General features: G+C 72.8%; 45 protein-coding genes, 4 tRNA genes and 1 riboswitch (1 of these 50 only partly in view). Of the genes, 22 read left to right on the top strand and 27 right to left on the bottom strand.

Annotated features, from left to right (window positions below; genetic code table 11):
* Nucleotides 1–79: the start of a heme ABC exporter ATP-binding protein CcmA gene (gene ccmA, locus HCK04_RS28115; protein ID WP_142650404.1), read on the bottom strand. It extends 548 nt beyond the left edge of the window; 79 of the gene's 627 nt are visible here — the first part of the coding sequence; it begins with the start codon at nt 77–79; its stop codon lies off the left edge, out of view.
* A gap of 34 nt (nt 80–113) precedes the next feature.
* Nucleotides 114–1226, bottom strand: a complete 1113-nt coding sequence (dusB, locus tag HCK04_RS28110) for a tRNA dihydrouridine synthase DusB (RefSeq protein ID WP_260617431.1) — start codon at nt 1224–1226, stop codon at nt 114–116.
* A gap of 102 nt (nt 1227–1328) precedes the next feature.
* On the opposite strand from dusB, the gene HCK04_RS28105 reads away from it, so the two are divergent.
* From HCK04_RS28105 to HCK04_RS28090, 4 genes are all read left to right on the top strand, one after another.
* The gene (locus HCK04_RS28105) at nt 1329–1991 is read left to right on the top strand and encodes an ACT domain-containing protein (protein ID WP_142650403.1); all 663 of its coding nucleotides are present in this window, start codon (nt 1329–1331) and stop codon (nt 1989–1991) included.
* Nucleotides 1992–2118: 127 nt separating this feature from the next.
* Nucleotides 2119–2190 (top strand) — tRNA-Gly (locus tag HCK04_RS28100).
* A gap of 30 nt (nt 2191–2220) precedes the next feature.
* Nucleotides 2221–2291: transfer RNA gene (locus tag HCK04_RS28095), tRNA-Cys, on the top strand.
* A gap of 325 nt (nt 2292–2616) precedes the next feature.
* A complete protein-coding gene (locus HCK04_RS28090) occupies nt 2617–3324 on the top strand; it encodes a hypothetical protein (protein ID WP_205830804.1) in 708 nt (235 codons plus the stop codon).
* Nucleotides 3325–3463: 139 nt separating this feature from the next.
* Here HCK04_RS28090 and HCK04_RS28085 read toward each other — a convergent pair whose 3' ends face one another.
* The 3 genes from HCK04_RS28085 to HCK04_RS28075 form a co-directional block, all read right to left on the bottom strand.
* Entirely contained in the window at nt 3464–4231 is a 768-nt protein-coding gene (locus HCK04_RS28085; RefSeq protein ID WP_142650402.1) for a phosphatase PAP2 family protein, read from the bottom strand.
* 457 nt (nt 4232–4688) lie between these two features.
* A complete protein-coding gene (locus HCK04_RS28080) occupies nt 4689–5411 on the bottom strand; it encodes a hypothetical protein (protein WP_142650401.1) in 723 nt (240 codons plus the stop codon).
* A 205-nt stretch (nt 5412–5616) separates the two neighbouring features.
* Entirely contained in the window at nt 5617–6165 is a 549-nt protein-coding gene (locus HCK04_RS28075) for a helix-turn-helix domain-containing protein (protein WP_142650400.1), read from the bottom strand.
* A gap of 86 nt (nt 6166–6251) precedes the next feature.
* Here HCK04_RS28075 and HCK04_RS28070 point away from each other — a divergent pair, with 86 nt between their 5' ends.
* On the top strand, nt 6252–7184 hold the full coding sequence (locus tag HCK04_RS28070) for a TIGR03564 family F420-dependent LLM class oxidoreductase (protein ID WP_142650399.1): 933 nt from the start codon (nt 6252–6254) through the stop codon (nt 7182–7184).
* On the opposite strand, the gene HCK04_RS28065 is transcribed toward HCK04_RS28070, so the two are convergent.
* The gene (locus HCK04_RS28065) at nt 7178–7594 is read right to left on the bottom strand and encodes a VOC family protein (RefSeq protein ID WP_142650398.1); all 417 of its coding nucleotides are present in this window, start codon (nt 7592–7594) and stop codon (nt 7178–7180) included. The two genes, HCK04_RS28070 and HCK04_RS28065, sit on opposite strands and share 7 nt — an antisense overlap.
* Nucleotides 7595–7644: 50 nt before the next feature.
* On the opposite strand from HCK04_RS28065, the gene HCK04_RS28060 reads away from it, so the two are divergent.
* The gene (locus HCK04_RS28060; RefSeq protein ID WP_205830802.1) at nt 7645–8103 is read left to right on the top strand and encodes a MarR family winged helix-turn-helix transcriptional regulator; all 459 of its coding nucleotides are present in this window, start codon (nt 7645–7647) and stop codon (nt 8101–8103) included.
* A 134-nt stretch (nt 8104–8237) separates the two neighbouring features.
* Here the strand turns inward: HCK04_RS28060 and pgeF are convergent, their stop codons facing one another.
* A complete protein-coding gene (gene pgeF, locus HCK04_RS28055; RefSeq protein ID WP_142650435.1) occupies nt 8238–8927 on the bottom strand; it encodes a peptidoglycan editing factor PgeF in 690 nt (229 codons plus the stop codon).
* A gap of 58 nt (nt 8928–8985) precedes the next feature.
* Between pgeF and HCK04_RS28050 the strand changes: the two genes are divergently transcribed.
* On the top strand, nt 8986–10026 hold the full coding sequence (locus tag HCK04_RS28050; protein WP_142650397.1) for an alcohol dehydrogenase catalytic domain-containing protein: 1041 nt from the start codon (nt 8986–8988) through the stop codon (nt 10024–10026).
* Here HCK04_RS28050 and glgA read toward each other — a convergent pair.
* Nucleotides 10004–11194: a glycogen synthase gene (glgA, locus tag HCK04_RS28045; RefSeq protein ID WP_142650396.1), complete on the bottom strand. Its 1191-nt coding sequence runs from the start codon at nt 11192–11194 to the stop codon at nt 10004–10006. The genes HCK04_RS28050 and glgA overlap by 23 nt on opposite strands.
* Here glgA and glgC point away from each other — a divergent pair.
* The gene (gene glgC / locus HCK04_RS28040) at nt 11132–12505 is read left to right on the top strand and encodes a glucose-1-phosphate adenylyltransferase (RefSeq protein ID WP_260617430.1); all 1374 of its coding nucleotides are present in this window, start codon (nt 11132–11134) and stop codon (nt 12503–12505) included. The two genes, glgA and glgC, sit on opposite strands and share 63 nt — an antisense overlap.
* 25 nt (nt 12506–12530) lie before the next feature.
* Nucleotides 12531–13391 (top strand): phosphotransferase, encoded by an 861-nt coding sequence (locus HCK04_RS28035; protein ID WP_142650395.1) that lies wholly within the window; start codon nt 12531–12533, stop codon nt 13389–13391.
* Between the two features lie 7 nt (nt 13392–13398).
* Here HCK04_RS28035 and HCK04_RS28030 read toward each other — a convergent pair whose 3' ends face one another.
* Entirely contained in the window at nt 13399–18723 is a 5325-nt protein-coding gene (locus HCK04_RS28030; RefSeq protein ID WP_142650394.1) for a non-ribosomal peptide synthetase/MFS transporter, read from the bottom strand.
* Between the two features lie 269 nt (nt 18724–18992).
* On the opposite strand from HCK04_RS28030, the gene HCK04_RS28025 reads away from it, so the two are divergent.
* Complete coding sequence (locus tag HCK04_RS28025; RefSeq protein WP_142650393.1) at nt 18993–19313, top strand: hypothetical protein; 321 nt, start codon at nt 18993–18995, stop codon at nt 19311–19313.
* 83 nt (nt 19314–19396) lie between these two features.
* Here the strand turns inward: HCK04_RS28025 and HCK04_RS28020 are convergent, their stop codons facing one another.
* Together HCK04_RS28020 and HCK04_RS28015 are read right to left on the bottom strand one after the other, a co-directional pair.
* On the bottom strand, nt 19397–19900 hold the full coding sequence (locus HCK04_RS28020) for a hypothetical protein (protein WP_142650392.1): 504 nt from the start codon (nt 19898–19900) through the stop codon (nt 19397–19399).
* Between the two features lie 131 nt (nt 19901–20031).
* On the bottom strand, nt 20032–20796 hold the full coding sequence (locus tag HCK04_RS28015; protein WP_142650391.1) for an enoyl-CoA hydratase/isomerase family protein: 765 nt from the start codon (nt 20794–20796) through the stop codon (nt 20032–20034).
* A gap of 114 nt (nt 20797–20910) precedes the next feature.
* Between HCK04_RS28015 and HCK04_RS28010 the strand changes: the two genes are divergently transcribed.
* Both HCK04_RS28010 and HCK04_RS43790 read left to right on the top strand, forming a co-directional pair.
* The gene (locus HCK04_RS28010; protein WP_142650390.1) at nt 20911–22152 is read left to right on the top strand and encodes a DUF5685 family protein; all 1242 of its coding nucleotides are present in this window, start codon (nt 20911–20913) and stop codon (nt 22150–22152) included.
* 334 nt (nt 22153–22486) lie between these two features.
* Nucleotides 22487–24064: an oxidoreductase gene (locus HCK04_RS43790; RefSeq protein WP_142650389.1), complete on the top strand. Its 1578-nt coding sequence runs from the start codon at nt 22487–22489 to the stop codon at nt 24062–24064.
* Nucleotides 24065–24209: 145 nt separating this feature from the next.
* On the opposite strand, the gene HCK04_RS28000 is transcribed toward HCK04_RS43790, so the two are convergent.
* The 3 genes from HCK04_RS28000 to HCK04_RS27990 form a co-directional block, all read right to left on the bottom strand.
* A complete protein-coding gene (locus tag HCK04_RS28000; protein ID WP_240971885.1) occupies nt 24210–25214 on the bottom strand; it encodes a ribonucleotide-diphosphate reductase subunit beta in 1005 nt (334 codons plus the stop codon).
* On the bottom strand, nt 25211–27535 hold the full coding sequence (locus HCK04_RS27995) for a ribonucleoside-diphosphate reductase subunit alpha (protein WP_142650388.1): 2325 nt from the start codon (nt 27533–27535) through the stop codon (nt 25211–25213). The genes HCK04_RS28000 and HCK04_RS27995 overlap by 4 nt, the downstream gene beginning before the upstream one ends.
* 134 nt (nt 27536–27669) lie before the next feature.
* A riboswitch (cobalamin riboswitch) is annotated at nt 27670–27901 on the bottom strand.
* Nucleotides 27902–27946: 45 nt separating this feature from the next.
* Nucleotides 27947–28885 (bottom strand): tripartite tricarboxylate transporter substrate-binding protein, encoded by a 939-nt coding sequence (locus tag HCK04_RS27990; RefSeq protein ID WP_142650387.1) that lies wholly within the window; start codon nt 28883–28885, stop codon nt 27947–27949.
* Nucleotides 28886–29225: 340 nt separating this feature from the next.
* On the opposite strand from HCK04_RS27990, the gene HCK04_RS27985 reads away from it, so the two are divergent.
* Nucleotides 29226–30038 (top strand): AraC family transcriptional regulator, encoded by an 813-nt coding sequence (locus HCK04_RS27985; protein ID WP_142650386.1) that lies wholly within the window; start codon nt 29226–29228, stop codon nt 30036–30038.
* A gap of 11 nt (nt 30039–30049) precedes the next feature.
* The gene (locus HCK04_RS27980; RefSeq protein ID WP_142650385.1) at nt 30050–30715 is read left to right on the top strand and encodes an isochorismatase family cysteine hydrolase; all 666 of its coding nucleotides are present in this window, start codon (nt 30050–30052) and stop codon (nt 30713–30715) included.
* A gap of 52 nt (nt 30716–30767) precedes the next feature.
* Here HCK04_RS27980 and glmS read toward each other — a convergent pair whose 3' ends face one another.
* From glmS to HCK04_RS27960, 4 genes are all read right to left on the bottom strand, one after another.
* Nucleotides 30768–32585, bottom strand: a complete 1818-nt coding sequence (glmS, locus tag HCK04_RS27975; protein ID WP_142650384.1) for a glutamine--fructose-6-phosphate transaminase (isomerizing) — start codon at nt 32583–32585, stop codon at nt 30768–30770.
* Nucleotides 32586–32593: 8 nt separating this feature from the next.
* The gene (locus HCK04_RS27970; RefSeq protein WP_030505148.1) at nt 32594–32869 is read right to left on the bottom strand and encodes a hypothetical protein; all 276 of its coding nucleotides are present in this window, start codon (nt 32867–32869) and stop codon (nt 32594–32596) included.
* A gap of 147 nt (nt 32870–33016) precedes the next feature.
* Nucleotides 33017–33655 (bottom strand): class I SAM-dependent methyltransferase, encoded by a 639-nt coding sequence (locus HCK04_RS27965; protein WP_142650383.1) that lies wholly within the window; start codon nt 33653–33655, stop codon nt 33017–33019.
* Nucleotides 33656–33774: 119 nt separating this feature from the next.
* Nucleotides 33775–34338 carry a DJ-1/PfpI family protein gene (locus HCK04_RS27960; protein WP_142650382.1) on the bottom strand — a complete coding sequence of 188 codons (564 nt, stop codon included), beginning with the start codon at nt 34336–34338 and terminating at the stop codon, nt 33775–33777.
* Nucleotides 34339–34524: 186 nt separating this feature from the next.
* On the opposite strand from HCK04_RS27960, the gene HCK04_RS27955 reads away from it, so the two are divergent.
* Both HCK04_RS27955 and HCK04_RS27950 read left to right on the top strand, forming a co-directional pair.
* Nucleotides 34525–34596: transfer RNA gene (locus HCK04_RS27955), tRNA-Gly, on the top strand.
* A gap of 25 nt (nt 34597–34621) precedes the next feature.
* Nucleotides 34622–34696 (top strand) — tRNA-Val (locus tag HCK04_RS27950).
* On the opposite strand, the gene HCK04_RS27945 is transcribed toward HCK04_RS27950, so the two are convergent.
* Nucleotides 34667–34927 carry a hypothetical protein gene (locus tag HCK04_RS27945; RefSeq protein ID WP_142650381.1) on the bottom strand — a complete coding sequence of 87 codons (261 nt, stop codon included), beginning with the start codon at nt 34925–34927 and terminating at the stop codon, nt 34667–34669. The genes HCK04_RS27950 and HCK04_RS27945 overlap by 30 nt on opposite strands.
* Before the next feature lie 84 nt (nt 34928–35011).
* Here HCK04_RS27945 and HCK04_RS27940 point away from each other — a divergent pair, with 84 nt between their 5' ends.
* Entirely contained in the window at nt 35012–36229 is a 1218-nt protein-coding gene (locus HCK04_RS27940; protein ID WP_142650380.1) for an MFS transporter, read from the top strand.
* Nucleotides 36230–36248: 19 nt separating this feature from the next.
* On the opposite strand, the gene HCK04_RS27935 is transcribed toward HCK04_RS27940, so the two are convergent.
* From HCK04_RS27935 to HCK04_RS27925, 3 genes are all read right to left on the bottom strand, one after another.
* Nucleotides 36249–36887 carry a TetR/AcrR family transcriptional regulator gene (locus HCK04_RS27935; protein ID WP_142650379.1) on the bottom strand — a complete coding sequence of 213 codons (639 nt, stop codon included), beginning with the start codon at nt 36885–36887 and terminating at the stop codon, nt 36249–36251.
* Nucleotides 36888–37216: 329 nt separating this feature from the next.
* The gene (locus HCK04_RS27930) at nt 37217–37987 is read right to left on the bottom strand and encodes a hypothetical protein (protein WP_142650378.1); all 771 of its coding nucleotides are present in this window, start codon (nt 37985–37987) and stop codon (nt 37217–37219) included.
* Between the two features lie 115 nt (nt 37988–38102).
* Nucleotides 38103–40589 carry a molybdopterin-dependent oxidoreductase gene (locus tag HCK04_RS27925; RefSeq protein WP_221889984.1) on the bottom strand — a complete coding sequence of 829 codons (2487 nt, stop codon included), beginning with the start codon at nt 40587–40589 and terminating at the stop codon, nt 38103–38105.
* 230 nt (nt 40590–40819) lie between these two features.
* Between HCK04_RS27925 and HCK04_RS27920 the strand changes: the two genes are divergently transcribed.
* From HCK04_RS27920 to HCK04_RS27910, 3 genes are all read left to right on the top strand, one after another.
* Nucleotides 40820–43771, top strand: a complete 2952-nt coding sequence (locus HCK04_RS27920; RefSeq protein WP_142650376.1) for a LuxR family transcriptional regulator — start codon at nt 40820–40822, stop codon at nt 43769–43771.
* Nucleotides 43772–43852: 81 nt separating this feature from the next.
* Nucleotides 43853–44974, top strand: coding sequence for an alpha/beta fold hydrolase (locus tag HCK04_RS27915; RefSeq protein WP_142650375.1), 1122 nt, complete (start codon nt 43853–43855; stop codon nt 44972–44974).
* Between the two features lie 36 nt (nt 44975–45010).
* Nucleotides 45011–47428 carry a GMC family oxidoreductase gene (locus tag HCK04_RS27910; protein WP_142650374.1) on the top strand — a complete coding sequence of 806 codons (2418 nt, stop codon included), beginning with the start codon at nt 45011–45013 and terminating at the stop codon, nt 47426–47428.
* On the opposite strand, the gene ligD is transcribed toward HCK04_RS27910, so the two are convergent.
* Complete coding sequence (ligD, locus tag HCK04_RS27905) at nt 47413–48621, bottom strand: non-homologous end-joining DNA ligase (RefSeq protein WP_142650373.1); 1209 nt, start codon at nt 48619–48621, stop codon at nt 47413–47415. The two genes, HCK04_RS27910 and ligD, sit on opposite strands and share 16 nt — an antisense overlap.
* 132 nt (nt 48622–48753) lie before the next feature.
* Here ligD and HCK04_RS27900 point away from each other — a divergent pair, with 132 nt between their 5' ends.
* A complete protein-coding gene (locus tag HCK04_RS27900) occupies nt 48754–50202 on the top strand; it encodes a cytochrome P450 (protein WP_142650372.1) in 1449 nt (482 codons plus the stop codon).
* 299 nt (nt 50203–50501) lie between these two features.
* Here the strand turns inward: HCK04_RS27900 and HCK04_RS27895 are convergent, their stop codons facing one another.
* Nucleotides 50502–51428: a sugar phosphate isomerase/epimerase gene (locus HCK04_RS27895; RefSeq protein ID WP_260617429.1), complete on the bottom strand. Its 927-nt coding sequence runs from the start codon at nt 51426–51428 to the stop codon at nt 50502–50504.
* A gap of 308 nt (nt 51429–51736) precedes the next feature.
* Nucleotides 51737–52738, bottom strand: a complete 1002-nt coding sequence (locus HCK04_RS27890) for a phosphotransferase (RefSeq protein WP_142650371.1) — start codon at nt 52736–52738, stop codon at nt 51737–51739.
* Between the two features lie 665 nt (nt 52739–53403).
* Between HCK04_RS27890 and fusA the strand changes: the two genes are divergently transcribed.
* Nucleotides 53404–55473 carry an elongation factor G gene (gene fusA, locus HCK04_RS27885; protein WP_142650370.1) on the top strand — a complete coding sequence of 690 codons (2070 nt, stop codon included), beginning with the start codon at nt 53404–53406 and terminating at the stop codon, nt 55471–55473.
* A 259-nt stretch (nt 55474–55732) separates the two neighbouring features.
* Here the strand turns inward: fusA and HCK04_RS27880 are convergent, their stop codons facing one another.
* Nucleotides 55733–55951 carry a hypothetical protein gene (locus HCK04_RS27880; protein WP_168066320.1) on the bottom strand — a complete coding sequence of 73 codons (219 nt, stop codon included), beginning with the start codon at nt 55949–55951 and terminating at the stop codon, nt 55733–55735.
* Nucleotides 55952–56471: 520 nt separating this feature from the next.
* On the bottom strand, nt 56472–57017 hold the full coding sequence (locus HCK04_RS27875; RefSeq protein ID WP_168066322.1) for an HNH endonuclease signature motif containing protein: 546 nt from the start codon (nt 57015–57017) through the stop codon (nt 56472–56474).
* Nucleotides 57018–57318: the final 301 nt, after the last annotated feature.

Here is a 57318-nt window from a genome sequence, read left to right as displayed (position 1 = left end):
TGAGATCGACGTCGCGCAGCACGGGCACACCGCCCAGGTCCAGCCCGACTCCACGGGCCGTGATGATCGCGTTCGCCATGCCCAGAGCCTATGCGCAGGTGCCACAGGCGTGGTCAGCCGCCGGAGGTGGGGTCTTCGGCTCCGGCGCCGGGGATCGTCATGTCGTCGGGGTCGTCGAGCCAGCCGTGCGGCAGCGACACCTTCGACCGCTCACCGCTCTTGCCGCGCGGGCCGTCGGCCTCCTCCGGCCACGGCTGGTCCGCGTCGAGCTCGGCCACCCGCTCGGCCATCTCCGGCAGCCGGGTGACGGAGGTGAGGGCGCGACGGGTCTCGGCTCCGACGACGAAGCCCTTGAGATACCAGCCGACGTGCTTGCGGAAGTCGGCGAGGCCGTGCGGCTCACTGCCGATGACCTCGCACAACAGCTCGGCGTGGCGCAGCATCATCGCGCCGACCTGTCCCAGGGTCGGCCGGACGCGCTCGGCCGAGCCCCGGAAGGCGAGGTCGAGGTCGCGGAACAGCCACGGCCGCCCCAGGCAGCCCCGGCCGATCACCACTCCGTCGCAGCCGGTCTCCGCGACCATGCGCAGCGCGTCGTCCGCGCTCCAGATGTCGCCGTTGCCGAGCACCGGGATCTCGGGCACCGCGTCCTTCAGCCGCTTGATCGCGTCCCAGTGCGCCGTGCCGCCGTAGTGCTGCCGGGCCGTACGGGCGTGCAGGGCGACGGCGGCGAGGCCCTCCTCGACGGCGATCCGGCCCGCCTCGACGTAGGTCAGGTGGTCCTCGTCGATGCCCATGCGCATCTTCATCGTGACCGGCAGCGGCCCGGCGCCGGTCACCGCCTCGCGCAGGATGGCGCGCAGCAGGTTGCGCTTGTACGGCAGGGCCGACCCGCCGCCCCTGCGGGTGACCTTGGGCACCGGGCAGCCGAAGTTCAGGTCGATGTGGTCGGCCAGGTCCTCCTCGGCGATCATCCGGGCGGCCTTGCCGATGACGGCCGGATCGACCCCGTAGAGCTGGATGCTGCGTGGGGACTCGTCCGCGCCGAACCGGATCATCTGGAACGTCAGCGGCACCCGCTCGACCAGCGCGCGCGAGGTGATCATCTCGGACACGAACAGGCCGCCGCCCTGCTCCCGGCATAACGTCCGGAAACCGATGTTCGTGATGCCCGCCATGGGAGCGAGCACCACCGGGGGCCAGACCTCGAACGCGCCGACTTTCACCTGTTCATTCTCCCCGCTGCGGACTGTGAGCCGTACAAGATCGTGGACGTGAGGGATTTGCCCCGGATAATCTGACCTGGACCATCGGTGGGGGAGGTCGTCATGCTGCTGCGGCTGAGAATCGCCTTGCCGGACCGTCCGGGCTCGCTGAGTCAGGTGACCGGGATCCTCGGGTCCGCGGGCGCCGACATCACACAGGTGACGGTGCTCGACCGGGGTGACGGGCGCGCCCTCGACGACTTCACCGTCTACTGGCCCGATGCCGCTCCCCGCGAGGACCTCGTACGGGCACTGGAGGGCGTGGACGGGGTCAGCATCGACGGCATCTGGAGCACCAGGGAGGCTCCCGGCACCTATCCGGAGCTGGAGATCCTGAAGTTCCTCACCACGGCGGGCGACCGCGCGCTCGGCACGCTGATCGACTCCATGCCGGTGCTGTTCAGCGCCGACTGGGCGGCGGCGGCGACCGAGAAGGACCCGCGCGTGACCGTGTACGCGAGCTGGCGGGCGCCCGAGGACATCCCGTTCCCGGAGGAGACCCCGCCCCGGCCGACGGCCGCCACGCTGCCGTCCGGCCTGCACGTGATCGTCGCGCCGCTGCCGCCGCTGGCGCTGTCGCTGATGCTGGCCAGGGCCGAGGGGCCGTACTTCCACCGCAACGAGGTGCACCGGCTCACCCGGATCCTGGAGATCTTCCTGACCCTGCCCGCGATCGAGCGGGGCGCCGACCGCGCGTTCCGCAAGCCGAGCGCCCGGCCGTTCTGAGCCGCGCCGCGGCGCCGTTCCGAGCCGCGTGCCACGGCGCGGTTCCGAGCCGGACACCGGAGCGCCGTTCCGAGTACACACCGCAGCCGAAAACCCGGTACAGTAGCCACGTCGCCGCAAGGCGGACGCGGAAGTGGCTCAGTGGTAGAGCATCACCTTGCCAAGGTGAGGGTCGCGGGTTCGAATCCCGTCTTCCGCTCCGAGAGGTCACGATTGCGGGCCTCGCTCTGGTGGAGTGGCCGAGAGGCGAGGCAGCGGCCTGCAAAGCCGCGTACACGGGTTCAAATCCCGTCTCCACCTCTTTTTTTCTGTCCGGACGCCGCGATACGGCGCGCCGGACGCCTCGACGCGGGGCGTGCTCGGAGCTTCACGACGCGAATCGCCGCAGCTCGGCGGCCGGGGCCCGGCGGCCCCGGCCGGTCCCTGTCCCGGATCCATGACCGGGCGAGCACGGGCGGACGCTCTCCTCATCCCCGCCGTGTCACGGACGCGTCCCGGCACGCGATGGACAAGTCGCGGTAAGGCTTCTTCTCAACGTCCGAAGGCGGGCGCACACTGAAAGGGACACAACAGGCGATTCAGCGTGGAGTAGCTCGTGCACGGTCAGATGCCTCCAGCGATGCCCATGCTCTCTCGTGGAAAGCATCGCAATCCCAGCAAGGGCGCCTGCTTCATGGAGTTCGCGTCCTACCTCGCAGGCGAGCGGTGGAGCGACCATCCGTCGTGCACACATCCGCTGCTCGCCGGGCTCGCCCGCCTCGTCAACGACCACACCTCGGACGCCGCCCGGCCTCGCCTGGCCGAGCTGATCCCGTCGGTGATCGGCCTGACGGGCGACGATCCGCGCCTCGACGCGCGGATCGCCCTGTGCGCGGCCAGGGCCGCGCTGCCGGTCGTCGCACACGAGCGCCAGCTCGCGATGGCGGTCTCGATCCTTGCGGGCGAGCACGTGCTCGGCGAGCTGGAGGGCCGCCCCGCCGGCCACCTGGACGAGCGCAGCAGGCACGCGCTGGCCCAGGTGCCGGACGCCGCCCGGTGGGCCTACACCTTCGGGCGCGGCGTGCGGATCTCGCCCAAGGGCTTCCGCAGGTATGCCGCGCCCAACACGGTGCAGCTCGCGGTGCGGGGCATCGCGCAGGCGTGCGTGCCCGACCCCGATCCGCTGCTGCGCGACCTGCTGGCCGGCGCGATCGACGACTGCTGGGCGCTGCTGCGTCCCGCCGCGGGAGCCGGATCCGGCGGCGCATCCGATGCGGGGACCGTCTCCGAACCCGCGGCGGTCGATCCCGCGCGCTGGGCGGACGCCTGCCGTCTCACCGGCGTCTCGGCCTGACCACTCGCGGCCACCGGCTCCCCGTCGAGCCGGTGGCCGCCCATGCGCGCTGTGCGCCCTGTGGCCGTGCGAAGCACGCGCCGGGTCATCTCAGCGCGGCCCCGCGTACGGCCCGCTTCTCCGGCGCGCCGCGGCACGACTACTGGACAAATCGTCCTCTTCGGGGGGCGATCTCCCGCTTCGCCTCGGGCCCGGCGCCCTCGCGTAACGGCCGGGCCGGGCGGCGGCCCGCGTCGCGGCGGCGCCAGGTCTCGAAGGCGGCGGCCGTGGCGGCCACCACCGCCACACCGAACAGCAGCCCGCCCACCACGTCGCTGACCCAGTGCACGCCGAGCGCGATCCGGCTGAAGCCGACCACCGAGGGGATCAGCACGGCGAGCGTCCAGGCGAGCACCCGGCCGCGCTCCCGTACGAGGGGCAGGACGAGCAGCAGCAGGATCCCGGCCCCGACCGTGGCGTTGACCATGTGCCCAGAGGGGAACGCCGCGCCGGGGGCGACGGCGACAGGGTCCGGCAGGCTGGGCCGGGCCCGCGCGACGACGACCTTCAGGGCGAGGCCGAGCAGGCCGCCGGCCGTGATCGTGGTGGCCGCCCACAGGGCGAGGTGACAGGCGCCGCGCCAGACCAGCCAGGCGACCGCGACGCCGACCGCGATCCGCCAGGTCAGCGGGGAGAAGACGTCGCTGATCACCTGCATCAGCCGGGCGAAGCCCGGGTTGCCGATCGCACAGGCGTGCAGGTGCCACGCCGCGCCACGGTCGATCTCGGTGAGCGGGCCGAAGGCGGTCTTGACGAAGACCAGCAGCACCGTGAACGGCACCGCGATCAGCGCCGGCACCGCCGTCGCCACCGTCGGCCGCAGGCCCGGCGCGTGCTCGGGATCGAGCCGCCCGCGCCACCGGTTCATCGGCCGCTCCCGGCCGGCCGCCGCTCCCGCGGCGAGGCCGGGGCGTGGCCGGAGCCGGCCTGCTCGCCGCCGTGCCGGCCGCCAAACCGCCGCTTGGCGCGGTTCTCCATGTCAGCCCTCACATGATCAGGAAGTGAGGACCGCCGGAGGCCGGGTCGCGGGCGGGCCTCCGGCGGCCCCCGCAGGCCCACGACTACCCCGATCATGATGCTTGGAACGCCAGGCCTCTCAAAAAGATCCACCGACTTTCCCGGGGTCTCCCGTCACATGCCGGAGGACCGGCCCGACCGGGCCGGTCCTCCGTGCTGCCGTTCGTGCTGCCGTCCGTGCTGCCGTTCGTGCTGCCGTTCGTGCTGCCGTCCGTGCTGCCGTTCGTGCTGCCGTCCGTGCCGGGGTCTGTGCTGGGGTCTGTGCTGGGGTCTGTGCTGGGGTCTGTGCCGTCGTCGCGGGCCGTCCGTCAGAGGACGGCGCAGCCGACGCGTACGGGAACCCGGGGCGACCAGCGGCCGGACACGACGTCCTGGGCCTGCGCGTAGGCGTTGGCCGCCTTGCCGCCACCGGAGCAGTCGAACACACCGGTCTTCTTGCCGAAGCTGCCGCCGGCGTAGCCGCTGTGCGCGCTCGCGTTCACCGTGCCGCTCCAGTACAGCCTGCCGCTGTTGTAGCGGATGTAGAGCCTGACCTGGCCGAAGTTGTAGTGGTCGCCGTTGAGCTTGAGGCGCGGGATGTCGTCGACCGAGGTGCGGGTGGAGGTGCCGTCGCCGTTGTCGACGGGCGGCACGGTGTAACGGCTGATCCACAGCCGGGCCGAGACCCTGCGGTCGGCGGCCTTGGCGTTGTCGGCTTTGGCCTGCGCCCGGACGGCGGGGGTGACGCACACGTCGTCGCCGTTGAACGCCTCACGCCAGACGTACCCGTTGACGCAGGTGTGCGGGCCGAACGGGCCGGGGGTCCAGCGGGAGGCCTTGACGGCGTTGTCGGCCTTGGCCTGCGTGCGGGTCGCGGGGGTGACGCAGACGACGTCGCCGGTGCGGGCCTCACGCCAGACGTAGCCCTCCAGGCAGGTGTTGGGGCCGAAGTCGCCGCCGGCGGAGGCCGGGCCGGCCATGAGCGTGACGGGGGCGGTGACGGCCAGACCGGAGATCGTGGCGGCGGCCAGACCGAGCAGGGTGCGCTTCATGACAGTCTCCTGTGCTGCTGCGGGGGTGAGGGTGCTGGTCGGCGGTCCCGGTCCGGCCGTCGCCGCCGGGTCCGTGCACCTCAGTGATAGGCGCGCCCGCCTGCACATCCCTTGCCGCAGGCTTTCCGCAACCGCCGCAAGCCGCCCGCAAGCGCCCGCGCCGCCGGCGGCGTCCGCGGCGTCTGTGGCGTCTGTGGCGTTGTGGTCAGGTCCGGACCTCGCACGAGGCCACCCGCGTACGGAGTCCGTCGAGGATGACGATGGTGAGCGCGTCGTCGGGCCGGGCACCGGGGCGGCACACGGCGACGCTGAGCAGCCCGACGACCTGGCGCGGTGTGATGTCGTCGCGGACGGCACCTTCCCGCTGGGCTCCCCCGGCCAGGTCTTCGAGCACGGCGTCGAGGTCGCGGACGAGCGGACCCAGCTCCGGATGGGCCTCGGCGCCGTCCGACAGCGACTTGGTCAGGGCCAGTGGGAGGTCGGCGCCACGCCGGACGCACGCCAGCAGCGCGTCCCACCGGCTCACCGGGCGGGCGGCATGGTCCCGGGCCACGTCGAGCAGGGTCCGCAACGCGCCGGCCGCGATCTCCTCCAGCAGCGCCCGCCGGTCCGGGAAGTGACGGTAGAGCGTGCCCACCCCGAGGCCGGCCGCCTGCGCGATCTCCTCCATCGAGACCTCCGGGCCCCGGGCGGCGAACAGGCCGGCGGCCGCGTCCACGATGAGCGCGCGGTTGCGCCGGGCGTCGGCTCGCACAGGTCTCTCCAAACCGGAATCCGAGGTTCAGCTTATTGTAGGGTGCGCACCTGGAAGCGGAATTTCCGATTCACGTTGGAGGCGCGATGCGACTCGGAGTGCTCGCCGGAGGGAACGGCCTGGGCCTGGACGAGCTGATCGGGCAGGTGCGCGAGGCGGCCGGGGCCGGCCTCGACAGCGCCTACTTCAGTCAGGTCCTGTCGTGGGACGCCGTCACGCTCGCGGCGCTCGCCGCCCGCGAGGTGCCCGGGATCGCCGTCGGCACGGCGGTGACCCAGACCTACCCGAGACATCCCCTGGCGCTCGCCGGGCAGGCGCTCACCGCCCAGGCCGCCAGCGGCAACCGCTTCACGCTCGGCATCGGGCCGAGTCACGGGCCGCTCATCGAGACCCACTTCGGCCTGTCGTACGACCGGCCGGCACGGCACGTCCGCGAATACCTGTCCGCTCTGGTGCCGCTGCTGCGGGGCGAGCAGGTCGACTACCACGGGGAGACGCTGACCGCGGCGGGGCGGGTCATGGTGCCCGGCGCCGAGCCGCCGCCGGTCCTGCTGGCCGCCCTCGGGCCGGTCATGCTGCGGATGGCCGGCGAACTCGCCGACGGCGCGGTGACCGTCTGGACCGGCCCGGAGACGATCGCCCGCCATGTGACACCGGCGGTCACCCGCGCCGCCGCGGCCGCCGGACGGCCGCGGCCACGCGTCGTCGCCGGTGTGATCATGAGTGTGACCGCCGACCCCGAGGGCGTACGACGCCGGGTCGCGGAGTCCCTCGGACCCGCCGGCAACCTGCCCAGCTACCGGGCGATGCTGGACCGCCAGGGCAAATCGGGGGTGGAGGAGACGATCGTGGCCGGGGACGAGCCGGCGGTCGAGCAGGCCGTGCGGGCCTATGCGGAGGCGGGCGTGACCGAACTCGTGGTGAGCCTCTTCGGAGACCCTCACGAGCGCGCACGAACCCTCGGCCTCCTGGGCGCGCTGCGCGGGCCGCGTGGCGATGCTCAGGGCGATGCTCAGTAGGACTGGAGCTCCAGCAGGTTGCCGTCGGGGTCGCGCAGGTGGGCGGTGCGGCAGGTCGGCCCCCATTCGGGCCGGGGGCTCGGCGGCGCCACGATCCGGCCGCCGGCGGCGGCCCCCACGGCGGCGGCCTTGTCGACGTCGTCCACGGTGAGGACCAGCATCGTGCCGTCGTGTCCACCGTCGTGTCCACCGTCGTGTCCACCGTCGAGGTCCACGCCGATGACCGTGGCGAGCATCTCGCGGTCGAGCAGGGCCAGCACCCCTTCGCCGTCCCGGTCCCAGTTGGCGTACGGACCTGTCTCCGCGCCCTTGGCGAGGCGCGCGCCCGCCACCTCGGTGAGCAGGCCGTCGTAGAAGCGGAAGCACTCGGCGAATCGGGAGGCGAGCACGCGAGGATAGAGAGCGTCCATGGGAATCCCTTGGTAGGCACCAACGATTGGATATGTCCTATCCTGCTCCCGTGAGCGACGTGCCGCAACTTCCCCCGTCCCTGCTCGGGATCACCGCGTTCCTGCTCTCGAAGGTGGGCATCGCCGGACGGCGCCGCATGGGCGACCGGCTCCGCGCGCACGGCATCGGCCTGTGGGACATGGCCGTGCTGGCCGCGCTGCGCGACTTCGGCCCGGCGTCCCAGCGCGAGCTCGGCGCCCGGCTGGGCATCGACCCCAGCGACCTCGTGGCGGTGATGGACACGCTCGTGCCGCTCGGCCTCGTGGAGCGCGAGCGCGACCCCGACGACCGGCGGCGCTACCGGGTGGCCGTCAGCCCCGAGGGCCGGGCCACGCTGGAGGCGGCCCTGCGCGAGGCCGCAGAGGTGCGCGACGACCTGCTGGCCGCCCTGGACGAGGACGAGCGGGCGACCCTCCACGCGCTGCTCAGGAAGGCGTACGCCGGGCTGGAGCCGCGGGCCCGGGCCTGAGCTCCCTCCGGAGGCCGCGCGGCGGTCGCGGACGGTCTCCGACGGCGGCGCGGTCTTCGCGGCGAAGCGGCGGCGGACCGGCTTCGAGCGGCGAAGCGGCTGTGGGGCCGCGGCGGGGCGGGCTCAGGGGCGGCTCAGGGGGCGGTGAGCCAGACGTAGCCGGCGAAGCGCCCGGTGCGCCGCTCCCGGCGGTAGGAGTAGAGGCCGGCGGTCTCGATCGTGCAGCGGTCGTCGTGCCGGACGTCGGCGACGCCGGCCCGGGCGAGCTGGGCCGCGATCCCGGCCCGGATGTCGAGCGCGGGCGTGCCCTGCCGGGTCCGCGACCGGGTCTCGGGCACGCGGGCGGCGACGCGCTCGCACAGGTCCTCCGGCACCTCGTAGCACAGGCCGCAGGCCGACGGCCCGATCACGGCCGTCATCCGCTCCGGCCGGGCGCCCCGCGCGGCCATCGCCTCGACCAGGGCGGGCACCACGCCCGCCTCGGTGCCCGGCCGCCCGGAGTGCGCGCCGCCGACCAGGCCGGCCACCGGGTCGGCCACGAGCACGGGCGCGCAGTCGGCGACCAGGACCGCCAGGCCGAGCCCGGGACGGTCGGTGAACACCGCGTCCAGCGCGGGCGGCTCCTCCCCGAACGGCTCCTCCACGTAGGCGACGTCGGTCCCGTGGACCTGGCGCATGAAGACCACGCGGTCGAGCCCGAACTCCGCGGCCGTCTTCGCCCGGTTCTCGGCGACCGCCGCCGGGTCGTCCCCCACCGCCCCGCCGAGGTTGCGCGTGCCGTACGGCCCGGTGCTCACGCCGCCGTGCCGGTCGGTGAAGGCCATCCGCACCCGATCGATCACAATCACCCGATTAGCGTACGACCCGGGAAAGGAGCGTGACATGCGCGCGGTTGTGTACGAGGAGTTCGGCGGGCGGGCCGAGGTGCGCGAGGTGGCGGACCCGGTGGCGCCGCCGGACGGCGTCGTGATCAGGGTCGAGGCGACCGGGGCGTGCCGCAGCGACTGGCACGGGTGGATGGGCCACGACGCGGACATCACCGTGCTGCCGCACGTGCCGGGGCACGAGCTGGCGGGTGTGGTCGAGTCCGCCGGGCCGGGGGTGCGCGACTGGCGGCCGGGCGACCGGGTGATGGTGCCGTTCATCTGCGCCTGCGGGAGCTGCCGCGAGTGCACGACCGGCAACCAGCAGGTGTGCGAGCGCCAGACGCAGCCCGGCTTCACCCACTGGGGGTCGTTCGCCGAGCTGGTGGCGATCGGCCACGCCGACGTGAACCTCGTGCGGCTGCCGGACGGCATGGCGTTCACGACGGCGGCGAGCCTGGGCTGCCGCTTCGCCACCGCGTTCCGCGCGGTCGTCGAGCAGGGGCGGGTGCGGGCGGGCCAGTGGCTCGCCGTGCACGGCTGCGGGGGGGTCGGGCTGTCCGCCGTGATGATCGGGGTGGCCGTGGGGGCGCGGGTCGTCGCGGTGGACGTCTCCCCCGGCGCGCTCGACCTGGCCAAGCGGTTCGGCGCGGCCGAGTGCGTCCTGGCGGGCGACGGTCCCGAGGGGACCGCCGCGCGGGTCAGGACGGCCACCGGGGGCGGCGCCGACGTCTCCCTCGACGCGCTGGGCGCCGCCGCCACCTGCGCCGCGTCGATCGGCGGCCTGCGCAGGCGGGGCCGCCACGTGCAGGTGGGCCTGCTCCCCGGGGAGACGTCCCTGCCGATGGGCCGGGTCATCGCGCACGAGCTGGAGCTGGTGGGCAGCCACGGCATGGCCGCCCACGCCTATCCTCCGATGCTGGAGCTGATCGCGGCCGGCGTGCTCCGCCCCGGCCTGCTGGTCACCCGCACCATCGGCCTGGACGACGCGCCGGACGCGCTGACCCGGCCGGGCGCGCATCCGGGCGTCACCATGATCATCCCGAGCTCGTCCGGCTGAGCGACGCGTAGAGCTCGTGAGTGCGTTCGGCGATCCGCCGCCAGGAGAAGTGCTCGATCGCGCGCACGCGCCCGGCCTCGCCCATCGCGGCGGCCAGGCGCGGGTCGCCGAGCACCGCGTTCACCCGCTCGGCCAGCGCCGCGGCGAACACCTCCGGGTCGTGCGGCTCGCCGTCCGCGCCCTGGTCGATCGGGACGAGCAGGCCCGTCTCGCCGTCGGCGACGACCTCGGGGATGCCTCCGGTCGCGGTCGCCACGACGGCGGTCTCGCACGCCATCGCCTCCAGATTCACGATGCCCATCGGCTCGTACACCGACGGGCACACGAACACGGTGGCGTGCGTGAGGATCTGGATCACCTCGGGCCTGGGCAGCATCTCGGAGATCCACACCACGCCCTTGCGGGAGGCCGACAGCTCGCGTACGAGCGCCGTGACCTCCTCGGCGATCTCCGGCGTGTCGGGCGCGCCCGCGCACAGCACGAGCTGCGCCGCCGGGTCGAACGACCGGGCCGCGTGGAGCAGGTGCACCAGGCCCTTCTGCCGGGTGATCCGCCCCACGAAGACGACGTACGGCACGGCCGGGTCGATGCCGTGCTTCACCAGGGCCTCGGCGCCCCGGGACGGCGCGTACTCCTCGGTGTCGATGCCGTTGTGGATCACCCGCACCCGATCGGGCGATATTTCGGGATATGCGGTGAGCACGTCGCGGCGCATGCCCTCGGACACCGCGATGATCGCGTCGGCGGCGTGGAGCGCGGTCCGCTCCGCCCACGACGAGAGCGTGTATCCGCCGCCGAGCTGCTCGGCCTTCCACGGCCGCAGCGGCTCCAGGCTGTGCGTGGTCATCACGTGCGGCACGCCGTACAGCATCTTGGCGACATGGCCGGCGAAGTTGGCATACCAGGTGTGGCTGTGCACGACGTCGGCGCCCTCGCAGCCGGCCGCCATCTCGACGTCGACCCCGAGCACCTGGAGTGCGGCGTTCGCGCCCGACAGCCCCCCGGGCACCGGATAGGCCCGCACGCCGGGCTCCTCGCGCGGAGCGCCGAAGCAGCGGACGCGCACGTCGGCCAGCCGGCGGAGCTCCCGCGCGAGGTATTCGACATGGACTCCGGCGCCGCCGTACACCTCGGGCGGATACTCGCGGCTCAGCAGATCGACACGCATACGAGTGAGCTTAGAGTCCCGATCCGCGCTGTTTGCCGGTGTAACTGGTGTTTGTTAGCCATTTCGCGGGTTAAGGTCCTGCCTATGAAGGTCCTGGCGATCGTGCTCGCTGGTGGTGAAGGCAAGCGGCTCATGCCGCTGACCGCGGACCGGGCCAAGCCCGCCGTGCCCTTCGGGGGCATCTACCGGCTCATCGACTTCGTGCTGTCGAACCTGGCCAACGCGCACTACTGGCAGATCGTGGTGCTGACGCAGTACAAGAACCACAGCCTGGACCGGCACATCTCCCGGACGTGGCGGCTGTCGTCGATGCTCGGCAACTACGTGACTCCCGTGCCCGCGCAGCAGCGGCTCGGGCCGCGCTGGTTCGCCGGATCGGCGGACGCGCTGTTCCAGAACCTCAACCTGATCTACGACGAGATGCCCGATCACGTGATCGTCTTCGGCGCGGACCACATCTATCGGATGGATCCCCGCCAGATGGTCGACCAGCACGTCGACTCGGGCGCGGACGTGACCGTCGCCGCGATCCGCCAGCCCCTCGAACTGGCCGACCAGTTCGGGGTCATCGAGGCCGACCCCTCCGGCCGCCGGATCGTCGCGTTCCGCGAGAAGCCGAAGGACGCGGTGGGCCTGCCCGACGCGCCCGACCAGATCTTCGCCTCGATGGGCAACTACGTCTTCAAGACCCAGGCCCTCATCGAGGCCCTGCGCGAGGACGCCCTCGACCCCGGCAGCAGGCACGACCTCGGCGGCAACATCATCCCGATGTTCGTCAAGAGCGGCGGCGCCGAGGTGTACGACTTCGCGAACAACGTGGTGCCCGGCTCGACCGAGCGCGACCGCGGCTACTGGCGCGACGTGGGCACGCTCGACGCCTACTACGAGGCCAACATGGACCTCATCTCGGTGCAGCCGGTCTTCAACCTCTACAACGACCGGTGGCCGATCTACACGGGCAACGATCCGCTGCCGCCGGCGAAGTTCGTGCACAACGAGGGCGACCGGGTGGGGCACGCGCTGGAGTCGCTCGTGTCGCCCGGGGTGATCGTGTCGGGCGGCACCGCGGTGCGCTCGATCCTGTCCCCCGGCGTGGTGCTGCACTCCCACTCGCACGTCGAAGACTCGGTGCTGATGGGCTCGGTCAAGATCGGCAGGGGCGCGATCGTGCGCAAGGCCATCATCGACAAGAACGTGGTCATCCCCGACGGCGCCCGGATCGGCTTCGACCTGGAGTACGACCGCCAGCGTTTCGCGGTGACCCGCAGCGGTGTGGTCGTGATCGGGAAGAACGAGATCGTCGACCGCTGAGCCCCGGGCGGGGCAGAATGCGGGGATGGATCTCGATATCGGCGTGGTCTGTGACGCGTTCGGCCTCGGCCTGGCGGTGACCCGCGGGCTGCGGGTGGCCGGCTACTACCACAACGAGGTGTGGCGGCTCGACACGATCACCGGCGCGTACGCCGTGAAGCGGCTGCCCCCGTCGGCCGCGCCCGCCGTGGAGATCGAGGTCGCGGCCTGGCGGGCGGGCATCCCGGTGCCCGAGCCGGTCCCGTCGCCCGCGACGGGGGCGTACGTCGTCCCGATCGGGGACGGCTCGGTGCGGGTGCACCGCTGGCTCGACGGGAAGGCGCCCGCCCTCGGCGATCTCAGCCCCGAGCTGTCGGCCGCGATGGGCGAGCTGGTGGCCGCCGTCCACGCGGCCGGTCGTGCCGTCGCTCCCCAGGAACCACCCCGGGCGGACCCCTCCGGCCCCGGCGGCCACCCGGCCGGGGATCCGGCGTGGGGGCCGGCCGGCCTCGAAGCCGCGACGGCGCGGCCGTCCGGCGCGGGCACCCTGACCATGTCGCACGGCGACCTGCACCCGAAGAACGCCCTGCTCCGGTTCGACGGCAGCCTGGCGATCATCGACTGGGACACCGCCGGTCCGTACGTCGCCGAGCAGGAGGCCGCGGGCATGGCCCTCGACTGGGCGGCCCGCCTCGACGGGAGCGTCGATTTCGACCGGTTCGACGCCGCCGTGAGCGGCTATCGCAAAGCCGGCGGCGACATCCCTGCGGAGCCCTGGGTCTTCGGCGGCTGGGTGCGCGGCTATCTGGCCTTCCTCGGCGGAGCCGGGCGAGACGAGCCCACCGGCACGCTCGCCCGGCTCCGCTGGGTCGAGGCCAACCTCGGCGCGCTGACCCGGCGCCTCTAGTTCGCGGCTAGTTCGAGGCGGCGCGGCTCCGGATGGCCTCGACACCGACGAGGTCGTCGGGCGGCGCGTCCGGCATCTCGGTGTCGAGGCGGGCCAGCCGCCTCACCCGCAGGGCGCCCGCCGCCACGAGGATCATGCCCAGCGCGCACACCAGATAGAGGAAGGCGATCCCACGGCCGGGGCCCACCCCGATCACGGCGCCCACGGTCGAGGCGAGCGCCCCTCCCGGGGCCAGCAGCGGGTCGAACAGCGCGGTGCCGAGCGGCGCGACCAGGCCGATGCCGATGGGCAGCGTCGACCAGGCGACCAGCGTGTTGAGCGCGAAGACCCGCCCGTGGAACCGCGCGGGCACCTTGATCTGCACGATCGTGACGTAGATGCCGTTCATCAGCGTGAGGAAGTAGGACAGCGCGAACGCCCCCGCGCCGACCACGACGAGCGATGGGGCGAGGCCGGTGACGACGGCGCCCGCCGCGATGGCCACGGCGAAGGCCAGCACACCGCGGAACCGCCCGCGGCGCGGGCCGCCCCACAGCGACATGGTCAGCCCGCCGAGCAGCACGCCGAGCCCCGACACCAGCGAGATCACGCTGACGTCCCTCAGCGTGGCGAAGGACAGCACCAGCGGCGAGACCAGCAGGAGCAGCGGCGACAGGAACACGTTGAGCACGGCGAAGAACACCAGCGTCGAGCGCAGGCCCCGGTCGTGCCACGTGTACGTGAAGCCCTTGGCGATCTCCGTGCTCAGCGGCTCGCGCGGCCGCCAGGGCAGCGTGTCGGGGAAGCGGACCAGCAGCACCGTGACGATGGCGAACGCGTAGCTCGCCACGTCGATCGCCACGATGCCGCCGAGCCCGATCCAGGCCAGCAGCCCGGCCGCGACGAGGGGGACGACGAGCTGCGCGACGCCGTTGGTCATCTGGGTGACGCCGATGGCGTGGCCGAGGTAGTGCTTGGGGACGAGCTGCGGCACCGCCGACTGGTAGGCCAGCCGCTGGAAGCTCGCCGCCACCGATAGAGCGACGATCAGCAGGTAGATCTGCCAGATCCGGATGTCGCCGAAGAGGAGCAGCGCGGCCAGCACGGCCTGGATTCCGGCCGAGGCGCAGTCGGCCCACAGCATCACGCGCCGCCGGTCGGCCCGGTCGACGATCGCCCCGGCCAGCGGGGAGATCAGCAGCCCGGCCAGGTTGAGCACGGCCAGCGTGGAGAACTGCCCGATCGAACCGGAGTCCATGAGGACGGTCAGCGGCAGGGCCCACCCGGTGAGCGCCGAGCCGATCATCGAGAGCTGCTGCCCGGCGGAGATCGTGAGGAAGCGGCCCATGCCGGGCCGTACCTTGGGTGCGTCCGGGCCGGGCGCGTCGGAGCCGCGTGAGACCGCGTGCACCCACCACGAGGGGTTGGCCGAGCGGTCGGAGACCTCCATGTGGGTGTGGGTGCGCAGGGCGGCGGCCAGTTCCTCCGCGCGGTAGCGCAGGAAGTAGTGGCCGCCCTCGTCCAGGACGACCAGCGCGGTGACGTCGGTGAGGAAGCCCCACTCGCGGTAGCGCTCGGTGTAGAAGTCGGTGGCGGGGTCGCGCTCGCCGACCACCGAGATGATCGGCGCGCGTAACCGTGGCCGGTCCGGCGCGTCGAACAGCCCGGTGAAGTATTTCTCCGCGGCCTTCGAGTCGTGGCGCATCGTGCGGATGATGCGGTCGGCCACGCCCGGATCGAGCTCCTCCAGGTCCACGCCGCGGGCCTTGAGGCGGTTGATGTCGGTCTGGCTGCTGCGGAGGCGGTCGAACTCCCCGATTCTCGACAGCGCCCGCATGAGCCCGCGCGGCCGGGCGAACGGGAAGATCGCCCCGGCGTAGACGGCGTCCACCTCACGGCCCGCCGCCTCGACCCGGGTGGCCAGCTCGACCGCGAGCGCGGCGCCGACCCCGCAGTGGCCGTAGATCACCAGAGGACCCTCGATGGCGAGGATCTCCTCGGTGGCGCGGGCGGCCAGCTCGCCGAACTCCATCGGCTCCTCGTCCAGGCCCACGTCGTGGCCCGGGATCGCGAGCGCGTACAGCGCCTGGTCCGCCGGCAGGGCGTCGGCCAGCGGCTGGTAGACCACGGCGCTGCCCGACCCGTACGGCACGCACACGTAGGTGACGCTCGCCGTACGCGCCGGGGTGAGCCGCTGGAGCAGCGGGCGCGGGCGGTCCTCGCCGGATCCGGCGTAGGCCGCCAGCTCGCGCACGGTCCGGTAGGTGAAGATGTCCACCAGCCCGACCTGCGCCGACCCGGCGGGCAGGGCCCTGCGGAGCTTCGCGACGACCTGGACGGCGAGCAGCGAGTGGCCGCCGAGATCGAAGAAGTCGTCGTCGGCCCCGACCCGCTCGGCCGCCAGCACGTCGGCCCAGACTGCCGCGACGGCCCGCTCGGTCTCGGTCTCCGGCTCGGCGTACGGCACGTCGGCCTGCGCCTGCGGGACGGGCAGGGCGGCCCGGTCGAGCTTGCCGTTCGGCGTGAGCGGAAGGGCGTCGAGCACGACGAACATCGACGGCAGCATGTATTCCGGCAGCGTGCCCCTGATCGCCGCGCGCACCTGGGCCGGCTCGGGCACGTCGTCGCCCACGAGGTAGGCGACCAGCCGGGGGTCGCCGGGCACGTCCTCGCGCACGATCACCGCGGCGTCCCGCACCCCGGCCTTCTCGCGGAGCACGGCCTCGATCTCGCCGAGCTCGATGCGCAGGCCGCGCAGCTTGACCTGGCCGTCGAGGCGGCCCAGGAACTCGATCGTGCCGTCCGGCAGCCGGCGGGCCGCGTCGCCGGTGCGGTAGCGGCCTCCGGCGAAGCGCTCGGCGGTCAGCTCCGGGCGGGCGTGGTAGCCGAGCGCGACGCCCACGCCGCCGATGTACAGCTCGCCGGGCACCCCCACGGGCACGGGCTCGCCGTGGCGGTCGAGCACGTGCAGCGTGATGTTCTGGATGGGCGAGCCGATCGGCACCCGCGCCCGGCCCGCCAGCGCGGGCAGTGTGCACTGCCAGGCGGAGACGTCGATGGCCGCCTCCGTGGGGCCGTACAGGTTGTGCAGCTCGGCCGGGAGCGTGCGCAGGCAGCGCTCGGCCAGGTCGACGGGCAGCTCCTCCCCGCTGCACACGATGACGCGCGGCGAGGTGCAGGTCTCCACGCCCTCCTCGGCGAGGAACGCGCCGAGCATGGACGGCACGAAGTGCAGGACGGTCACCCGCTCGGCATTGATCAGATCACGCAGGTAGGCCGGGTCGCGGTGGCCTCCGGGCTCGGCCAGCACGAGCCGCGCGCCGGTGAGCAGCGGCCAGAAGAACTCCCACACCGAGACGTCGAACCCGGCCGGGGTCTTCTGCAGCACCACGTCGGCGTCGGTGAGCCGGAACCGTTTCTGCATCCAGTCGAGCCGGTTGACGATGCCGCGGTGGCTGTTGGGCACGCCCTTCGGCCGGCCGGTGGACCCGGAGGTGTAGATCATGTACGCGGCCGTGCCGGGCTCGCCCCTCGCCTCGGGCGGGGTCGCCGGCAGCCCGTCCCATACGGCGTCCAGGTCGAGCGGCAGGATGACGGCGCCGCCGGTGGCCAGCCGTTCGGCCAGGTCCTGCTGGGTCAGCACGACGGGCGCGCCCGAGTCCGCCAGCATGAACGCCAGCCGGTCGGCGGGATAGCCGGGGTCGAGCGGCACGTACGCCGCGCCGGTCTTGAGCACGCCGAGCAGGGCGGCGACCAGGTCGAGCGAGCGTTCGGCGCAGACCGCGACCAGGCCGCCCGGCCGCACGCCGAGCCCCGTGAGGCGGTGCGCGATCCGGTTGGCGCGCTCGTCGAGCTGCCGGTAGGTCCACGACCGCCCGGCGAAGGTCACCGCGACGGCCTCGGGGGTGCGGGCGACCTGCTCCTCGATCAGGCCGTGCAGGGTGGCCGTGTCCGGGTAGTCCGCGCCGGTCGCGTTCCAGCCGGCGATCAGCGCGTCGTCGCCCGTCAGCGGCAGCCGGCCGATCGGGACGTGCGGGTCGCGCACGATCGCGCGCAGCAGGTCTTCGAGGTGCCCGGCCATCCGGGCGATCGTGTCCTCGCGGAACAGCTCGGGCCGGTAGGTGAACGCGCAGTTCAGGCCCCCGTCTCCGGTGGGCGCGGCGTACAGCTCCACGTCGTGCCTGGCCGACACGGGGGCCAGCGGGAGGACCTCGATGCCGTCGCCCGGGGAGAACTCGTTCATCGAGCAGATCGTGTCGATCAGGGGCGGCCTGCTGGTGTCCCGGGGCACGCCGAGGGCCTCGACGAGCTGGGCGAAGGGCAGCTCCTCGTGATCGAGCGCGGCGAGGACCGTGCTCCTGGTGCGGGCCAGCAGCTCGGCGAACGTCGGCTCGCCGTCCAGCCGGGCCCGTATCGCCAGCATGTTGACGAACATGCCCACAACGTTCTCGAACTCCGGTCTGCTCCGCCCGGCCACCGGCACGCCGACCGCGAAGTCGTCCTGGCCGGTCAGCCGGGAGAGCAGGACCTGGTAGGCGGCCAGCAGGGTCATGAACGTGCTCGCGCCGTGGTCGCGGCTCAGCGCGGCGACGCCGTCCATCAGATCAGGCGGGAGGAGGCGCACGTGGGTCGCGCCGTCGAGTGTCTGCAGCGCCGGGCGGGGCCGGTCCGTGAGGAGTTCGAGGCGCGGCAGCCCGGCCAGCTCCCCGCGCCAGTAGTCCAGCTCGCGGTCCACGGACCGCGCACGCTGCCACACGGCGACGTCGCCGAAGCGTACGGCGGGCGCGGGCGGCTCCTCGCCGTGCCAGAGCGCGAGCAGGTCGCGCATGAGCAGGTGCAGCGACTGGCCGTCGGCCACGATGTGGTGCACGAGCAGGGCGACGATGTGCTCGTCCTCGGCCTTGCTGACGACGACGCACTTGAGCAGCGGGCCCTCGGCGAGGTCGAGCGGGATGGCGGTCTCGGCGCCGATGAGCGCGATCGCCTCCTCGTCGGTGGCCGCCGTGGTGCGGTTCAGCGGCACCTCCGCCGTGTCCACGACGTGGACGGCGGGCGCGCCCTCCTCGGTCGCCGTGAACCGCTGGCGCAGGCCCTCGTGCCGGGCCGGCAGCGCGGCCAGTGCGTGGGCCAGCCGGTCCTCGTCCAGCGGCTCAGGCAGCCGTACGGCGAGCACCAGGGTGTAGGTGGTGGTGCCCGGTGTGAACTGCTCCATGAACCACAGCGGTTCCTGGGCCGGGGACATCGGGGGTTCGACGCCCTCCGGGCGCCGGGGAATGGAGTCGCGTGCGGAGCGGGCCCGCAGTCTGCGTCGGAGCAGTTCTCGCTTGGCGTCTGACAGGTCAGCCACAGACATGTGACACGGCCCTTCGATGGCGTACAGGCGGACAGTCACGCACGCAGTGAAACGATCTTTGTTTCGGCGTTAATCACATAGGCGACATTTGGTCATCTGGACGTTATGCGTCACTTTACGTTGGCGGCACCGCGCCTGGGCGTAGCCGACGATGGTCCGTCCGGTTTCCGGGACGACCAGCGCTCGCCGCACGCCGTGTCGCTGAAACTTTCACCCCGGAGACCTGTGGATCGGGCCGGCCGGATCCTCGGATGCGGCACCATGACGCCATGACGCACTGGTTCCGCGCCTATTCGGACGAAGAGGACATCTGGTTCTACTTCGAGGTGGATGCCGGCGGCTGGGTGACCCGCCAGATCGAGCTCAGCGGACCGAGCGGCGTCCCCGTCGCCGCGGCGTCGCTGGAGGAATGGCAACAGGCCTATGAGGAGGGGCGGATCGGCCGGTACGAGGCGACCTACGGCCTGACCGCCGAGAGTCCTGTGCAGGAGTGGGAGGGATACGAGCCCCACGCGCTGACCTCGGCCGAGTTCGAGGACACGTGGAGCCGGGCCCGTCGGCACCTTCTTCAGGCAACCGCTGAGCCCTGAGTCGCGAGCCCTGAGTCGCGAGCCCTGAGTCGCGAGCCCTGAGTCGCGAGCTCTGAGTCGTGAAGCCTGTGGCGTGAGTCCGGTCAGCGGCCGTTGATCCGCCACATGGGCTCGACCACGGTCCACTGGGCCTCCCATACCCGGCGGGCCCTGCGCTGGTTGAGGAGGCGGGTGCAGGTCACCAGCAGCGCGAGGATCGCGGTCGCGGCCAGCGGGATGCCCGTGCCGACGGTCAGCGCGGCGACCACCGTGGTCTCCCGGTCCTGTGGCCGGGGCGTGATCACGCCCTTGTCGTCGGTCCAGATGCGCACGGTCTCTCCCGCGTTCCTGTTGGGCGAGACCTCGATGACACCGGCTCTCACCGTGCCGTTGGGGGCCACCCAGGTGGCCTGGGCATGCCCGACCGCCGCTCCGGCCACCGACAGCCGGGGCGTCGTCACGTTGCCCGTCAGTGTGGCGACGACCTGATGCCGCGTGCGCGCCTGCTCGGCCTCCGTCTTCAGGCCCTTGCCGTACTCGCGCATGCCCAGCATCACGCCGAACACGATCGCGGCCACGATCCCCAGCACCGCGACAAGCCGAACCACCGCTTCGACCCGGTCGCACCGGCGCCGAAGCGGATTCCTGTCAAGTCCCAGCCAGCGAGCGAACCTGGCGAATAGATTCTGCGACATCTCACACCTCACAGGGTCATTACCACTGCGAGTCCCGTTTATGCCTATTTTGCATCCCAAGAGAATCCAGGGGAACGCCCCTCCCGATATGCCCGGACACCTTCGGCCATTTCGCCACTCTCCCGGGCCTCCCGCTGCCAGGCGCGCACCTCGGCCTCCCCGGCCCGGCCGTCGATGATCTGCTTGACCGCCGCCAGCGTCAGCCGGGACCGGCCGGCCATCGTGGCCGCCAGGCCGTACACGCGCTCGCGGAGGTCCTCCGGACGGCAGACCTCGTCGACGAGGCCGGTGCGCAAGGCGTGATCTGCGCCGATGAGCTCCGCCGAGTAGAGCAGGAGCTTCGCCGTGGCGGGTCCGGCGATCTCCGCGAGCCGCCGCGTGGAGCTGAGCGGATAGACGATCCCGAGCTTGGCCGGGGTGACGCCGAAGCGAGCCCCGTCCGCCGCGACGCGCAGATCACAGGCGAGCGCGAGCTGGCATCCGCCGCCGACGCAGTATCCCTCGATCATCGCGATCACGGGTTTCGGAAAGGTCATGAGCGCGTGCTCTGCGACAACGGTGAGACCGGTGTCATCCTCGTTATCGCCAAGCTCATGAATTTCCGAAATATCGGCACCGGAACAGAAAGTTCCGCCCGCTCCGGTGAGGACGAGGACGCGTACCTTCGCGTCGGCGGCGAGGTCCGCGAGGATGCCCGGCAGCGCCCGCCACATGGCGGCCGTCACGGCGTTGCGCTTGGCGGGCCGGTCGAAGGTGAGGGTGGCGACGTGCTCGTCGAGGGTCAGGTCGAACCCGTCGGTAACTTCCATCTCTGGATTGTCCGGTTCGCCCGTCCCGCTGCGCCAGCGGGGTCCCGACGCGTGATGGCATAATCGCCGCGCAGCGGGACGATCCCGTACGCCTTCCCCCCAAGGAGTCTCTCGGTGTTCGGGATCCTCCGGCCGTGTGCCCGCCACTCCTGCCCGTCCGTCCACGCGGCCTGGCGCGCGCACCTGTGCGGGCTCTGTCTGACGCTGCGCGACCGGCACGGGCAGCCGGCCCGGATGGCGACCAACTACGACGGCCTCATCCTGTCGGTCCTGACCGAAGCACAGACACGGGCACAGACGCGGGCTCAGACGGGGGACCTGTCGCAGAACCGGCGGACCGCCGGGCCCTGCGCGCTGCGCGGCTTCCAGCGGGCGGAGGTGGTGCCGTCGGACGACCCGGGCGCCCGCCTGGCGGCCGTGGTCTCGCTGGCCCTCGCCTCGGGCAAGATCCGCGACCACGCGTCCGACGGCGACGGGATCGCGGCCCGGCGCGTGGCCGGACTCCCCCTGCGCGCCATGGCCTCGGCCTGGGCCTCGGCCGCCCGGCGCGGCGCTGAGTCGATCGGCTTCGACACGGCCGTGCTGACCGAGGTCTCCGCCCGCCAGGCGCTGCTGGAGTCGTCCCCCGGGCGCGGCCTGCTCGACGTCACCGAGCCCACCGAGACCGCCGTGGCCGCGGCCTTCGCGCACACCGCCGTGCTCGCCGGCCGGCCGGGCAACGTGGAGAGCCTGCGTGAGGCCGGCCGTTTCTTCGGCCGGATCGCGCATGTGATCGACGCGGTCGAGGACCTCGCCGAGGACCGGGCCCGCGGGGCGTACAACCCGCTTGACGCGACCGGCGCCTCGCCCGCCGAGGCCCGGCGCGTGTGCGAGGAGGCGCTGCACGGGCTGCGCCTGGCCGTACGCGACCTCGAACTGGAGGAGCGGCACCTGGTCGAGGCGCTGCTGTGCGACGAGACCCGGCGTGCCGTCGACCGGGCGTTCGGGACGCGTGCCCACGCCGCCTGTGGCACACACCGCATGGCGGCCGGGGACGCCTCCCCCACGCCGCCCGACGCCCCGCCCGGCGGCTCCCCCAGGGGTCCCGGCGACCGCCCGGGGATCGCGCTGACCGCGTTGGCCGGGATGGGGGTCTTCCTGACCTGCGGGCTCTACCGCCCGCCGTGGAGCGAATATCGGGGTGCGCCGTGGAGCGAGCGCTGCTGGTGCGGCGATTGCGACTGCCCCGACTGCTCGGACTGCTGTGACTGCGCCGACTGCTGCTCGTCATGCTCCGACTGCTGCTCGGGCGACGGCTGCTGCTGCGGGGACAACTGCTGCTGTGGTGACGGCTGCTGCTGCGACTGCGGCGCCTGACGGCTCACGCGGGCGCGGCCGGGCCGTCCGTGCCCAGGAGGCGGTCGTAGGGAACCGCATGACTCGTGCGGCCGTGGAAGCCGGTCGTGGTCGTCGCGGTGAACAGGGAGGGACCATCCCCGCGGGCGCGGGGCCGATACCTGATCGTGGCCTGCCGCCGGGGCTTTGAGAGGAGCATTCCCGCCGACGAGGGGATGGCGACGAGAAGGACGAATGGTCAGAGGTATCGGAGCTCACGCCATGGTACGGCGGCAGCTGGTCCGTCCGGGCGGCGGTCCATCAGATAGGTGAGCAGCGCGGCGGCCCTTGCGAGGATCGGCGCTATCGTCGGCCCATGGGAAGATCGCGCCCCCCTTTCCGCCGGCTCACCCCCGCCGAGCGCCGGCTCTGGGACGCCTATCCCTCCGGCGACTGGGTCGACCTGCGCCACGGCCGGGAGACCGATCCCTCCTCGGGCGGCGAGTGGGGCCGCTCCCGGGTGGTCAGGGCGGAGGTGATCTCCGCCCTGGTGCTCGACCGGGGCGCCGGCGGTTCGGCCCGGGTGCCGGGCGTCCGGCTCGCCGGGGCCCGGATCATCGGCGATCTCAACCTGTCCGACGCCACGATCGAGGCGAAGATCCACCTGCTCGACTGTCACATCGCCGGGACGGTCTCGTTCAACGACGCCAGGACCAGGGGCGTGCGGCTGCGCCGCTGCGACATCGTCCGCTTCCGGGCCAGCCGGGCCACGATCGACGGGCTGCTCGACCTCGACGGATCGGCCGTACGCGAGGGGGTGCGCCTGGACAACGCCCACGTGACCGGGCAGCTCCGGCTCTCCGGTGCCCGGTTGGGCACACCCGGCCAGAATCCCTACCGGGGCACGCCGCCCGGGGCGCCGTCCCTCCTGGAGCAGGCGCACTGGAGCGGGCCGGAGGGATCGCAGGAGCCGCGCACCTGGGAGTCGGTCGCGCTGTGGGCCGGCGGGCTGGTCGTGGACGGCAGCGCCTTCTTACGGAACATGCGGGCCACGGGCGGGCTGCGGCTGATCGGCGCCCGGTTCGCCAGCGGGCTCTACCTCCAGGGCGCGGTCGTCACCGCGGACGGCGTCCCCGCCGTGCACGCCGACCATTTGCAGGCCGACGCGGCCGAGCTCGGCGCGGGCTTCACCGCCCACGGCACCGTACGGTTGCGCGGCGCGCATATCCGCGGGGTCCTGTCGTTCCACGGGGCGGTGCTGCGGGCGACCGGACGGGCGCTGCACCTGAGCCACATGCAGGCGGACGAGCTCATCCTGCTGCCCGAGTCGATCGAGGGCGAGGTCAACCTCGGCTACTCCCGCTTCGGTGTGCTGTTCGACCGCCCGGAGAGCTGCCCGGGCCACGTGCGGCTCGAAGGGCTGACGTACGAGTCGCTGCGCGGCCCGGCGACCCTGGCCGACCGGCTCTCCTGGCTGCGGCGCGACCCCGGAGGCTACCGCCCCCAGCCGTACGAGCAGCTCGCCGCCTACTGCCGGCGCATCGGCCACGAGCCGGACGCGCGCCGGGTGCTGCTGGCCAGGCAGCGGGCGCGGCGGCGGACGCTGCGGCCGCCCGGGCGGCTGTGGGGCCGGCTGCTCGACGGGCTCGTCGGGTACGGATACCGGCCCTGGCTCGCCGGGCTGTGGGCCGCGCTGCTCCTCGCGACGGGCACGGCGATCTTCACGCGGTGGCCGCCGCACCAGATCGGCCTGGACGAGTCACGCCATTTCAACGCCTTCGTCTACACGCTCGACCTGCTGGTGCCGGTGAGCGTGTTCGAGCAGCGCGGGGCCTGGGAGCCGGCCGGATGGACCCAGTGGCTGGCGAATGGACTGATCGCGGCGGGCTGGATCCTCGCCACCGCGCTCATCGCCGGCGCGAGCAGGCTCCTGCGGCCGTCCAACGCCCCCTGAACGGGAGTCGGTTCGGCGAGCCGGACGCGCCGGACGTACGGCACATCATAGTCAATCAAGTGATTGAATGACGTATCGCCGAAACCCCGGCGCACCCGTCCGATCCGGATGCGCCGGGCGAGCCGGGCGCCGAAAACCGTGCGGATCAGAAGGCCTCGTCGAAGCTGACGTCGCCCTCGACGGCCACCTGGTAGGCCGAGACACGGCGCTCGAAGAAGTTCGCCAGCTCCTGCACGTCCTGGAACTCCATGAACGGGAAGGGGTTATCCGTGCCGTACCGCACGGGCAGGCCGAGCCGGGCGAGCCTGCGGTCGGCGACATACTCCAGGTAACGCCGCATGTTGTCCGCGCTCATGACGCCGTGCCCGTCGCCGCACAGGTCGCGGGCGAAGGCGAGCTCGGCGGCGACCGCCTCCTCCATCATCCGCGTAACCTGGGCCGCCAGCTCGTCGTCGAACAGGTCCGGCTCCTCGCGGCGTACGGTGTCCACCACCTCGAAGGCGAACTCCATGTGCATCGACTCGTCGCGGAACACCCAGTTGGTGCCGGTCGCGAGACCGCCGAGCAGCCCCCGCGAGCGGAACCAGTAGACGTACGCGAAGGCGCCGTAGAAGAACAGTCCCTCGATGCAGGCGGCGAAGCAGATCAGGTTGAGCAGGAAGGCCCGCCGGTCCTCCCGGGTCTCCAGCCGGTTCAGCTCGCTGATCGAGTCGATCCAGCGGAAGCAGAACTCGGCCTTGTCGCGGATCGACGGGATGTGCTCGACGGCGGCGAACGCCTTGGCCCGCTCGTCGTGATCGGGCAGGTAGGTGTCGAGCAGGGTCAGGTAGAACTGGACGTGCACCGCCTCCTCGAACAGCTGCCTGCTCAGGTACAGCCGCGCCTCGGGGGCGTTGACGTGCTGATAGAGGTTCAGCACCAGGTTGTTGGCCACGATCGAGTCGCCGGTCGCGAAGAACGCCACGAGCCGGTTGATCAGGTGGCGCTCCCCCTCGTCGAGGGTCGCGAGGTCGGCGAGGTCGGAGGCGAGATCGACCTCCTCGACCGTCCAGGTGTTCCTGATCGCCGCGCGATACCTCTCGTAGAACCCGGGGTAGCGCATCGGGCGCAGGGTCAGGTCCATGCCGGGGTCGAGCAGCATCGTTCTCATTGGCAAGCCTCGCAGATCTCGGGGTTCTCAAGGGAGCAGGCGACGGCGTCCACCGGCGTGACCGCGGGGACGGTCGTCTGGGCGATCCTCGTCGCCGGGCGGGAGCGCAGGTAGTAGGTGGTCTTCAGGCCCGACCGCCAGGCGTAGGCGTACATCGACGAGAGCTTGCCGATGGTGGGGGCGGCCATGAAGAGGTTGAGCGACTGCGACTGGTCGACGTACGGCTGCCGCGCGGCGGCCAGGTCGATGAGCGCCTTCTGGGGCAGCTCCCAGGCGGTGCGGTAGAGCGTCCTGAGTTCGGCCGGGATAGCGGCGATGTCCTGGATCGAGCCGTCGTTGAGCTTGATCGCGTCGCGCATCGACCGCGTCCACAGGCCGAGGGCCTGGAGGTCCCGCACGAGATAACGGTTGACCTGGAGGAACTCCCCCGACAGCGTCTCACGTTTGAAGACGTTGGACACCTGCGGCTCGACGCACTCGTAGCAGCCCGCGATCGAGGCGATCGTGGCCGTCGGCGCGATCGCGATCAGCAGGGAGTTGCGCAGCCCGGTCTCCGCGATCCTGGCCCGCAGCGCGGCCCACTCCTCCGGGTGGACCGGGGTGCACGGATAGTGGTCGAGGTGCAGCACGCCGTCCGCCGCCCGCGTCTCCCCGTACGCCGGGTGGCGCCCGCGCTCCGCGGCCAGGTCGGCCGAGGTGCCGTACGCCGCGAGCGCGATCTCCTCGGCGATGCGGGTGGACAGCGCGAGCGCCTCGGGCGAGTCGAACGGCAGGCGCAGCGCGAAGAACACGTCGGCGAGGCCCATGACGCCGAGGCCGACCGGCCGCCACTTGCGGTTGGCCGCCTCCGCCTCGGGCGTCGGATAGAAGCCGAGGTCGATCGTCCGGTCCAGGAACCGTACGGCGGTGCGGACGGTGGCGCGGAGCCTGCCGAAGTCGACGGCGTCGCCCTCCGGGGTCAGGTGCGCGGCGAGGTTGACCGAGCCGAGGTTGCACACGGCGGTCTCGCCGTCGCTGGTGACCTCCAGGATCTCGGTGCACAGGTTGGACAGGTGGATGACGTTGCCGGGCCGCGCGGTCTGGTTGGAGGCGCGGTTGGAGGCGTCCTTGAACGTCATCCAGCCGTTGCCGGTCTGGGCGAGCGTGCGCATCATCCGGGCATAGAGGGCGCGGGCCGGCACCTGCTTGACGTAGCACCCGGCGGCCTCCAGCTCGCGATAACGGGTGTCGAACGCCTCACCCCACAGGTCGGTCAGCTCGGGGACCTCCTTGGGGTCGAACAGCGACCACGTGCCGTCCGCCTCGACCCGGCGCATGAACTCGTCGGGCACCCAGTTGGCCAGGTTGAGGTTGTGCGTGCGCCGCGACTCCTCGCCCGTGTTGTCGCGAAGCTCCAGGAACTCCTCGATGTCGGCGTGCCAGGTCTCCAGGTAGACGCAGGCCGCGCCCTTGCGCCTGCCGCCCTGATTGACGGCCGCCACCGACGCGTCGAGCGTGCGCAGCCACGGCACGATGCCGTTGGACAGGCCGTTGGTGCCCCGGATCAGCGAGCCGCGCGAGCGCACCCGCGTCCAGGCGATGCCGATCCCGCCCGAATACTTCGACAGCCGGGCCACCTGGCCGTACCGCTCGTAGATGCTCTCCAGCTCGTCCCTCGGGGAGTCGAGCAGGAAGCACGACGAGAGCTGCGGCCGGCGCGCGCCCGAGTTGAACAGCGTCGGCGAGCTGGGCAGATAGGCCAGCGTGGACATCAGGCCGTACAGCTCGGCCGCCTCCGCCACCGTGGCCGACAGCCCGCAGGCGACGCGCAGCAGGAAGTGCTGCGGGCGCTCCAGCACGCGCCGGGTGACCGGGTGGCGCAGCAGGTAGCGGTCGTAGACCGTGCGCAGCCCGAAGTATTCGAACCGGTCGTCGGCCGCCGGGTCGATCAGCGCGTCGAGCGCCTCGGCCTCACCGGCCACGAAGGCGGCGACGGCGTCGCCAAGCAGCCCGGCGGCGTGGGCGGCGGCGACCGACTCGGAGAACGTGCGCACCCCCTCGGCCGCCGCCTCCTCCGCGATCAGCCCGCTCAGCAGCCTGGCCGCCCGGCGCGAGTTCTCCGGGTCGGCGATGACCCCGGCCGCCGCCTCCTCGATGGCCTGCCAGACCTGCGCCGCGTCCCACCCGCCGTCCGGGCCGCCGTCCGGGCCGCCGTCCGGGCCGGCCGATGCCCGCCGTACGGCACCGGTGGAGGGTCCGGAGTTCCCCGCCGAAGCCCACGGCCCGCCGCGTACCTCTGACGCGGGGTCCGCGGAAGCGGAGGCCGGGTCGGTGATCGTCATCAGATGCCCTCTCCTCGTCGTCTCGTGTCCCGGCCGGACCGGAGGGAGGCATGCCGCGGCGCACGCGCACGAGAGGGATTCGTGCCGTGACGATGCGGCGAGCCCGCCCTCGGGGCCCGGCGCGGGGCGCGCGCCCATGCGCGCGCATCGCTGGCAGGTCTTCGGACTCGCGGGCGCCCGGCCGGGCTCGCGCCCTGCCGGTCCTACTGGCCGTCGCTTCCCGGGCGCGCTCGCGCCCAGTGCTCGGAGCACAGCACCGTGCTGTGCCGACGGCGGTCGTTCCCGCTCACCGCTGCGGGGCAGTCCCGGATTTCCACCGGGTTCCCTCTTGCCTCACCAAGGTGAACCAGCAACGCGATGGATCCTACATCTAGTGGCCCTTCCCGCAAGCGCCCCCACAAGTTGTGTTTTTCAGCGGAGTCCGAGATCATTGAGGAGCAGGGCCGTACGGCGCGCCTCGCCGGCGAGCCATTGCCGGAAGTCGTCGCCGTCGAGCCACATCGGCGTCCAGTCGTTGCGCTCGCACAGGCGCCGCCAGCCCGGCGTGCCGGCGACGGCACGGCACAGATCGAGCAGGGCGTCCGGCTCGGGCGTGCCGCGCGGGGCGATCAGCCCGGTCCAGTCGGCGAACACGACGCGTACGCCCGACTCCGACAGCGTCGGCGCGTCCACCCCGGACAGCCGCTCGGCGGAGGAGACGGCGAGCGGGCGCAGCCGTCCGGCGCGCACATGGGGGGCGACCTCGCGCCTGCTGCCGAACCCGAGCGCGAGCCGCCCGTCGACGACCGCGGCGACGGCCTGCGCCCTGCTGCCGAACGCGACGTAGTCGAGCAGGCGGACGTCGGCTCCCAGGCCCCGGGCGGTCATGCCGAACAGCAGGTGTTCCGGGCCACGGTCGGCGCCGCCCGCGACCCGGTGCGCCCCCGGGTTCCGCAGCAGCGCGGCGGCGAACTGGTCGAACGTGCGATAGCCCGAGTCGGGCGAGGCGACCAGCACCTCCCACTCCCCCGCCAGCCGCGCGAGCGGTACGGCCCGGGCCACGAGGAGGGGGTCGCGGGCCAGCGCGCAGGCGGCGAGCAGCGCGGAGTCGGCGACCACCAGGCCGGCCCCCGGCCGGTTCAGGTCGGCGAGAGCCGTCCCGCCGCCACCGGTCTCCCGCCTGATCCGTACGGCCCGGGCCCAGCCACGCCCTTCCACGAGCGACTTGAACCCGGCGGCGACGCCCTCCCCGCACCCGCCGGGCGGGCCCGGGACCATCAGGGAGAGCTCCCCGCGGCGCGGGGGTGCGGGGACACCGCATGCGCCCGCGAGGGCCAGGACTCCCAGTGCGAGGACCGTACGGCGTCGCATGTCGGCACCCTCCACCCCGAAGAGTCCCTTACATGCACAGACTATGAGTAACTACACCATGTCACCACATAACGGACGTTACGGCTGCGGCGATCGATGGGTGGTTCTCGCCGGGTAGAGGGCGATCCCGCGGTGGTCGCGGGTCAGGCGCCTGCCGCAGGAGCTCGGAAAGAAGCCGTCGTCCTCGCTGCGATGGTGACTGCCCAGTGCGGCACAGCAGGTGTGACAGTGGGCACGCAGGTCGGGCTTGATCACCTCGACCCGCTTGGCTCGCGCGGGCAGTTCCGCGTGCGCAACACCCGCTCGGTCAGGGATACAGGCGTCGTATACAAAGGCAGGCATGGAGGACCTTGTCGAGCACCGTTACGGCCGCGACGACATACGGCTGATGACGGCGTCCTTCCGTAGGCATCACTTCGTTCCGCACGCGCACAGCGAGTACGCCATAGCGGCGATCGAGCGCGGGGTGGAGGCCGTCCGCTATCGCGGCGCCACCGAGCACGCGCCCGCGGGCAGCCTGCTCCTCCTCGACGCCGACACCATCCACGCCGGCCGTCCCGGCATCCCCGAGGGCTGGGACTACCGGGTCTTCTACATCCCGCAGCACCTGCTCGCGGAGCTCGCCGGGCACCGGCCGGCCTTCTCCACACCGGCTCCGTACGATCCTCGCCTGGCCGCCCGCCTGATCCGGCTGCACCGCCGCCGGGACCAGACCTCCCTCGCCGCGCAGGAGGAGTTCGAGGCGCTGTGCACCGAGATCCTCGCCCGCTACACGCGCCGCGGAATCGCCCCGGCGCCCATCCGCACGACGCCGGCGGGGCCGGTCGCGAAGGTGCAGCGGCATCTGGCCGAAGACCTGCGGCGCACCCCAAGCCTGGACGAGCTCGCGCAGGTGGCGGGCCTGCCCCGGTTCCGGCTGCTGCGCGCCTTCCGCCGCGAGACCGGCGTGACCCCGCACGGCTACCTGCTCCAGCTCCGCCTGCGCTGCGCCCAGCAGCTCCTGACCGCCGGGCACACCATCGCGCGGGCCGCCGCGGAGAGCGGCTTCTACGACCAGGCGCACCTGCACCGCCATTTCCGCCGTACGTTCGCGGCCACCCCGGGCCGGTTCGCGCGCAACGACGTACAAGACCGGCGCGGCTCGCGCGCCTAGCGTTGCCGGGCATGGACGAATACACCAGCCACGAATACACCGGGCCCGAGTTCTCCCGCAGCGCGCTGCTCATCATCGACCTGCAGCGCGACTTCGTCGCCGGCATCGCCGGCACCGCCGAGGTGCTGCCCGCGGTCCGGCGCCTCACGCACGCGTTCCGCGAGGCGGGGCGGCCCATCGTGCATGTCGTGCGCCTCTATCTGCCCGACGGCAGCAACGCCGACCTGTGCCGCCGGACGCTGCGCGGCATGGTCAACCCGCACTCCCCGGGCTCCCAGCTGGCCGCCGGACTGCTCCCCGGCGGGCTCCCCGGCGGAACGGCGGAACGCGAGCTCGACCCGGACCTGCTCCTCGCGGGACGCGCGCAGGAGGTCGGCCCGGGCGAGCACATCCTGTACAAACCCCGCTGGAGCGCCTTCTACGGCACCCCGCTGCTGGAGCACCTCGCGGAACGCGCGGTGAGCACCGTGGTCGTCGCCGGGTGCAACTACCCGAACTGCCCGCGTTCCACCCTCGTCGACGCGACCGAGCGCGACCTGCGCGCCGTCGCGGTCCGCGACGCCCTGTCCGGCTGGACCGCCGGCGCGGACCGCGAGCTGGCGGGGATGGGCATCGCCTGCCTGGACACGAGCGAGGTCGTCGCCGCCGTCTGGTCGCGCGCGGCGTCCCGGGCCTGACTCCGTACGGCCCGCACCGGCACGCGGCGTGGGCCGTACGGCGTGCGGACGGTTATTCGACCGTCACGCTCTTGGCGAGGTTGCGCGGGCGGTCGACGTCGCGCTCCAGGGCGACGGCCGCGTGGTAGGCGAAAAGCTGCAGCGGGATCGTGAGCAGGATGGGGTCGAGCTCGACCTCGTTCTTGGGCACCACGATGCAGTCGTCGGCCGCCTCGGACGTGCGGTGGCCGACCATGAGGATGCGCCCGTGCCTGGCCCGGATCTCGCCCAGCGTGGTGAGGTTCTTGTCGAGCAGCTCGTCGTCCGGGACGATCGCGACCGTCGGCAGCTCGGGGCTGATCAGCGCGAGCGGGCCGTGCTTGAGCTCGCTCGCCGGGTATGCCTCGGCGTGGACGTAGGAGATCTCCTTGAGCTTCTGCGCGCCCTCGCGGGCCACCGGGTAGCCGCGCACCCGGCCGACGAACATCATGCCCGGCGAGTCGGCGTACTTCTTCGCCAGATCCCTGATCCGGTCCTCCAGCGTGAGGATCTCCTTGATCTGCTCGGGCAGCCGGCGCAGGCCCTCGCAGATCCTGCGGCCGTCGGCGGGCGACAGGTCGCGTACGCGGCCGAGGTGCAGGGCGAGCAGCGCGAACGCCACGGCCGTCGAGGTGAACGCCTTGGTGGACGCCACCGAGACCTCGGGGCCCGCGTGCAGGTAGATGCCGCCGTCGGTCTCCCGGGCGATGGCACTGCCGACGGTGTTGACGATGCCGAGCACCCGGCCGCCCTTGCGCTTGAGCTCCTGCACCGCGGCGAGCGTGTCGTACGTCTCCCCCGACTGGCTGATCGCGACGTACAGCGTGTCGGGCTCGACGACGGGGCTGCGGTAGCGGAACTCCGACGCGGGCTCGGCGTCGGCGGGGATGCGGGCCAGCTCCTCGATGAGCTGCGCGCCCATCTGCCCGGAGTAGTACGCGGACCCACAGCCGATGATCTTCACGCGGCGGAACGAGCGGGTCTCGCGGGCGTCCATGTTGAGGCCGCCCAGGTGGGCGATGTGGAACCGGTCGTCGATCCGGCCGCGTAGCGTGCGGGCGACCGTGTCGGGCTGCTCGGAGATCTCCTTGAGCAGGTAGTGCTCGTAGCCGCCGTTGTCGTAGTGGCCGGCGTCCCAGTCGACCGTGAACGGCTCCTTGGCCGTCTCCCTGGCGTCGCTGGTGAACGTGTTGAACCCGTCGGCCTTGATGACCGCGAGCTCGCCGTCCTCCAGGTGGACGACCTGCCGGGTGTAGCGGATGAGCGCGGCGACGTCGGAGGCGGCGAACATCTCCTTCTCGCCGAGGCCGAGCACGATCGGGCTGCCGTTGCGGGCCACCACGATCTCGCCGGGACGCTGCGCGTCGATGACGGCGATGCCGTACGTGCCGACCACGCTCTTCAGCGCCCGTGAGACGGCCTCGCGCAGCGAGTCGGTCTCCTTGACCATGCGCCCGACGAGCTGCGAGAGCACCTCGCTGTCGGTCTCGCTCTCGAACTTCACGCCCTCGCCCTCCAGGCGGCGGCGCAGCTCGTCGGCGTTCTCGATGATGCCGTTGTGCACGACCGCGACGCGCTGCTCCTGGTCGAGGTGCGGGTGCGCGTTCACGTCACTGGGCGCGCCGTGGGTGGCCCAGCGGGTGTGCCCGATGCCGCTCGTGCCCTTGAACTTCGCGGGTACGGCCGCCGCCAGGTCGGCGACCCGGCCCTTGACCTTGCGCGTCTTGAGGCTCTTGGCGTTCACGACGGCGAGGCCGGCCGAGTCGTAGCCCCGGTACTCCAGTCGCTGGAGACCTTCGAGCAGGATGGGTGCCGCATCCTTTGGCCCGACATAAGCGACGATTCCGCACATAACCGCTCCTATCCGTAAACGATCCGCCGGAGCTGGCGCAGGGTCAGCTCCGGTGCCGCGACACGCCTTCCCGCGAGCTCGGCGGAGATTCTGGGAAAGATCTGGTCGTTCGTCAGCCCCCTCGACTTGAGTTCGCCGTGGCGGCGCCGCACGTACTCTTCCGCGGGCTCGCCGAAGTACGCCAGGACGTCGGCCACCACGCGAGCCGCCTCCCCGGGCCCCAGTGACGTGGTCCGGGTGAGGTGACCGATCAGATCCTCGAAGGGATGCCGTGCCGTGGACACAGAGCAGGACCCTAACGCAGCGCCGATACCGACTAACAAGGATCCTGCCCGTTTTCGGGCAGGATCAGCTCCGCGAAGGCTCCAAACGGCGCCATGACAGCCCCTCGTTGCGGTCAGGGCAGTGTCCGCGAGGCCGCCCGCCGGGATTCAGCTCCTGCGCAGCAGCAGGCGGCCCTGGCGGAACCGCTCGCCGTCGAGAGGCTCGCGCAGCATCCGTGCCACCTCGGCGAAGCCCGCCTCGCGCGCCGGCTCGGCGAGGCCGTCGATCGGCCAGCGGTACGCCGGCGCCGCCTTGTGGTCGAACTCCGTCACCGGATCGCCCTCGGATTCGAAGAACCCGAGCAGGAGGTGGCCGCCGGGGGCCAGCACACGGCGGAACTCGGCGAAGTACGGCGGCAGCTCCCGCGGCGGGGTGTGGATGACCGAGTACCACGACAGGATGCCGCGCAGCTCGCCGTCGGCGAGGTCGAGCGCGTGCATGGAACCGACCTCGAAGCGCAGCCCGGGGTGCGCCGCACGGGCGAGCTCGATCATCCGGGGTGACAGGTCGATGCCGAAGGCGTCCAGCCCCAGACTCCGAAGGTGCGCCGTCACATAACCGGGGCCGCAGCCGAGTTCGGCGACGGGCCCTGCCCCGTCGGTCCGTACGAGCTCGGCGAACGCGGCCAGCGCCGCGCGGTCCAGCGGCAGGCGGTCGAGCGAGTCCCGGAAGAGATCGGCGTAGAGGTCGGCGACGGAGTCGTACGCCTGGGCCGTCGCGGTGAGATAGGGGGCGGATTCGGTCATGGCGGGTGACTCTAGTGCCTCGGCTCACCCCGCGCGGACCTCCGGACGCGCGGCGTGCGCGGCGCGGGCGATCGGGGGCGGACCCGGGAAGAACCGCCCCCGCAGACCGGCGCGGGCGGTCAGGCCGCCGGGGCGGCGGCGCGCAGCACCTTCATGAACTCACGCATCCACGCCGGGTGGTCCGGCCAGGCCCGCCCGGTCACGAGGTTCCGGTCGACGTGCGCCTCGCTGTCGACCCACGTGCCGCCGCCGTTCTCGACGTCGGTCGCGCAGGCGGGGTACGCGCTGCTCTCGCGGCCCTTCAGCACCCCGGCGGCGGCGAGCACCAGCGGCCCGTGACAGAGCGCGGCGATCGGCTTTCCGGCGTCCGCGAAGTGGCGGACGATCTCCTGGACGTCCCGGTCGCCGCGGATGTACTCGGGGGCCCGGCCGCCGGGGATCACCAGCGCGGCGTACTCGTCCGGGTTCACGTCGGAGAAGGCGACGTCGGCCGCCCAGGTGTGGCCCGGCTTCTCGGTGTAGGTGTCGAAGCCGTCCACGAAGTCGTGCACCACGAACTGCAGCTTCTTCGCGGACGGCGCCGCGATGCGCGCCTCGTAGCCCTCCTCCAGAAGCCGCTGGTACGGGTACATCACCTCGAGGTCCTCGGCCGCGTCACCGGTGATGATCAGCACCTTCGCCATGGCGTAACCCCCTCGTGCGTACGGTTGCCGCCTCATCGTGCGCACGGCCTCGCCCGCGGGTCAACGTCTCGGCTTCCTTCGGTCACGTGCCGCGTGGGCGCCGGGATTGAGGCCAGTTGGCACCGGCACCCTCCGGGATCCGCTAGAGTTATTCCTGCGTCGCCGGGAAAAACCCGAGCGATCGCTGCGGAAGTGGCTCAGTGGTAGAGCATCACCTTGCCAAGGTGAGGGTCGCGGGTTCGAATCCCGTCTTCCGCTCGGAGCCCGGACGAGATCCGGGCACGGACGATTAGCTCAGCGGGAGAGCGCTTCCCTGACACGGAAGAGGTCACTGGTTCAATCCCAGTATCGTCCACCACATCCCGTCAAAGGCCGGGCCGCTTTCGCGGCTCGGCTTTTTGCGTTCGTTCCCGTCGCCGCGCGGCCCCAGCGGGTGGGCCCGATGCACGCGCCGGATGCCGATCCGCCCGGACGGCGACATCGCCTCTGCGCACATGAACGAGGCGGACACCCAAGGCTCCATCCGGCGCTCACGACGCGGTTCGGCTGAGGTCCGGCCGTCCGGCGAGTTGTAGACGTCGGCGTTCACTACTTCTTATAGTGAGCGTAGTAGACGTCCACGTTCACTATCGGTGGGTCCCCACGACCGCCCCGCCGCTCCCTGGAGCCCGCTTTGCCGACCCCCACGACCGACACGCGGTCCACCCGCCCGGCCCGGCACCGGCCCGGCCTCGTACTCACCGCCCTGCTGTTCTGCCAGCTCATGCTGGTCCTCGACGTCACCGTCGTGAACATCGCGCTCCCCCAGATCCACGACACGCTCGGCTTCACCTCCGAGGGCCTGGCCTGGGTGCTCAACGCCTACACCGTCACCTTCGGCGGGTTGCTCCTGCTCGGCGGGCGGGCGGGGGACATCGTCGGCGGCGTCCTCACCCACGTGGCCTCCTGGCGTTGGGTCCTTTTCATCAACGTGCCCATCACCGTCGCCGTGCTCGTCCTCACACCGCTGTTCGTCCGCGAGGCCGAGCGGTCGCCCGGCAGGTTCGACCTCCCCGGTGCACTCACCTCCACGACCGGCATGGGCGCCCTGGCCTTCGGGCTGATCAACGCGGCCTCGGCCGGCTGGGGCGACCGGGTCACTTCGATCGCGATCGGCGTGGCCGTGGTGTCGCTGGCGCTGTTCGCGCTGGCCGAGTCCCGCGCCCCCCAGCCGATCACCCCGCTCCACCTGCTGCGCGACCCGCTGCGGCTCCGTTCGTACGCGGCGATGCTGGTGGTCGGCGCGAGCATGGGCGGGATGTTCTACTTCCTCACCCAGTTCCTGCAGGAGGTGCTCGGATTCGGCCCGCTCCAGGCGGGTCTCGCGTTCCTGCCCGTCTCGCTCGTCCTGGTCGTGTCGGCGCAGCGCACCGCGGCGCTGCTGCCGAAGACCGGACCGGCGATCCCGACCGCCATCGGGGCGCTCGCGGTCACGGCCGGGCTGCTCTGGCTCGGCCGGCTCGACGAGACCAGCGGCTACTTCCCCGGGGTCGCCGTTCCGCTGGTGCTGTTCGGCATCGGCGCGGGCCTCATCTACGTTCCCTCGACCGTCGGCGCGACGGCGCGGGTGGCCGCGACCGAGTCGGGCGCCGCCTCGGGCATGCTCAACACCACCTCCCAGCTCGGCACGGCGCTCGGCCTGGCCGCGCTCGTCACCGTCGCGGGCACGGCGGCACGCCACGCCGCCGCCCATCCCGTGGCCGGCCTGTCCGCGCAGGCCCAGGCGCAGCACGCGGCCACCTACGGCTTCACTCGCGCGTTCCTGGCGGCGGCGATGCTCGGCGTCGTGCTGCTCGTCATCAGCCTCATCGGCGGCTTCAGGCCGGTCCGGCCTACTGACCGTGCCTACTGACCGTGCCTACTGACCCGGCCTACTGATCAGGGGCGTCGCCGCCCCTGACGCCGGTTGCCGCCGTCAGGGGCAGCAGGACGCGGTCGACGACCGAGACGACCAGGTCTTCGGGGATGGCGGTGCCCTCGGTGAGGATGTGGTCGGCGAGCAGGGCCGGGCCGGCCGCGGCCACCAGCGGATCGGCCGCCTCGGACGCCACCTCGCCTCTGGCCGCCCCCTGCCGCAGGACTTCGGCGATCAGTTCCTTGCAGGGCCGCAGGACCCGCTGGTCGAACAGCTTGCGGCAGTCGCCGTCGCCCTCCACGGCCATCGCGTGGAACGCGCCGGCCCGGGTCGCGTCGGCGGCGCGCCGGATGCACGACAGCAGCGCGATCAGGTCGTCGCGGACGTGCCCGGTCAGCTCGACGTCGTACGGCGACGGCAGCACGCTGCTGAGCGCGTCGAGCACGAGCTCCTTCTTGTTGCCCCAGCGGCGGTAGAGCGCCGCCTTGCCCGTGTGGGCCGCGAGCGCGACGCTGTCCATGGTCATCCGGGCGAAGCCGACCTCGCTCAGCTCGGCGAAGACCGCGTCGAAGATGGCCCGCTGCAACTCCGCTCCGTGCCGGCGCTGGCCTCCGCCGGCATGGCCGGACTGGTCACGAACGGCGACCCCGCCCATCTCGGCCCTCCCGTGAAGTCGGCCCCCATCCTACGCCGCGCCGGAAAAGCGGTTTCGCGGTCCGATCTCGCCCGTGGAAGCCTGGATCCGCGGCGGCGCCGGCCGCTGACACGCGGCCGGCGCCGCCGAGGAATCGCGGCACGGCGCTCGCCATTTCCGGCGAAGCATTCCCGCCGCCACCGGCGCGCCCCCGCCAAGAGCACCGGTATCCCGATGGGCACGGCGGATCCCTGCCCGTCATCGCCGCCGAGATAATCTTCTATCGATTAGTCCAGGGCGAACACAAACCATTTAACCGGAAATAGTCCGATGCTTGTCTAGATTTCTTCTTAATGACGGCTTTTGTCGCCCTTTTGTGGGCTCGCGGATTGCACGACGAGAACCTGTGGCGCGGCCTGATGCATCCGGGTGCGCAGCCAGAGCAACTGGACGGCCGTCTCCGGGGCACAGTGGCGGGCGAGGCCGAGCAGCTCGTCGTCCCTGAGCCCGCGGGCGGCCTGTGCGACCACGCTCCACGACAGGTCGCACTCGGTGGCGAGGAGATACAGCCCGTGCAGCTCGCGCAGCAGCGCGAGGCCGCCGCCGTCCCCGCGCGAGCCCGGCGTCATCCGTGGGCGGCGGGCGGTTCCGGTCTCCGCGCCCGCGGCCTCGAAATCCCCGCCGTCGATACTCGCGGCGTCGATACTCGCGGCGTCGATACTCGCGGCGTCGAAAGCCCCGGCGGCGAAGCCGCCGGTATCGAACTCGCCGGTATCGAACTCGCCCCTGCCGAAGCCACCGGCGTCGAATGAACCCGTACCGAAACCCGCGGCGTCGAACCCTGAATCGAAACCCGCGTCGAAACCACCGGTGCCGAACGTGTCCAGCCCCGTGGGCCGCGACGGGGCGGAACCCGGATCGCGCGATTCCGCGGAGCGGTACCTGTGCAGGAAGGGCTCCAGCCGTTCGGTGTGATCGCGGCACTGCGCGGCCAGGCGCTCGCAGACGCCGCAGAGGTCGGACTCGCGGGGGTGGCCGCGCCGCAGCGCGCGGAACCCGGACGACAGCGCGTGCTGCGTGCGGGACAGCGTCTCGAGGTAGCGCGCCAGATGCTCGCTCACCGCTCATCACATCCGCGGACGGCGTCCCCCCAAGCGGTGCGTGTGCCTGCAAGGGCCATGTGTCGTCGCTTCCTTCCGGTAGGCCGACCCACCTCATCTCCGGCGATCGCGGACGTCAGACCTCCTCGTATCGCTCCGGCGCCTCCCCTCCACCGGCCGCGGCCGCCACCTCGGGCCGCGTGCTCGCGCCGCGGCCGAGGCGCGTGGCGGCGGCCGAGTAGAGCCCCTCCCCCACGGGGGCCTCCCCGCGCCGCCCGGCCTTCACCAGCCGGACCGCCACCGCCGTACGCAGCGGCCTGCGGGACACCGGGTCCCACGCGGTGAGCGTCAGCTCCGCCACCACGCGCGCCAGGGCCTCGTCCTGCCCGTCGAGCGGCAGCACCACGACCCCCCGGTGCACGCCGCCCGACAGGCGCGCGACGGCCTCCAGCACGCCCAGAGGCGACTCGGCCCGGACGAGGTCGCCGTCCTCGATGCCGAGCAGCGCGGCGTCGCCGGGGTGGACCTCCAGGCACGGCCCGGCCGGGAACGGCTCGGGCCCGGCGACGGCATCGCCGCGACGGCCCGGACCGCGGCGCGGCCCCCTGCGGACGGTGAGGACCAGCGGATGCTCGTCACCGGCGACCTCGGGAGACGGCTCGAAATCCGCGGCGTGGAGGAACGCCCGTCCCCCGGGGTTCTGCGCGCGGTAGCGTTCCTCGCCCAGCTCGGCCCCCGTGGCAAGGTCGGCCCCGAACGTCTGGCAGTCCCCCGGCCTGGTGGCGAAGCGCCCCCCGGCGTACAGCCGCTCGACGCCGTGGGAGCCGGCCGGCGTGCAGGGCCACTGGACGCCCCCGGCGCGCAGCCGGTCGTAGGTGATCCCGGTGTGGTCGCACGGACGGCCCCTGGTGCACGCCTTCCACGCCTCGAACGCCGACTCGGCGTCCGTCCAGTGCACGAGCGGCCGGCCGTCCCGGTCGCGCAGGTCCATCCGCCGCGCGTAGTCGAGCAGGATGTCGAGGTCGGCCCTGGCCTCCCCCGGCGCCTCGACCGCCTTCTCGCACAGGTGCACCGTGCGGTCGGCGCCGGTGACGGTGCCGGTCTTCTCGCCCCAGACCGCCGCGGGGAGCACCACGTCGGCCAGCCGCGCGGTCTCGGTCAGGTACGCGTCCTGGACGACGACCAACAGGTCCTCCCTCGCGAGGATCCGGTCGAAGCCGGGGATCGTGGCGGCCGGATCGGAGGCCGTGATCCACAGCAGCCCGATCGAGCCCTCCTCGGCGTACCTGAGGATCTGGGTCGCGTGCGTGGCCGGTCCCCAGTGCGGGATGACGGCGGGATCGACGTTCCACAGGTCGGCCAGCTCGCGCACGTGCCCGGTGTCGGCCCAGTTGCGCAGCCCGGGCAGGTCCGCGGCCGAGCCCGTCACCAGCGCGTCGCATCCGGGACCGCCGAGCTGGAACAGCCCGGCCCCCGGCCGGCCGAGCATGCCGCGCAGCAGGTGGACGTTGTTGACCTGGCAGGCCGCGGCGGTCGCCTGGTTGGAGCCCAGGAACTCGGGGCCCACGGTGGACACGAGCCGTTCGGCCGCGCCCAGGATCTCGGCGGCCTGCTCGATCTGCGCGACCGGCACCGCGCAGATCTCCGCCGCCCGCTTGGCGGGGTACGCCTCGACGATCCGCCACAGCCGTTCGAACCCCACGGTGTGCGCGGCGACGTAGGCGGCGTCGTACCAGCCGCCCGCGATCAGTTCGTGCAGCAGGCCGTTGAGGAGGGCCACGTTGGTGCCGGGACGCACAGCGAGGTGGACGTCGGCCTCCACGGCCGCCGCCGTCCCCTCCGGGCCCACCACGATCATGGCGGGCGGCCGGGATCCAAGCCGCCGGTCGAGCATGCGCTCCCACAGCACGGGATGGGTGGCGGCGCAGTCGTGCCCCCACAGCGCGAGCGCGTCGCAGTGGTCCACGTCGGTGTACGACCCGGGCTGGCCGTCGGTGCCGAAGCTCGCCGCGAGCGCGGCCGCGGCGGCCGCCGCGCCCCAGCGGGTGTCGCCGTCCATGTGCGGGGTGCCGATCCCCGCCTTGCCGATGACGGCGAGGGTGTAGTGCTCCTCGAGGAAGAGCCGCGTGCCGGTGTGGAAGGCGAGACGGCCCCAGCCGCCGGGCCGGGCGAGCAGTTCCCGCGACGTCGCGACGACACGCTCCATCGCGACGTCCCACGTCGTCTCCACCAGCCGCCCGTTCTCGCGTACGAGGGGGCGGGTGAGCCGGCCCGCGCGAGGCTGCCACGCCTGCCACTCCCGGGGGTCGAGCCTGCCGTGGTTGACGCGGTCGCCGGCCCGGCCGCGCACCCCCACGATCCGGCCGCCGCGCACCGCCAGGTCGAGGGCGTCGCCGTTGGAGCCCGCCGCGGACACGGCGGGCACCCACCGCTCGGCGCTCGGCTCCGCGGCGCCGTCCTCCGTCAGCACGTCCACCCGCACCGGCCAGGGGCTGCCGAGGCGGATGACCGGGGGAAGCGCGTCGCGCATGTGGCTCGGCAGGGCCGCGGCCAGCCGTTCCACCGCGTCGGGAGGTCCGTACGGCGTGCGCCGCCCCCTGGGATCGGCGATGCGGTCCAGCACCTGGCACCTCCGCGGTGACGACGCCCGAACGAGGCGTCCCGTACCCGGTGCCGTGCACCTCTGATCCCGGAATCGCCCGAACTGACCGGTTCCTTTTCGAATACTTTCCATAGGGTGTCAATGCCGGACCTGCCCCCTGCACGGGTCCCGTGATCTGTAAAGTGCATTTACTGGATAATGTCGGCGCGGCCTGGCGGGGGGCGGCCCGCGCGTTCGCGTGTGGGGTGCGAATGGACGGACGCACGACCGGTCCGGTCGTCACGGGCACGTCCACGCCCCTCGTCGGACGGCGGGACGCGCTGGCCGCGCTGCGCGGCGCGATGGCCGCGAGCCGTCGCGACGGGTTCCAGTTCCTCGCGCTGGCCGGTGAGCCGGGCGCGGGCAAGACGCGGCTGCTCGGCGAGCTCGCGGCGATGGCCGGCGCGGACGGCTTCACCTCCTTGTGGGGACGCGCCGCCGAGTATGAGCAGATGCTTCCCTACAGCGCCCTGGTCGACGCGCTCGACGACCATCTCGACGCACGCCGGGAGGAGGTCGTCAGGGCCGTGGGGGCCGGGCAGGCCGCCCTGCTGTCCGGCGTCTTCCCCGGGCTCGCGGCCGAAGGGGCTCCGGCCGCCGACGAGCCCGCGCTGGCCGACGACCGCAGCGGCCTGGCCCGCTATCGGCTCTACCGGGCCGTACGGCACCTGGTGGGCGCGCTGGCCGGGCCGTCCGGCCTGCTGCTGGTGCTCGACGACGTCCACTGGGCCGACGACGGCACCATCGAGTTCCTCGACCACGTGGTGCGGCACCCGCCCGCCGGTCCGGTGCTGATGGCCGTGGCCTTCCGCCCGGCCCAGGCCGCCCCCCGCGTGGCCAGGCTGGCCGCGGCGGCGGGACCGCGCGGGCACGAGGTCGTGGTCGGTCCCCTCAGCGCCGCCGAGGTCCGGCAGTTCCTCGGCCCCCAGGTCAGCCGGGGGCGCAGCATGGCCCTGTACGAGGCCAGCGGGGGCAACCCGTTCTATCTCGAGGCGCTGGCCCGGATGGACGGCACCGACGTGACCGAGCTGCCGCCGACCGTGCTCGCCGCGCTCCAGGTCGAGCTGGCCGACCTGTCCCCCGGCGCCCTGCTGGTGGCCCAGGCCGCCGCGGTCGCCGCCGACGAGTTCGAGCCGGCCGTCGCCGCCGTGGCCGCCGAGGTGCCGCCGGCCGTCACGCTGGCCGCGCTCGACGAACTGGTCGAGCGCGACATCGTCCGCAGCGCGGGCGGCCGGTTCCGCTTCCGCCACCCGCTCGTACGGCGGGCCGTCTACGAGTCGGCGGCGGCGGGCTGGCGCCTGGGCGCGCACGCCAGGATCGCGGCCCACCTGGCCGAGCTGGGCGCCCCGGCGACCGTACAGGCCCACCACGTGGAGCATTCTGGGTCGTTCGGCGACCGGCGAGCGGTGGAGGTGCTGGTGGAGGCGGCCCGCGCGGTGACCGCGCACGCGCCCGCCACCTCGGCGCACTGGCTGCAGGCGGCGCTGCGGCTCATGCCGGACGACGCCGCGGCCCGGGAGGAACGGCTCGCGCTGATGCTGGAGCTGAGCTGGGCCCAGGGGATCAGCGGCAGGCTGGCCGAGGGCCGCGACACCGCACGCGAGCTGCTGCGCATGCTGCCCGACGACGACTACCCCCGCAGGGGCCGCGCGGCCCGGGTCTGCGCGCTGATGGAGCGCCAGCTCGACCGCCCGCAGGAGGCCAGGGCGCTGCTGCTCGACGAGCTGAGCCGGATGCCCAACCCCCGGGCGGCCGCCGCGGTGCCGATGCGCATGCGCCTGGTCGCCGAGAGCATGATGCGGGTGGACTTCCGGGCCGCCCAGGCCGTGCTCGACCTGATGCCCGACAACGCCGACGACTGGGAGCCCGGGCTCGCGGTCGCGGTGGCGGCGCTGCGCCCGATGCCCGCCCTCGCCGCGCGCCGCATCGACGACGCGCTGCGCTACGCCGACATCGCCGGCAAGCTGCTCGCGGACGCGCCGGACGAGCACCTGTCCGAGTGGCTGGACGCCATCGCCTGGCTCTGCTGGGCCGAGTCCTACCTGGGCCGCTATGGCGATGCGCTGCGCCACTTCGACCGGGCGGCGGCCGTCGCGCGGTCGACCGGGCAGACCTACATCCTGACCAACCTGCTGGCGGGCCGGGCCAAAACACTGGTGGCGACGGGCCGCCTGGCGGAGGCCAGGGCCACCGCCGAGGAGTCGGTCGAGTGCGCCCGGCTGCTCGACTCCGGCCAGCAGCTCGTGTTCGCGCTCACCCAGCTCTGCCTGGCCGAGTCGTGGAGCGGCGACGACGAGGCGGCCATCCGCGCCGGCGAGGAGGCCGTACGCTGCGGCGTCGGGGCGGGCGAGACCTGGGAGGCCACGGCCCGCTACGCCCGAGGACAGGCCCTGGTCAACGCGGGCCGGTTCGCCGAGGGCGTCGAGGCGGTGCTGGACGCGTGCAACCGGTTCGACTCGCCGCGGGTGGACCCGGGCACGCTGCTCCAGGCGTGCGAGGCGCTCGCCTACGCGGACGCCTCCCGGGAGACGAGTGCCGTGGCCGGCGCCGTGCTCGGCGTTGGGACCGGGACCGAGGCGGCCGCCGAGGCGGCGGCTCGGGCGGGGCAGTGGGCGGCGCTCGCCGTACGCCTGGAGGAACCGCGGCTGCCGGCCTACTGCGGCTTCGCCTCGCTCGCCCGCGCGCACGCGCTGTCCCGCGAAGACCCGTCCGCCGCGGCCGCGGCGGCGGAGGAGGCGGCCCGCGCGCTGGCCGCGGGCGAGCGGCGGCTCGACGCGGGCCGGGCCCTGCTCACCGCCGGGCTCGCGCATCTCGGAGCGCCCGGCGGCCGTAGCCGCGCCAGGGAGAACCTCCGCGCCGCGGCCGAGATCTTCGACTCCTGCGGCGCCCGCGCGCTCAAGGCACGCACCGAGCGCGAGCTGCGCCGCCTCGGCGTACGGGTGGGCGGCGGCGCGACCACGGCCGCGAGCGGGGAGGCGGCCAGGTTCGGGCTGTCGCCCCGGGAGCTGGAGGTGGCGCTGCTGGTCGCCGAGGGGCTGACCAACCAGCAGGTCGCCGAGCGGCTCTTCCTCAGCGTGCGTACGGTGGAAACGCACCTGTCGCGGATCTTCGCCAAGCTGGAGGTGACCTCCCGGGTCGGCGTGGCCACCGCCCTTACGCGCTGAGTGCGGACAAGTACGGGTTTTCCACGATGTCGCCGCTATAGCCGGTCCTGGGATCGTAGCCCCGGGCAGAAAGGCGATCGAATGGAACACCGCATACCCCGGTTCACGCTCGACGGCGTGCGCAACGCCGAGGTCACGGTCCATCCGTTCGCCACGGAGGACGAGCTGGGGTTACAGCTCACCCGGTTCCGTAGTCACGACACGCCGGCGCAGGGGGCGCAGGACGACGTCGTGCTGCTCGTGCACGGACTGACCTCGTCGAGCGACATGTTCATCATGCCGGAGCACACGAACCTGGTCCGGTTCCTGCACGACAACGGGTTCGGCGACGTGTGGGCGCTGGACTTCCGGATGAGCAACAGGTTTCCGTACAACATCGAGACCCGCAGGCACACGCTGGACGACATCGCCCAGTATGACCACCCGGCAGCACTGCGCGAGATCCGCCGCCATGTGGGGGCGCGGCGGATCCACGTGGTGGCCCACTGCCTGGGGTCGGTGAGCTTCCACATGAGCCTGTTCTCCGGGGCCGTCAGCGGGATCGCCGGCGTGGTCGCCAACAGCGTCGCGCTGACCCCCCGGGTGCACCCCTGGGCCCGGCTCAAGCTGACCCTCGGCCCCACGCTGCTGGAGTACGGCACGGGCCTGCCCTACCTGGACCCCCGGTTCAAGGACGCGCCCCCGCTGTCGCGGCGGTGGCTGCTGGCGCGCGCCGTCTCCTACTTCCACCCCGAGTGCCGGGAGCCCGCCTGCCACATGCAGAGCTTCATGTGGGGCAGCGGCAGGCCCGCGATGTACCGCCACGGCAACCTGTCGCCGAGCACGCACGTGCACGAGCGGCTCGCCGACCTCAACGGCGCCTGCGACCTGCACTACTACCGGCACGTGCGGAAGATGGTGGCCGCCGGGCGCGCGGTGAAGTACGACACCGGCGACCCGAGGTTCGCCGCGCTGCCGGACGACTACCTCGTCAACGCGGCCGACGTCGACACGCCCATCCTGTTCCTGACGGGCGACCACAACGACGTCTTCACCGACTCCAACATCGTCTGCCACCGCGTCCTGTCGAAGGCGGCGCCGGGACGGCACGAGCTGCGGGTCCTGCCCGGCTACGGGCACATCGATCCCCTGATCGGCCGGAACGCGCACCGGGACGTCTTCCCGCACATCCTCGACTTCCTGAAGCGGCACAGCGGTCGCTGACCACGGCGCTGAGAGACCATTACTGAGAGATCATTCATGGAACACGTCGACGCGGTCGTGGTCGGTTCGGGTTTCGGCGGCTCGGTCGCCGCCTACCGTCTCGCCGAGGCGGGGCTGTCGGTGGTGGTGCTGGAGCGCGGCAGGGCGTACGCGCCGGGGGACTTCCCGCGCGGCCCGGCCCAGCTCGGCCGCGCCTTCTGGGACCCCGCCGAGAACCTGTACGGGATGTTCGACATCTGGAGCTTCTCCGACTGCGACTCGGTGGTCGCCAGCGGCCTCGGCGGCGGCTCGCTCATCTACGCCAACGTGATGCTGCGCAAGGACGAGGACTGGTTCGTCCACGAGCAGGCGCTGCCCGGCGGTGGTTACGAGTCGTGGCCGGTGACCAGGGCCGATCTCGAACCGCACTACGACGCGGTCGAGCGCATGATCGGCGTCTCGCCCTACCCGCTGAGCCACGCCGGCTTCGACGACACGCTGAAGACGCTCGCCATGCGGGACGCGGCCGCCGAGCTGGGGCTCGACTGGCGGCTTCCGCCGCTGGCCGTCAGCTTCGCGCCGTCGCCCGGGGCGCAGCCCTGCCAGGGTGTGCCGCTCACCGATCCCGCGTACGGCAACCTGCACGGCGTGCCACGCCGTACGTGCCGGTTGTGCGGCGAGTGCGACCTCGGCTGCAACGAGGGCGCGAAGAACAGCCTCGACCACACCTACCTGTCGGCCGCCCGGCGCCACGGCGCCGACCTGCGCACGCTGCACGAGGTGCGGCGCATCAGGCCGCGCGTGGGCGGCGGCTACGACGTGCAGTACATCGAGCACATGCCGCGCGGCGACGAGGCGGTGGACGACGCCGACGGGCCGCCCCGGTGGACCGGGCCGCACACGATCAGCTGCGACCGGCTCGTCCTGGCCGCCGGCACGTACGGCACGTCCTACCTGCTGCTGAAGAACCGGGCGGCCTTCCCCGGCCTCAGCGGGACGCTCGGCACCCGCTTCTGCGGCAACGGGGACATGCTGGCGTTCCTGCTGCGGGCCACCGACCGGAGCAGGACCCGGCCCATCCGGGCGAGCCGCGGGCCGGTCATCACCAGCGCGATCCGGCTCGACGACGGCGCGGACGGGCGCGGCGCCTACATCGAGGACGGCGGCTATCCCGAGTTCGTCGACTACCTGGTCGAGGGCGCGGACATGAGGCCGGGCCGGATCGCCCGGTTCCTGCTGCGGCGGCTGCGCAACATCCTCACCCACGACACCAACCTGTCGGCGGAGTTCGCCGACCTCATCGGCCGGGGCGAGCTGTCGGGCACCTCGCTGCCGCTGCTCGGCATGGGCCGCGACGTCCCCGACGGGAGGCTGCGCCTGCGCGACGGCCGGCTCGACGTCGACTGGGAGGGCGAGACCAGCGAGGACTACTACGAGCGGCTGCGCTCGATCATGCGCAGGATCGGCGACGTGCTCGGCGCGGAGTACGCAGACAGCCCGCCGTGGTGGCGCAAGCGGGTCATGACCGTGCATCCGCTGGGCGGCGCGCCGATGGGCCGCCATCCGGGCGAGGGGGTCTGCGACGCGTACGGCGAGGTCTTCGGCTTCCCGGGCCTGTACGTGGCGGACGGCGCGGCCCTGCCGGGGCCGGTCGGCGCCAACCCGTCGCTGACGATCGCCGCGCTCGCCGACCGCATGAGCACCCGGATCCTGGAGGGCCGCACGTCCCGCGCCACGCCCGTGGCGGGGGCCCAGGCCGTGCGGGTGTCAGCCGTGCCGCCGATCGAGGTGGCGGCGGAGGCGCAGGCCGGGGTTCCGGCCGCCGTGTCCGGCGGCGGCCGTACCTTCGCGGGCGGGCCCGCCGACGAGCCGAGCGTGTTCGAGGGCCGGACTTCGCTGTGGTTCGTGGAGGAGATGCGGGGACGCCTGACGCCCGGCCCGGCCCGGCGTGCGGCCCGCGTGGGCGGGGCCGGGTCCCCGTTCTCCTTCCGCCTCACGATCACCATCGACGACATCGACCGTTTCCTCACCGAACCCGAGCACGAGGCCAGGGCGGAGGGCTGGATCGAGGCCGACATGTGCGGGGGCAGGCGGCCTATCGCCCGGGGCTCGTTCAACCTGTTCGTCCCCGGGGAGACGTCCGAGCAGCGGCGCATGTGCTATCGCCTGCACTTCTGGGACGCCGACGACCGGCCCCGCACCCTGGCCGGGCGCAAGGAGATCCAGCCGGGCGCGCCGACCCGTCTGTGGCTGGACACCTCCACCCTGCACGCCCGCCTGCTGGAGGGGCACGTCGAGGAGGACGGGGACGAGGACGCCACGGTGGTCGCCACGGGGACGCTGCGCATCCTGCCGTCCGACCTCGTGCGGATGCTCACGACCTTCCGTACTGCGGGGCCGGACGGCGCGGCGGCCGTGACGCGCTTCTGCCGGTTCTTCCTCGGCGAGCTGTGGGATGTCTACGGCCCCGGCTGATCCCTCCGGTAGGACTCATAGGGGTCGTAGTCGACCTCGAGGGGCTCCTGACCGGGGCGGTCGGGCTCGGGGACGTGCCGGAGGTTGACCCTGATCCTCGTCCACGTGGAGCTGCGCCCGCGCATCGAGTCGACCAGGACGTCGGCCGGCTGGAGCAGGCGGGCCGCCTCGGGGTGGCGGGCCTTCCACCGTTCGAGCCCGGCCATCGCCTCGTCGCGCGTGGCGGCCCTGGCGATCTCGACGAGCGGCATGACGGACTGACGCCGTCCCTGCCTGGGCGAGGCGGCGGGCTTGTCCGGCCGCGGCCCCTGGGCCTCGGCCAGCTCCAGCAGGGCGTCGAGCGACCCCGCCCGCTCGTCCATCCCGGCCCACGGGTCGCCCGTCTCGGCGAACCGGTCGGGCATCGACGCGAGCGTGAAGTCCTCCGGCCGGCACCCGGGCACCTCGTCCCAGGTCAGCGGGGCCGAGACCAGGCCGGTCGGCCGTACGGAGTAGGCGGAGGCGACGGTGTGGTCGCGGGCGTTCTGGTTGTAGTCCACGAAGACGCCCTGCCGCTCCTCCTTCCACCACCGGCTGGTGGCGACGTCCGGCTCCCGGCGCTCGACCTCCCTGGCCACGGCCTCGGCGGCGCGCCGCACCTCGCGGAAGGTCCAGCGCGGCTCGATGCGGGCGTAGACATGGAACCCGCGCGAACCCGACGTCTTGGGCCAGGCGGTCAGGCCGTGCTCCTCCAGCACGTCCCTGGCGACCAGGGCGACCCGGACGATCTCCGCCCAGCCGACGCCGGGCACGGGATCGAGATCGATCCGCAGCTCGTCGGGATGGTCGAGGTCGTGGGCCCGCACGGGGTGGGGGTTGAGGTCGACGCAGCCCAGGTTCACCGTCCACAGCAGGTGCGCGAGGTCGCGGATCACCACCTCGTCCGCCGTACGGCCCGAGGGGTAGCGCAGCTCGACGACCTCCACCCACTCGGGGCGCTTGGCGGGCGCCCGTTTCTGGAAGAACGCCTCCTGGTCGACGCCGTGCACGAAGCGCTTGAGTATCACCGGCCGGTCGGCCACGCCGCGCACCGCCCCCTCGGCGACCACGCGGTAGTAGGAGATCAGGTCGAGCTTCGTGTGCCCGGTCCGCGGGAAGACCACGCGGTCCGGATTCGTGATCTTCACGATCCTGCCGTCGAGCTCCAGCGTCATGCCGCCACACTACGTCGCCGCTCCGCCGCCGCCCGGAAGCCACGTCTCGTGCCGGTTCGCTGACATCCGCGGCCCGGAGGCTCTAAGATCGCCGCCCATAACCGCATATGTGGCTGGAAAGGCGGGCACCCCGTGATCTCCGATAGATGGTCCCCGTCGGCCGTGGAAGGGCTCATCTCGCTGCCGCTGGAGTCCCTGCTCACGGAGGACTACGAAGCCGATCCCGCGCTCGTTCACGAGCGCCTGCGCGCCAGGTATGGCCCGGTGGCCCCGATCGACGTCCTCGGTGTGCCGGTCTGGTTCGCGATCGGCTACGACGAGGTGCTGCACATCATGCAGAACCCGCGCGACATGTGGAGCAAGCGCGTGGACCACTGGCGGGCGTACGCGGAGGGGCGCGTTCCCGCCGACTGGCCGCTGCTCGCCCTCCTCCAGGCCGACAACTCGGGTTTCCACGACGGGGAAAGGCACCGGGCCCTGCGCGGCCCCTGGATCGCGGGACTCCGGCCGTTCCAGGATCCCGGGAGCGAGCAGGCGCAGCGGCTCGAACGCGCCATGGTGAGACACTGCGACGACCTCGCGGGCGTGCTGGCGGAGGGCGGGCCCGCGGGGCAGGCCGATCTCGCCGCCCAGTATGGGCGGCCGTTCCCGTTGCTCGTCGCCAACCACCTGCTCGGCGTCACGATCGAGCGCGGCGAGGAGATGATAGAGGACCAGTGGCGCCTGCTGAACGGCCCCGACTCCGCCGGGGCCTACCAGCGGTTATATGCCGCCCTCCTCGAACTGGCGCAGGCCAAACGGCAGCGGCGCGGCGACGACCTGCCGTCGTACATGATCGAGGCGAAGCCCGACCTCACCGACGAGGAGCTCGCCCGCGAGCTGATGATGCTGTCGGGTTTCCTCGACTTCACCGGCAGCCTGATCTGCAACGTCATCTTCGAGGCGATCACCAATCCCCGGCTCAGGGAGAGCGTGTCGATCGGCGCGATAGAGGAGGTGGTCAACCGCGTCGCCCTTACCAACCCGGCGCTGGCCAACCTGACCTTCCGTTACGCCAGATCGGAGGTGAAGCTGGGCCGTTTCACGATCGCGCCCGGCGACCCGGTGATGCTGTCCATCGCGGGCGCGCACACCGACCCCCGCTTCGGCGGCGCGCTCGCCCGCGACTCGGTCCGCAGCACCCGCGCCCACCTGGCGTGGGGCGCGGGCCCGCACAGGTGCCCGAGCCAGCGGCTGGCCACCCAGATGTGCACGATCGCGGTGCGCCAGCTACTCGACCGGTTCTCGGCGCTGCGGTTCACGCAACCGGCCGAGCGGCTTCCCTGGCGTGTCTCCCCCTTCGTCCGCACGATGAGCGCCCTGCCCGTGCACTACGAGATCAGCCGGAGCTTCGCCCTCACGCTTGAATCCGCCGGTGAGCCGGCGCCGCCCGCCGCGAAGGACAGCGCTCAGGACAGCGGCACAGGCGGCGGCACGGGCGGCGGCACGGGCGGCGGCACGGGCGGTCTGACCGACGAGGGCGACGCGCGCCCGAGGTCCCGCCTCCGGGCTTTCCTGGGCAGGCTGCTCGGCTCGCAATGAGCCGCGCGGACGCACCGGTTCGCGGGCCGTGGTCCGGCCGACCGGGTCCGGCCGGCCGGGTCCGGAAGGGAGACCTCGGCCGGCCTCGTTCGTCTGCGTGGCCAGGGCGCGCATCTCCCCCTCGACCGCCGGCCAGTGCCCCATGGCCTCTCGTGCGCCTCTCGTGCGCCTCTCGTGCGCCTCTCGTGCGGCGAAGCCGGCGTGACGCGCGGCGGTCGTCATCCCGCCATCATCGCCGGGTCATTCGCCGGGTCATCGCCGGGCCCTGCTTCCCCGGCGGGCGCCCGGCGCGGGCCCGGTCAGGCGAGGCCGGCGGCGCGGAGGGCCTCGCCGAACGCGGCGCGGTTGGCCCGCTGGTCGGCGACCGCACGCGCGAGGGCCTCGGTGTCCGAGTCGTGGAAGGCCGGGACGTCCTGCTCGATCACGATCCAGCCCTCGTAGCCCGACCGCCGCAGCTCGGCCAGTACGGCGGGCAGGTCCAGGTCGCCCTGCCCGAGCGGCGGGAAACCACCCGCCGCGACCAGGTCCCACAGGTCTCCGCCGCCGGCGCGTACCCGGGCGAGGACGTCCCGGGAGGCGTCCTTGACATGCACCTGCCGGATGCGCGAGGACCAGTCGCGGATCGCCGCCACGGGGTTGCCCCCGGCCAGCCACAGATGCCCGGTGTCCAGGCACAGCGAGACGTCCGTCGAGCCGAGCAGCCGTTCGATCTCCTCCGGCGTCTCCACGTCGGTGCCCAGGTGGTGGTGGAAGACGGGTTCCAGGCCGCGGTCGCGGCAGCGGGCCGCCGCCTCGTCGATGCTCCGGGCGTACGCGGGCCAGTCGCCGTCGGGCAGGGACAGCCTGCGGTCGGCCGGCATGCCGGGACGGGCGAACCGTTCGGGCCGGTCGGGGCAGGCGAGCGTCGGCCGCGGCGCGAACCGCGGATCGGCCGCCCCTTCGGCGTCGCCGACGGCGGTGAACACGTCGAGCGCGGCGTCGAGCGCGGCCAGGTCCTCGCGGAAGCCGTCCGGGTCGCCGTACCGCAGGTCGACCCAGCCGCCGGCGAGCCCGAGACCCTGCGCCGCGAGCCGTTCGGGAAGGGTCCGCGTGGTGCCCAGGTAGCCGATCGGGCCGGAGTCGGTGCCGTCATACCCGGCCTCGTGCATCGTCGCGAGCATCTCCTGCGGCCCCAGCGGCGCGCCGTCCTGGCGGTAGACGCCGAAGTTGACGGGCGCGCTCGCCACTCGCACTTCCCAGGGGGAGGTGTGCGCCCTCACCCCGTCACCTCCGGCACGAGCCGGGGCTGCGCGGCGAGCGGCTCGCCGCTCGTGCTGGGCCGGCTCGCGGTGGGCCGGCTCGCGGTGGGTCGGCTCGTGATTGGCCGAAGGGCCTCCCGCCGCACCGCCTCGGCCGCGTTCTCGCCATCGGGGTCGCGGGACACCTGCTCACCCTCTCCGCTTCTCGGGGACGAACCATGACAGAGCATGGTCCGCCCGATTGAACCACAACCCGCTCGGCGCATCCTGCGATCAGGCGTGGTCACAGCGACTTCTCAGAGTGATCCGCCGAGGTAGCGCTCGGCCAGATCGCAGCTTCCCTCGGTGTAGCCCGCGCCGAGCTCCCCGGCGATGTCGGCGGCCGAATGGGAGCCTATCCACGCGACGAGGAGGAGGCGGCGGAACATGATGAACGTCCAGATCTCGGCCTCGTCTTCCTTCGGCAGGTCGAGCACGGACCGGTAGCCGCGCACCCACGACTCCGCCATGTGCGGCACCTCCGGCCGGTGCTCGATGAAGCTGACGGCGGCGCCGAAGTCGTAGAGATACCAGCCCAGGCCGCAGTCGTCGAAGTCGATGACGCTGGTGCCCGCCCGGCCGTCCACGAGGAGGTTGGCCAGGCGCAGATCGGCGTGGATGAGCCCATACCGGTCGGGGCCCTTGCCGAACCGCTCCAGCCTGCGGCGCAGCTCGGCCTCCAGCCGGGCGAGCACCGTGTGCGCCTCCCGGTCGACGCCGACGCCGTCCTGCCACCTGCCCCACCGCGCCTCGGGGCCGAAGGCGGCGTCGAGGTCCCAGTGGAAGCGGGTGAAGAACGCCGGCCTCGCCCAGGCGCGGGCGTGGCGGTGCATGCGGGCGGTCAGCGCGCCCAGCCGTTCGAACTCCTCCACCAGCCGGTCCTCGGCCGGCTCCGCGCCGGGAAGGAACTCGAACATCACACAGTGACGCGGCTGCTCACCCGGTTCCCGGACGGTGACGACCCGCGAGCCGTCGCGGGCGGGCAGCACGCGCGGCGTGACGATCCCGGCCTCGTCGCGCAGCGCGTCGAGCCAGGCGAGCTCGCTCGCGATGGCCTCCGGCGAGTGGTAGCCGAGCCGGTGGACCCGCAGGATCGTCGTACGCCCGCCGTCGGCGACCGTGAAGGTCGCGTTCTCCGAGACGTTGAGCAGCGTCACCGAGGCGTCGGGGGAAACGTCGTAGTGGCGAAGGGCGCGGCGGGCGACCCCCTCGACGCGCGTGAGGACGTCACCGCCTGCGGACAGGTCGTGGACCTGCATGCATTCTCCTAAAGGGCCCTCGGGAAGTGTCCGTCAAATCTTCCCCCGGATGATGTCTCCCCCGTCGCTCGCACTCCCCGCGCCGCGTGCCGCCCCGCACACCCGAGCGAAAAACTCTTTGCGCGCCGGGGCGGTTTCCGTACACTCGCCAGTGATCACGCGCGCCGCGCCGCGGCGTGCGCCCTGACCGAGTGAGAGGAGTTGACCATGCGCCAGCGCGTCGCGGTCGTCGTCCTCCGGTCACGGCACGAGGTGATCCTGGTGTCTACGTCGCTCCCCGGTGCCCGCCGCGCGGCCCGCACCGGACGTTCCTGACGAGCTTTCGCACCCCTGCTGAGACTTCCGTATCTCCGCTGAGACCTCTGCTGAGGTCGGAGCCTGCGGCCGCACTGTGCCTATAACGCCGGGCGCACTGTGCCTATAACGCCGGGCGCACTGTGCCTATAACGCCGGGCGCACTGTGCCGATAACGCCGGGGCCGCATGCGGGCTCGCGGGGTGGTGCCACGTGCCCGCTCCGCCTGCCGTCCGCCTGCCGTCCGCCTGGCTCCCCGGCGGTCCTCGCAGGGTCTCCCGCAGGGGTCGCGCCCGGCCGGAATCCGGCCGGTTCGTCTCGTCAGGCCAATCGCGCCCGCCACCGTACGCACCTTTCCGAAGGGCATGGCCATGCGCGCCGACCTGAACCGCAATCACCTCGTACCGCTGACCGGCATCCGCAACCTGGGCATCCTCGCCCACGTCGACGCGGGTAAGACCACCGTCACCGAACGGATCCTCTACCTCACCGGCACCGTCCACCGGCGCGGTGAGGTGCACGAGGGCACCACCGTCACCGATTTCGACCCCTTGGAGCGCGACCGTGGGATCACCATCTTCGCCGCCGCCGTGAGCTGTCTGTGGGACGGCCACCGCATCAACCTGATCGACACCCCGGGTCACGTGGACTTCTCCGACGAGGTGGAGCGGTCGCTGCGGGTGCTCGACGGCGCGGTCGCGGTGTTCGACGCAGTCGCCGGCGTGGAGCCACAGAGCGAGTCGGTGTGGCGGCAGGCCGACCGGTACGGCGTGCCGCGCATCGCGTTCGTCAACAAGATGGACCGCGCCGGGGCCGACCTCGACACGGCGGTCGAGTCGATCCGCGAACGGCTGCGCGTCATCCCGCTGGTCGTCCAGCTGCCCATCGGGCGCGAGGACGGGTTCACCGGCGTGGTGGACCTCCTGCGGGTGCGAGCGCTGGTGTGGGAGACCGGCCGTGACACGGTCACCGAAGGCCCGGTGCCGGACGCCCTCGCCGACGAGGCCCGCCGGCGCCGGCGCCTGCTGGAGGAGAACGTCGCCGAGCTTCATCCGGCGGCGCTGGAGGAGTTCTGCGCCCTCCCGGAGATCTCCGCGCCGACCCTGGCCGCCGCCCTGCGCGACCTGACCCTGCGTGGTGAGGCCGTGGTGGTGCTGTGCGGCTCGGCGTACCGCAACCGTGGCGTCGAACCGCTGCTGGACGCCATCGTGGCCTACCTGCCCGCGCCGTCCGACGTGCCGCCCGTACGCGCCGCGGGGGACGATCCCGGGCAGGAGCGGCCCGCCGACCCGGCGGCGCCCTTCGCCGGGCTGGTCTTCAAGGTGCACGCCGCCCCCACCGGTCGGCTGACGTACCTGCGCGTGTATTCGGGGACGATCAGGAGAGGAGACGTCGTGCTGGACGCCGGCGCCCGCCGCACCGAGCGGATCGGACGCATCCTCCGGGTGCAGGCCGACCGGCACACCGAGACGGACCACGCCACGGCCGGTGACATCGTCGCGGTGGCCGGGATCAAAGCCGCCCGCGCCGGGGCGACCCTCTGTGCTCCCGGGGCACCGCTGGTCCTCGAACCGCCGGTCACGGCCTCGCCGGTGGTCTCCGTGGCCGTCGAGCCGCGCGGGAGCGGCGACGCCGACCGGCTCGCGACCGCGCTGGCCCGGATGGCCGACGAGGACCCCTCGCTGTCGGTCCGCACCGATCCCGAGACCGGCCAGACGGTGCTGTCGGGCATGGGCGAGCTGCACCTGGAGGTCGCGGTGGAGAGGCTCCGCCGCGACCACCGGCTCGACGTCGCCGTCGGACGGCCGAGGGTCGCCTACCGGGAGACCGTCGTACGCGGGGTGTCCGGGCTGCTCTATCGGCACGTCAAGCAGGACGGCGGCGCCGGGCAGTTCGCGCACGTCGTGCTCGACGTGGAGCCGCTCGACCATGACGCGGGCTTCGAGTTCCGGTCGACGGTCACCGGCGGCCGGGTGCCGCGCGAGTACGTCGGCGCGGTCGAGGCCGGCTGCCGGGACGCTCTCGCCGAGGGCCCGCTCGGTGGCCACCCGGTGACCGGCCTGCGGGTCACGCTGACCGACGGCGCGACCCACCCGAAGGACTCCTCGGAGATGGCGTTCCGCACGGCCGGGCGGCTCGCGCTGCGGGAGGCGTTGCGTGCCGGTGAGATGGCGCTGCTGGAACCGCTGGCCGAGGTCACGGTCACCGTGCCCGAGGACGCCGTCGGCGGGGTGCTGGGCGACCTCGCGGCCAGGCGCGGCCGGGTCACCGGTTCGGCGGCGAGGGCGGGCACCGTCGTGGTCACCGCGACCGTGCCGCTGGCCGAGCTGTTCGGGTACGCGACCGGGCTGCGCGGCCGGACCCAGGGCAGGGGCTCCTTCACCAGCCGCCCCGCGGGCCACGCCCAGGTGACCGGTCCCGTGCCGGGCCTGACCCGGTAGGCAGCCTGCCCTTGGCCCTCACCGGCCCCGTAGCGACCCCGTAGCGGCCCCGCACCGGCCGTGCTCCCTGCCTCGCTCCGGCCCCGTCCTCGTCTCGGCGCGGACGGGGCCGTGAGGCCGCCGACGGCACGACACTGGTGACCATCCCCTTGCCCACGCCCTCGCGCACACCTCGACGAGCTCGCGTCCCTCTTGGGGTACGTCCGTGTCCCCAGGCTGGACCCCACGCCGACGCACCTGCCTACGCGGTCGCGTACGCCTACCAGCGGTTCCTGGACAACCTGCGCGAAGGCGGCACCTCGGCCAGCGGCTCCATCGCCTCGGGCGGGGCCTCGGGCGGCGGCTCAGGTGCGATCTCGAGCGACGCCTCGGGCGGCGGCTGAGGCAGCGCCTTGGGTTGCGGCTCGGGCGGGACCTCGGGTGTGCCCGATTTCGCGCACGGCGCCGCACGGCACCGCAGCATCGAGTCCGTGGTCACGACGCCCTGACCACAGCCCCTCAGCCGCCCGCCCGTATCGCGCGGCCCCGACCGCGGTCCCCCCGGCCGTCTGGCCGTATCGCGCAGCCCTGCGGTGCGCTGCGAAGCACTGTTAGCACGTGGAGCGCCGTCGAGCACTGCGGCGCGCTGTGAATGCCTGTGATCATCGTGAAGCCCAGTGGACAGTGCACCGGCAGCCGCCGCCTCATGCCTTGCCTCATGCCTCGCGTCGGCCCTCGGCTCGGGTGGTAACGGATGCAGCCGCCGGGCCGGCCCACGCGTCCCCCGGGCATGCCCTGTGCGTCCCCCCGGGCATGCCCTGTGCGTCGCCCGGGCCTGTCCTACGCGTTGCCTGGGCCTGTCTGCGCGTCCACCCCGCCCGGCGCCTCCCGCCTTACTCCCGCAGCCGCCGGGGCCTGTCCGCGCGTCGCCCGGTGCCGCGTCGCCCTCCTTGTGCCCCCGTCTTACTCGCCCAGCCTCCGGGGCCTGTCCGCGCGGCGCCCACCCCGTACCACCGGCCTCACTCCTGCAGCCGTCGGGCTCGTCCGAGGCGGTGGTAGGTGAAGGCCCAGCGGTCTTCGCCGACGTTGCGGCGGGTGTAGCGCTCGGGGTGCTGGTAGCGGTCGCGGTTGTGGAACTGGCAGGCCGGTCCGAGGAGTTTCAGGTCGGTGAGGCCGCCGGTGCTCCAGTTGTCGGCGTGGTCGATCTGGCACATGGTCGCCGGGAGCGGGCAGCCGTCGACCCAGCACGTGGCATACCGGGCGAACACCGCCCTGCGCTGGGCAGGAGTCGCCAGGCGGACCTTACGGCCCATGTCGAGGACCTGTCCCTCGGCGTTCATGACGATCCGCACCAACGTGCTGGTGCGGGCGAGGCGGTGCACGCTGGAGACGGGCAGCACCTGCCCGGTCGCCAGCAACAACCCCGGCGGCACCATCCCCAACGCCCCTCCCAGAGACGCCCCCGGCAGCGTGCTTGCCGACGCTCCCAGCGCCGACCCCAGCGACGCCCCGGGCAGCGTGCCCGCCGACGCTCCCAGCGACGCACCCAAGAACGCCCCGGGCATCGTGCCGGCCGACGCACCTGGCGCTGCTCCGGGTGACGCCCCGGGAGCTGCTCCCGGTGACGCACTCTGCGATGCTGCTTGCGCCGTCCCCGGCGTCCCACGCCCGGCTCCCGGTGTCCCCGACGTTTCCGCTGCCCCGGTCGCGCAGCAGCAGCGCGCCTCGCCGTCGCACCGGCACATGCTGTGGCCATGCCGGCAGTCCCCCGCAGGCCGAGGCCCGGCGTGGGTGTGACGTGCGGAGACATCTTCGGGAGGAGGATCCGGCCGCCCCACACTCGAAGACGCTGCCTCCGAGTGCGTT

The sequence above is a fragment of the Microbispora sp. CL1-1 genome, from assembly GCF_012034195.1.
Lineage (GTDB): Bacteria > Actinomycetota > Actinomycetes > Streptosporangiales > Streptosporangiaceae > Microbispora.
The sequence above is the reverse complement of the archived record's forward strand: the minus strand, read 5'-3'. Positions and strand labels throughout refer to the sequence as shown.

Bases quoted from the DNA above. Each gene is read 5' to 3' on its own strand.
- HCK04_RS27915 (WP_142650375.1), top strand. From the start codon at position 43,853: ATGGAACACCGCATACCCCGGTTCACGCTCGACGGCGTGCGCAACGCC.
- HCK04_RS43790 (WP_142650389.1), top strand. From the start codon at position 22,487: ATGGGAAGATCGCGCCCCCCTTTCCGCCGGCTCACCCCCGCCGAGCGC.
- HCK04_RS28050 (WP_142650397.1), top strand. From the start codon at position 8,986: ATGCGCGCGGTTGTGTACGAGGAGTTCGGCGGGCGGGCCGAGGTGCGC.
- HCK04_RS27995 (WP_142650388.1), bottom strand. From the start codon at position 27,535: ATGACGATCACCGACCCGGCCTCCGCTTCCGCGGACCCCGCGTCAGAG.
- HCK04_RS28070 (WP_142650399.1), top strand. From the start codon at position 6,252: ATGCGACTCGGAGTGCTCGCCGGAGGGAACGGCCTGGGCCTGGACGAG.
- pgeF (WP_142650435.1), bottom strand. From the start codon at position 8,927: ATGGCCTTCACCGACCGGCACGGCGGCGTGAGCACCGGGCCGTACGGC.
- fusA (WP_142650370.1), top strand. From the start codon at position 53,404: ATGCGCGCCGACCTGAACCGCAATCACCTCGTACCGCTGACCGGCATC.
- HCK04_RS27990 (WP_142650387.1), bottom strand. From the start codon at position 28,885: ATGCGACGCCGTACGGTCCTCGCACTGGGAGTCCTGGCCCTCGCGGGC.
- HCK04_RS27960 (WP_142650382.1), bottom strand. From the start codon at position 34,338: ATGGCGAAGGTGCTGATCATCACCGGTGACGCGGCCGAGGACCTCGAG.
- HCK04_RS28080 (WP_142650401.1), bottom strand. From the start codon at position 5,411: ATGAAGCGCACCCTGCTCGGTCTGGCCGCCGCCACGATCTCCGGTCTG.
- HCK04_RS28105 (WP_142650403.1), top strand. From the start codon at position 1,329: ATGCTGCTGCGGCTGAGAATCGCCTTGCCGGACCGTCCGGGCTCGCTG.
- HCK04_RS27935 (WP_142650379.1), bottom strand. From the start codon at position 36,887: ATGGGCGGGGTCGCCGTTCGTGACCAGTCCGGCCATGCCGGCGGAGGC.
- HCK04_RS28065 (WP_142650398.1), bottom strand. From the start codon at position 7,594: ATGGACGCTCTCTATCCTCGCGTGCTCGCCTCCCGATTCGCCGAGTGC.
- HCK04_RS27875 (WP_168066322.1), bottom strand. From the start codon at position 57,017: ATGCCCGGGGCGTTCTTGGGTGCGTCGCTGGGAGCGTCGGCGGGCACG.
- HCK04_RS27980 (WP_142650385.1), top strand. From the start codon at position 30,050: ATGGACGAATACACCAGCCACGAATACACCGGGCCCGAGTTCTCCCGC.
- HCK04_RS28030 (WP_142650394.1), bottom strand. From the start codon at position 18,723: ATGTCTGTGGCTGACCTGTCAGACGCCAAGCGAGAACTGCTCCGACGC.
- HCK04_RS27920 (WP_142650376.1), top strand. From the start codon at position 40,820: ATGGACGGACGCACGACCGGTCCGGTCGTCACGGGCACGTCCACGCCC.
- HCK04_RS28035 (WP_142650395.1), top strand. From the start codon at position 12,531: ATGGATCTCGATATCGGCGTGGTCTGTGACGCGTTCGGCCTCGGCCTG.
- HCK04_RS27890 (WP_142650371.1), bottom strand. From the start codon at position 52,738: ATGCAGGTCCACGACCTGTCCGCAGGCGGTGACGTCCTCACGCGCGTC.
- HCK04_RS28090 (WP_205830804.1), top strand. From the start codon at position 2,617: ATGCTCTCTCGTGGAAAGCATCGCAATCCCAGCAAGGGCGCCTGCTTC.
- glgC (WP_260617430.1), top strand. From the start codon at position 11,132: ATGGACTCCGGCGCCGCCGTACACCTCGGGCGGATACTCGCGGCTCAG.
- glmS (WP_142650384.1), bottom strand. From the start codon at position 32,585: ATGTGCGGAATCGTCGCTTATGTCGGGCCAAAGGATGCGGCACCCATC.
- ligD (WP_142650373.1), bottom strand. From the start codon at position 48,621: ATGACGCTGGAGCTCGACGGCAGGATCGTGAAGATCACGAATCCGGAC.
- glgA (WP_142650396.1), bottom strand. From the start codon at position 11,194: ATGCGTGTCGATCTGCTGAGCCGCGAGTATCCGCCCGAGGTGTACGGC.
- HCK04_RS28015 (WP_142650391.1), bottom strand. From the start codon at position 20,796: ATGGAAGTTACCGACGGGTTCGACCTGACCCTCGACGAGCACGTCGCC.
- HCK04_RS27910 (WP_142650374.1), top strand. From the start codon at position 45,011: ATGGAACACGTCGACGCGGTCGTGGTCGGTTCGGGTTTCGGCGGCTCG.
- HCK04_RS28000 (WP_240971885.1), bottom strand. From the start codon at position 25,214: ATGAGAACGATGCTGCTCGACCCCGGCATGGACCTGACCCTGCGCCCG.
- HCK04_RS27965 (WP_142650383.1), bottom strand. From the start codon at position 33,655: ATGACCGAATCCGCCCCCTATCTCACCGCGACGGCCCAGGCGTACGAC.
- HCK04_RS27985 (WP_142650386.1), top strand. From the start codon at position 29,226: ATGGAGGACCTTGTCGAGCACCGTTACGGCCGCGACGACATACGGCTG.
- HCK04_RS28085 (WP_142650402.1), bottom strand. From the start codon at position 4,231: ATGAACCGGTGGCGCGGGCGGCTCGATCCCGAGCACGCGCCGGGCCTG.
- HCK04_RS28025 (WP_142650393.1), top strand. From the start codon at position 18,993: ATGACGCACTGGTTCCGCGCCTATTCGGACGAAGAGGACATCTGGTTC.